Annotated in this window: 54 protein-coding genes, 1 tRNA gene and 3 rRNA genes (1 of these 58 only partly in view); 47 read left to right on the top strand and 11 right to left on the bottom strand. The window is 68.3% G+C overall.

Annotated elements, in window-relative coordinates; all coding sequences use genetic code 11:
• The first annotated feature begins 54 nt into the window (after positions 1 to 54).
• The 42 genes from infC to ABC271_RS06750 all read left to right on the top strand — a co-directional run bounded on the left by infC (position 55) and on the right by ABC271_RS06750 (position 44899).
• Positions 55 to 720, top strand: a complete 666-nt coding sequence (gene infC, locus ABC271_RS06545; protein WP_412926113.1) for a translation initiation factor IF-3 — start codon at positions 55 to 57, stop codon at positions 718 to 720.
• 47 nt (positions 721 to 767) lie between these two features.
• Entirely contained in the window at positions 768 to 962 is a 195-nt protein-coding gene (gene rpmI, locus ABC271_RS06550) for a 50S ribosomal protein L35 (protein ID WP_005048908.1), read from the top strand.
• Positions 963 to 991: 29 nt separating this feature from the next.
• Positions 992 to 1375: a 50S ribosomal protein L20 gene (gene rplT / locus ABC271_RS06555; protein ID WP_063257942.1), complete on the top strand. Its 384-nt coding sequence runs from the start codon at positions 992 to 994 to the stop codon at positions 1373 to 1375.
• Positions 1376 to 1473: 98 nt separating this feature from the next.
• Positions 1474 to 2271 (top strand): TrmH family RNA methyltransferase, encoded by a 798-nt coding sequence (locus ABC271_RS06560; RefSeq protein ID WP_412924091.1) that lies wholly within the window; start codon positions 1474 to 1476, stop codon positions 2269 to 2271.
• A gap of 74 nt (positions 2272 to 2345) precedes the next feature.
• Positions 2346 to 3107: an amino acid ABC transporter ATP-binding protein gene (locus ABC271_RS06565; protein WP_412924092.1), complete on the top strand. Its 762-nt coding sequence runs from the start codon at positions 2346 to 2348 to the stop codon at positions 3105 to 3107.
• Positions 3108 to 3211: 104 nt separating this feature from the next.
• Positions 3212 to 4132: a glutamate ABC transporter substrate-binding protein gene (locus ABC271_RS06570; protein ID WP_412924093.1), complete on the top strand. Its 921-nt coding sequence runs from the start codon at positions 3212 to 3214 to the stop codon at positions 4130 to 4132.
• A 77-nt stretch (positions 4133 to 4209) separates the two neighbouring features.
• Positions 4210 to 4860, top strand: a complete 651-nt coding sequence (locus ABC271_RS06575) for an amino acid ABC transporter permease (protein WP_412924094.1) — start codon at positions 4210 to 4212, stop codon at positions 4858 to 4860.
• Positions 4857 to 5774, top strand: coding sequence for an amino acid ABC transporter permease (locus ABC271_RS06580; RefSeq protein WP_412924095.1), 918 nt, complete (start codon positions 4857 to 4859; stop codon positions 5772 to 5774). The genes ABC271_RS06575 and ABC271_RS06580 overlap by 4 nt, the downstream gene beginning before the upstream one ends.
• Positions 5775 to 5837: 63 nt before the next feature.
• Positions 5838 to 6878: a phenylalanine--tRNA ligase subunit alpha gene (gene pheS / locus ABC271_RS06585; RefSeq protein ID WP_412924096.1), complete on the top strand. Its 1041-nt coding sequence runs from the start codon at positions 5838 to 5840 to the stop codon at positions 6876 to 6878.
• Entirely contained in the window at positions 6878 to 9400 is a 2523-nt protein-coding gene (gene pheT, locus ABC271_RS06590) for a phenylalanine--tRNA ligase subunit beta (protein ID WP_412924097.1), read from the top strand. Before pheS ends, pheT begins: the two co-directional genes overlap by 1 nt.
• A gap of 402 nt (positions 9401 to 9802) precedes the next feature.
• Entirely contained in the window at positions 9803 to 10852 is a 1050-nt protein-coding gene (gene argC / locus ABC271_RS06595; protein ID WP_412924098.1) for an N-acetyl-gamma-glutamyl-phosphate reductase, read from the top strand.
• Positions 10849 to 12006 carry a bifunctional glutamate N-acetyltransferase/amino-acid acetyltransferase ArgJ gene (argJ, locus tag ABC271_RS06600; RefSeq protein WP_412924099.1) on the top strand — a complete coding sequence of 386 codons (1158 nt, stop codon included), beginning with the start codon at positions 10849 to 10851 and terminating at the stop codon, positions 12004 to 12006. The genes argC and argJ overlap by 4 nt, the downstream gene beginning before the upstream one ends.
• Entirely contained in the window at positions 12003 to 12905 is a 903-nt protein-coding gene (argB, locus tag ABC271_RS06605) for an acetylglutamate kinase (RefSeq protein ID WP_412924100.1), read from the top strand. The genes argJ and argB overlap by 4 nt, the downstream gene beginning before the upstream one ends.
• Positions 12902 to 14176, top strand: coding sequence for an acetylornithine transaminase (locus ABC271_RS06610; protein ID WP_412924101.1), 1275 nt, complete (start codon positions 12902 to 12904; stop codon positions 14174 to 14176). Before argB ends, ABC271_RS06610 begins: the two co-directional genes overlap by 4 nt.
• Positions 14173 to 15096: an ornithine carbamoyltransferase gene (argF, locus tag ABC271_RS06615; protein WP_412924103.1), complete on the top strand. Its 924-nt coding sequence runs from the start codon at positions 14173 to 14175 to the stop codon at positions 15094 to 15096. The genes ABC271_RS06610 and argF overlap by 4 nt, the downstream gene beginning before the upstream one ends.
• Positions 15075 to 16214: a heparan-alpha-glucosaminide N-acetyltransferase domain-containing protein gene (locus ABC271_RS06620; RefSeq protein WP_412924104.1), complete on the top strand. Its 1140-nt coding sequence runs from the start codon at positions 15075 to 15077 to the stop codon at positions 16212 to 16214. Before argF ends, ABC271_RS06620 begins: the two co-directional genes overlap by 22 nt.
• Positions 16215 to 16256: 42 nt before the next feature.
• Positions 16257 to 17687, top strand: a complete 1431-nt coding sequence (argH, locus tag ABC271_RS06625) for an argininosuccinate lyase (protein ID WP_412924105.1) — start codon at positions 16257 to 16259, stop codon at positions 17685 to 17687.
• Between the two features lie 48 nt (positions 17688 to 17735).
• Positions 17736 to 18383 (top strand): SatD family protein, encoded by a 648-nt coding sequence (locus tag ABC271_RS06630; RefSeq protein WP_412924106.1) that lies wholly within the window; start codon positions 17736 to 17738, stop codon positions 18381 to 18383.
• Positions 18380 to 19093, top strand: coding sequence for a hypothetical protein (locus ABC271_RS06635; RefSeq protein WP_412924107.1), 714 nt, complete (start codon positions 18380 to 18382; stop codon positions 19091 to 19093). The genes ABC271_RS06630 and ABC271_RS06635 overlap by 4 nt, the downstream gene beginning before the upstream one ends.
• A gap of 47 nt (positions 19094 to 19140) precedes the next feature.
• Positions 19141 to 20454 carry a tyrosine--tRNA ligase gene (gene tyrS / locus ABC271_RS06640; protein ID WP_412924108.1) on the top strand — a complete coding sequence of 438 codons (1314 nt, stop codon included), beginning with the start codon at positions 19141 to 19143 and terminating at the stop codon, positions 20452 to 20454.
• Positions 20454 to 21227 carry a DUF4184 family protein gene (locus ABC271_RS06645; protein ID WP_412924109.1) on the top strand — a complete coding sequence of 258 codons (774 nt, stop codon included), beginning with the start codon at positions 20454 to 20456 and terminating at the stop codon, positions 21225 to 21227. Before tyrS ends, ABC271_RS06645 begins: the two co-directional genes overlap by 1 nt.
• Positions 21228 to 21751: 524 nt before the next feature.
• A 16S ribosomal RNA gene (locus ABC271_RS06650) occupies positions 21752 to 23273 on the top strand.
• Between the two features lie 413 nt (positions 23274 to 23686).
• Positions 23687 to 26798: ribosomal RNA gene (locus tag ABC271_RS06655) — 23S ribosomal RNA — on the top strand.
• A gap of 99 nt (positions 26799 to 26897) precedes the next feature.
• Positions 26898 to 27014 (top strand): 5S ribosomal RNA (gene rrf / locus ABC271_RS06660).
• Together the 16S, 23S and 5S rRNA genes form the textbook arrangement of a ribosomal RNA operon.
• Before the next feature lie 979 nt (positions 27015 to 27993).
• Positions 27994 to 28647 (top strand): tetratricopeptide repeat protein, encoded by a 654-nt coding sequence (locus ABC271_RS06665; RefSeq protein ID WP_412924110.1) that lies wholly within the window; start codon positions 27994 to 27996, stop codon positions 28645 to 28647.
• Positions 28644 to 29678 carry an HAD-IIA family hydrolase gene (locus tag ABC271_RS06670; RefSeq protein ID WP_412924111.1) on the top strand — a complete coding sequence of 345 codons (1035 nt, stop codon included), beginning with the start codon at positions 28644 to 28646 and terminating at the stop codon, positions 29676 to 29678. The genes ABC271_RS06665 and ABC271_RS06670 overlap by 4 nt, the downstream gene beginning before the upstream one ends.
• A 19-nt stretch (positions 29679 to 29697) precedes the next feature.
• A complete protein-coding gene (locus ABC271_RS06675) occupies positions 29698 to 29859 on the top strand; it encodes a hypothetical protein (protein ID WP_412924112.1) in 162 nt (53 codons plus the stop codon).
• Complete coding sequence (locus ABC271_RS06680) at positions 29856 to 30656, top strand: TlyA family RNA methyltransferase (RefSeq protein WP_412924113.1); 801 nt, start codon at positions 29856 to 29858, stop codon at positions 30654 to 30656. Before ABC271_RS06675 ends, ABC271_RS06680 begins: the two co-directional genes overlap by 4 nt.
• On the top strand, positions 30653 to 31573 hold the full coding sequence (locus ABC271_RS06685) for an NAD kinase (RefSeq protein ID WP_412924114.1): 921 nt from the start codon (positions 30653 to 30655) through the stop codon (positions 31571 to 31573). The genes ABC271_RS06680 and ABC271_RS06685 overlap by 4 nt, the downstream gene beginning before the upstream one ends.
• On the top strand, positions 31570 to 33270 hold the full coding sequence (gene recN / locus ABC271_RS06690) for a DNA repair protein RecN (protein ID WP_412924115.1): 1701 nt from the start codon (positions 31570 to 31572) through the stop codon (positions 33268 to 33270). Before ABC271_RS06685 ends, recN begins: the two co-directional genes overlap by 4 nt.
• Before the next feature lie 132 nt (positions 33271 to 33402).
• The gene (gene pyrG, locus ABC271_RS06695) at positions 33403 to 35112 is read left to right on the top strand and encodes a CTP synthase (protein ID WP_412924116.1); all 1710 of its coding nucleotides are present in this window, start codon (positions 33403 to 33405) and stop codon (positions 35110 to 35112) included.
• A gap of 1 nt (position 35113) precedes the next feature.
• Entirely contained in the window at positions 35114 to 35692 is a 579-nt protein-coding gene (locus tag ABC271_RS06700) for an NUDIX domain-containing protein (RefSeq protein ID WP_412924117.1), read from the top strand.
• Position 35693: 1 nt separating this feature from the next.
• Complete coding sequence (gene xerD / locus ABC271_RS06705; protein ID WP_412924118.1) at positions 35694 to 36623, top strand: site-specific tyrosine recombinase XerD; 930 nt, start codon at positions 35694 to 35696, stop codon at positions 36621 to 36623.
• Positions 36624 to 36746: 123 nt separating this feature from the next.
• On the top strand, positions 36747 to 37649 hold the full coding sequence (locus ABC271_RS06710; RefSeq protein ID WP_412924119.1) for a ParA family protein: 903 nt from the start codon (positions 36747 to 36749) through the stop codon (positions 37647 to 37649).
• Complete coding sequence (locus ABC271_RS06715) at positions 37633 to 38484, top strand: segregation and condensation protein A (protein WP_412924120.1); 852 nt, start codon at positions 37633 to 37635, stop codon at positions 38482 to 38484. Before ABC271_RS06710 ends, ABC271_RS06715 begins: the two co-directional genes overlap by 17 nt.
• Positions 38474 to 39088 (top strand): SMC-Scp complex subunit ScpB, encoded by a 615-nt coding sequence (gene scpB, locus ABC271_RS06720; protein ID WP_412924121.1) that lies wholly within the window; start codon positions 38474 to 38476, stop codon positions 39086 to 39088. Before ABC271_RS06715 ends, scpB begins: the two co-directional genes overlap by 11 nt.
• Positions 39085 to 39846, top strand: a complete 762-nt coding sequence (locus ABC271_RS06725) for a pseudouridine synthase (RefSeq protein ID WP_412924122.1) — start codon at positions 39085 to 39087, stop codon at positions 39844 to 39846. Before scpB ends, ABC271_RS06725 begins: the two co-directional genes overlap by 4 nt.
• A gap of 52 nt (positions 39847 to 39898) precedes the next feature.
• Positions 39899 to 41032, top strand: a complete 1134-nt coding sequence (locus ABC271_RS06730) for a prephenate dehydrogenase (RefSeq protein ID WP_412924123.1) — start codon at positions 39899 to 39901, stop codon at positions 41030 to 41032.
• Positions 41025 to 41738: a (d)CMP kinase gene (gene cmk / locus ABC271_RS06735; protein WP_412924124.1), complete on the top strand. Its 714-nt coding sequence runs from the start codon at positions 41025 to 41027 to the stop codon at positions 41736 to 41738. Before ABC271_RS06730 ends, cmk begins: the two co-directional genes overlap by 8 nt.
• Entirely contained in the window at positions 41728 to 43251 is a 1524-nt protein-coding gene (gene der / locus ABC271_RS06740) for a ribosome biogenesis GTPase Der (protein ID WP_138177425.1), read from the top strand. Before cmk ends, der begins: the two co-directional genes overlap by 11 nt.
• Before the next feature lie 183 nt (positions 43252 to 43434).
• Complete coding sequence (locus ABC271_RS06745) at positions 43435 to 43875, top strand: DUF805 domain-containing protein (protein ID WP_412924125.1); 441 nt, start codon at positions 43435 to 43437, stop codon at positions 43873 to 43875.
• A gap of 121 nt (positions 43876 to 43996) precedes the next feature.
• A complete protein-coding gene (locus ABC271_RS06750) occupies positions 43997 to 44899 on the top strand; it encodes an NUDIX domain-containing protein (RefSeq protein WP_412924126.1) in 903 nt (300 codons plus the stop codon).
• 128 nt (positions 44900 to 45027) lie between these two features.
• Here ABC271_RS06750 and ABC271_RS06755 read toward each other — a convergent pair whose 3' ends face one another.
• Both ABC271_RS06755 and ABC271_RS06760 read right to left on the bottom strand, forming a co-directional pair.
• Positions 45028 to 45411, bottom strand: a complete 384-nt coding sequence (locus ABC271_RS06755) for an RNA-binding S4 domain-containing protein (RefSeq protein ID WP_412924127.1) — start codon at positions 45409 to 45411, stop codon at positions 45028 to 45030.
• A 40-nt stretch (positions 45412 to 45451) separates the two neighbouring features.
• Positions 45452 to 46030 (bottom strand): GNAT family N-acetyltransferase, encoded by a 579-nt coding sequence (locus ABC271_RS06760; protein WP_412924128.1) that lies wholly within the window; start codon positions 46028 to 46030, stop codon positions 45452 to 45454.
• Between the two features lie 235 nt (positions 46031 to 46265).
• Here ABC271_RS06760 and ABC271_RS06765 point away from each other — a divergent pair.
• Positions 46266 to 46339 (top strand) — tRNA-Pro (locus ABC271_RS06765).
• Positions 46340 to 46445: 106 nt separating this feature from the next.
• A complete protein-coding gene (locus ABC271_RS06770; protein ID WP_412924129.1) occupies positions 46446 to 46766 on the top strand; it encodes a DUF1214 domain-containing protein in 321 nt (106 codons plus the stop codon).
• A 38-nt stretch (positions 46767 to 46804) separates the two neighbouring features.
• Here ABC271_RS06770 and ABC271_RS06775 read toward each other — a convergent pair whose 3' ends face one another.
• The 8 genes from ABC271_RS06775 to ABC271_RS06810 all read right to left on the bottom strand — a co-directional run bounded on the left by ABC271_RS06775 (position 46805) and on the right by ABC271_RS06810 (position 53340).
• The gene (locus tag ABC271_RS06775) at positions 46805 to 47302 is read right to left on the bottom strand and encodes an SRPBCC domain-containing protein (RefSeq protein WP_412926114.1); all 498 of its coding nucleotides are present in this window, start codon (positions 47300 to 47302) and stop codon (positions 46805 to 46807) included.
• Positions 47303 to 47347: 45 nt separating this feature from the next.
• Positions 47348 to 47629: a hypothetical protein gene (locus tag ABC271_RS06780; RefSeq protein WP_412924130.1), complete on the bottom strand. Its 282-nt coding sequence runs from the start codon at positions 47627 to 47629 to the stop codon at positions 47348 to 47350.
• Between the two features lie 321 nt (positions 47630 to 47950).
• Positions 47951 to 48946: an aldo/keto reductase gene (locus tag ABC271_RS06785; RefSeq protein ID WP_412924131.1), complete on the bottom strand. Its 996-nt coding sequence runs from the start codon at positions 48944 to 48946 to the stop codon at positions 47951 to 47953.
• On the bottom strand, positions 48943 to 49704 hold the full coding sequence (locus tag ABC271_RS06790) for an SDR family oxidoreductase (protein ID WP_412924132.1): 762 nt from the start codon (positions 49702 to 49704) through the stop codon (positions 48943 to 48945). Before ABC271_RS06790 ends, ABC271_RS06785 begins: the two co-directional genes overlap by 4 nt.
• On the bottom strand, positions 49701 to 50195 hold the full coding sequence (locus tag ABC271_RS06795; protein ID WP_412924133.1) for a hypothetical protein: 495 nt from the start codon (positions 50193 to 50195) through the stop codon (positions 49701 to 49703). Before ABC271_RS06795 ends, ABC271_RS06790 begins: the two co-directional genes overlap by 4 nt.
• Positions 50192 to 50935: an SDR family oxidoreductase gene (locus ABC271_RS06800; protein WP_412924134.1), complete on the bottom strand. Its 744-nt coding sequence runs from the start codon at positions 50933 to 50935 to the stop codon at positions 50192 to 50194. The genes ABC271_RS06795 and ABC271_RS06800 overlap by 4 nt, the downstream gene beginning before the upstream one ends.
• A gap of 68 nt (positions 50936 to 51003) precedes the next feature.
• A complete protein-coding gene (gene sigJ / locus ABC271_RS06805) occupies positions 51004 to 51948 on the bottom strand; it encodes an RNA polymerase sigma factor SigJ (protein WP_412924135.1) in 945 nt (314 codons plus the stop codon).
• Positions 51949 to 51951: 3 nt separating this feature from the next.
• Positions 51952 to 53340 carry an NAD(P)/FAD-dependent oxidoreductase gene (locus ABC271_RS06810; RefSeq protein WP_412924136.1) on the bottom strand — a complete coding sequence of 463 codons (1389 nt, stop codon included), beginning with the start codon at positions 53338 to 53340 and terminating at the stop codon, positions 51952 to 51954.
• 191 nt (positions 53341 to 53531) lie between these two features.
• Between ABC271_RS06810 and ABC271_RS06815 the strand changes: the two genes are divergently transcribed.
• The 3 genes from ABC271_RS06815 (at position 53532) to ABC271_RS06825 (ending at position 56967) form a co-directional block, all read left to right on the top strand.
• A complete protein-coding gene (locus ABC271_RS06815; RefSeq protein WP_412924137.1) occupies positions 53532 to 54236 on the top strand; it encodes an SDR family oxidoreductase in 705 nt (234 codons plus the stop codon).
• A gap of 608 nt (positions 54237 to 54844) precedes the next feature.
• On the top strand, positions 54845 to 56569 hold the full coding sequence (gene poxB, locus ABC271_RS06820) for a ubiquinone-dependent pyruvate dehydrogenase (RefSeq protein ID WP_412924138.1): 1725 nt from the start codon (positions 54845 to 54847) through the stop codon (positions 56567 to 56569).
• A 38-nt stretch (positions 56570 to 56607) separates the two neighbouring features.
• Complete coding sequence (locus tag ABC271_RS06825) at positions 56608 to 56967, top strand: barstar family protein (protein WP_412924139.1); 360 nt, start codon at positions 56608 to 56610, stop codon at positions 56965 to 56967.
• Between the two features lie 30 nt (positions 56968 to 56997).
• Here ABC271_RS06825 and ABC271_RS06830 read toward each other — a convergent pair whose 3' ends face one another.
• Positions 56998 to 57671, bottom strand: partial view of an alpha/beta hydrolase gene (locus tag ABC271_RS06830; RefSeq protein ID WP_412924140.1) — the 3' portion only. Its footprint extends 271 nt past the window's final position; the window shows 674 of its 945 coding nt (coding positions 272–945); its start codon lies beyond the right edge, outside the window — the gene reads right to left on this strand; the stop codon is at positions 56998 to 57000.

Below are 57671 nucleotides of genomic sequence, written 5' to 3' on the forward strand. Positions count from 1 at the left end.
CTCACCGCACCGAGCCGGGTGGCGTGTACTCCTCTTCGCCCGTGGTCCACCAGGATCGCGGCGGCCGTCATCCGCAGACAAGAGGAGTTCCGCATCAGCGATCCCCGCACCAACGAGCGCATCCGAGTCCCGGAAGTCCGCCTCGTCGGACCCAACGGCGAGCAGGTCGGCATCGTCCGCATCGAAGCTGCGCTACGTCTGGCCCAGGAAGCGGACCTCGACCTGGTCGAGGTCGCGCCGAACTCGAGGCCGCCCGTGGTCAAGATCATGGACTACGGCAAGTTCAAGTACGAGGCTGCACAGAAGGCCAAGGAAGCGCGTCGCAACCAGGCGAACACGGTCCTCAAGGAGGTCCGCTTCCGTCTGAAGATCGAGGCGCACGATTACATCACCAAGCTCAAGCGCGCCGAGGGCTTCCTCCAGGCGGGCGACAAGGTCAAGGCGATGATCCTGTTCCGCGGTCGTGAGCAGTCCCGTCCCGAGCAAGGTGTGCGCCTGCTCCGTAAGTTCGCCGAGGACGTCGCCGAGTTCGGCACGGTCGAGTCGAACCCCACGATCGACGGCCGCAACATGGTGATGGTGGTCGCGCCGCACAAGAACAAGTCCGAGGTCAAGACCGAGCAGAACGCACAGCGTGCGGCCAACCGTGAAGCGGCCCGTAGCGCCGCCCGCGGTGACTCGGCCTCCGCGGAACAGCCCACCTCGGCACCGGCCGAGTAAGGCCCCCCGAACTCCCGCCCGGCGGGAACCACAACGAAGGAAGAGACATGCCGAAGCAGAAGACCCACTCGGGTGCCAAGAAGCGCTTCAAGGTCACCGGCAGCGGAAAGATCAAGAAGCAGCAGGCGAACCTCCGCCACAACTTCGAGGGCAAGCCCACCAAGCGCACCCGTCGTCTGTCGGCGGACAAGATCCTCGCGCCGGGTGACGCCAAGGTCGCCAAGAAGCTGCTCGGTATCTGAGCGTCCGCGAGATTTAAGGAAGATTAGTCATGGCTAGAGTCAAGCGGGCCGTCAACGCCCACAAGAAGCGTCGCGTCATCCTCGAGCGCGCCTCCGGTTACCGGGGTCAGCGTTCGCGCCTGTACCGCAAGGCGAAGGAGCAGGTCACCCACTCGCTCGTCTACGCGTACCGCGACCGTCGCAAGCGCAAGGGCGACTTCCGTCGTCTGTGGATCCAGCGCATCAACGCCGCGAGCCGCCAGAACGGCCTCACGTACAACCGCTTCATCCAGGGCCTCGGCCTCGCGGGTGTGCAGGTCGACCGTCGCATGCTCGCCGAGCTCGCGGTGAACGAGCCCGCCGTGTTCGCGTCGCTCGTCGCCACGGCGAAGGCTGCGCTGCCCAGCGACGTCAACGCCGCCAAGACCGCGTAACACCGGTTCCACGAACGGGCGTCCTCTCCGGAGGGCGCCCGTTCGGCGTTTCTCCCTGGTTCCCGGGTCGCATGCCGGTGGCGTCATACACTGGGGGCGTGCTGGAGAACCCCCGTTCGCCGCGGGTGCGCGCCGTGGCCAAGCTGAGCAAGCGCGCCGCCCGGCAGGAAACAGGTCTGTTCCTGCTCGAGGGTCCGCAGGCCGCACGCGAGGCCTTGGCCTGGGCGCCCGAGACGGTGATCGAGCTCTACGCCACGCCGACCGCGCTCGAGAAGCACACGGACGTGCGGGATGCCGCCATCGACGCCGGCGTCGACCTGCAATACACGACCGAGGCGGTCCTGGATGCCATGGCCGACACCGTCACGCCGCAGGGCATCGTCGCGGTGGCCCGACAGTCTCCTACCGCGCTGAAGGACGTCCTGGCCGCCGATCCCCGCCTGCTCGCGATCTGCGAAGAGGTGCGCGACCCGGGGAATCTCGGCACGATCATCCGCGCCGCGGATGCGGCGGGGGCGGATGCCGTCATCCTCACGGGTCGCACCGTCGACCTGTACAACCCGAAGGTCGTGCGTTCGACGACGGGGTCACTGTTCCACCTTCCGGTCGCGGTCGATCTCGAGCTCGCCGACGTCGTGGAGCGGGTGCACGAGGCGGGCCTGCGCGTCGTGGCCGCCGATGTCGGGGGCGACGACTTCGTGGCATCCCGAGGTCTCCTCAGCCAGCCCACCGCGTGGCTCTTCGGGAACGAAGCCCGCGGTCTCGACGATGCCGCGCTCGCCCATGCCGACCAGTCGCTGCGCCTCCCCATCTACGGGCGGGCGGAGTCGCTGAACCTCGCGACCGCCGCCAGCGTCTGCCTGTACGAGACGGCTTTCGCGCAACGCGCGGGGTGATTCCGCTGTTACGGAACGGTTAAGGCGTCCGTAGCGAGCTGGTCGCATTCCGGGCAGTCTCATAGGGTGGGGGAATGGCATCCGTTCCCCCGGCGGGCCCTGAGCCCCTTGTCGTCCTCTCCGACGTGCAGAAGCACTACGGCCAATTCCAAGCGCTCAAGGACATCGATCTCACGGTCGACCGCGGCGAGGTGGTCGTCGTCATCGGCCCCTCGGGGTCGGGCAAGTCGACGCTGTGTCGCACCATCAACCGACTCGAGACCATCACGAGCGGCACGATCACGATCGACGGCGCGGCGCTGCCCGAAGAGGGGAAGGGGCTGGCGAAGCTCCGGGCGGACGTGGGCATGGTCTTCCAGTCGTTCAACCTGTTCGCCCACCTCACGATCCTCGAGAACGTCACGCTCGGGCCGATCAAGGTCCGCAAGCTGAAGAAGGCGGATGCCGAGAAGGAGGCGCGTGCGCTTCTGGAACGCGTGGGCGTCGGCCACCAGGCCGACAAGCTGCCGGCGCAGCTCTCGGGCGGCCAGCAGCAGCGAGTCGCGATCGCCCGTGCTCTCGCGATGAAGCCCAAGGTCATGCTCTTCGACGAGCCGACCTCCGCCCTCGACCCCGAGATGATCAACGAGGTCCTCGATGTGATGGTCGGGCTCGCGAAGGACGGCATGACGATGATCGTCGTCACCCACGAGATGGGCTTCGCCCGCAAAGCCGCGAACCGGGTGGTGTTCATGGCCGACGGTCAGATCGTCGAGCAAGCCGCCCCGGAGCAGTTCTTCACCCGTCCCGAATCCGATCGCGCGAAGGACTTCCTCTCGAAGCTCATCACCCATTGATCAGGCGCGGAACACCGTCGTTCCGCTGCCCGCACCGACTCCGGCCACCCGTGCCATTCCCCCGTATCCCCTCCGCACAGCACACGTAACCAAGGAGACATCACATGCGTAGAACTCGACTGCTCACGAGCGCCGGCATCGTGGCCGCCGGCCTGCTCGCCCTCACCGCCTGCAACAGCGGTACTCCCGGATCGCCCGACGCCGGTTCCGGTGACGGGGCGAGCGACGCGCCCGTCTGGGGCGAGGTCGCCACCGACGTCACCATCGACGGCAGCACGACGTTCGAGAACATCAGCTCGGCCGGCAAGGTCGTCATCGGCGTCAAGGAAGACCAGCCCGGCCTCGGGTACCTCGACCCGGTCACGGGCGAGCGCAAGGGCTTCGACGTCGACATCGCCCGCTGGATCGCGGCGTCGCTCGGCTACGACCCGGCCGATGAGTCCAAGGTGGAGTACAAGGCGATCGCCTCGGCCAACCGCGAGCAGGCGCTCATCAACGGCGACATCGATTACTACGTCGGCACGTACTCGATCACCGACAAGCGCAAGGAGCAGATCTCCTTCGCGGGTCCGTACTTCCTCACCGGTCAGGGCCTGCTCGTCGCCGCCGACAACGACACGATCACCGGTAAAGACTCGCTGACCGCCGAGACGACCGTGTGCTCGGTCACCGGATCCACCCCGATCCAGCGCATCCGCGAACAGACCCCCGCCCAGGTCGTCGAGTTCGACACGTACTCGCAGTGCGTCGAGAAGCTCAAGAACGGCGAGGTGGATGCCGTCACCACCGACGAGGCGATCCTCCTCGGCTACGCCGCGCAGGACCCCGACAACCTCAAGATCGCGGGCGAGCCCTTCAGCGAGGAGCGCTACGGCGTCGGCCTCGCCAAGGGCGACACCGCTTTCCAGGAGTTCGTGAACACGCTGTTCACTGACGGCGGGACGACCTGGCAGGCGATCTTCGAGAAGAACCTCGGCGCGTCCGGCGTCGAGGGCACGCAGCCCGCGGTCGACGCCGCCGGTTGAGCGAACGGTGCGGGCGGCGCGCGAACGCCGCCCGCACCGTTGCCCTCGCTGTTGACGAGTAGGACAGGAAGCAAGCGGTGAATCAGATCTTCGAGTACCCCGACCTGTGGGTGCAGGCCCTGTGGGGAACCGTCGTGCTCTTCGTCGGCGGTGGCCTGATCGCCATCGTGCTGGGCTTCATCGTGGCGGCGATGCGCGTCTCACCCATCCCGATCGCGCGGGCGGTGGGTGCCGTCTACGTCAACTGGATCCGTAACACCCCGCTGACGCTGGTGCTGTTCTTCTTCGCGTTCTGCGTGCCGCTCCTCGTGGACGTGCCTCGCGGAAGCTTCCTCGCTCTGGCCGTCTGCGGGATCGGGATCTACACCGCGACCTACGTGGCTGAGACGATCCGGTCGGGCATCAACACCGTGCCCGTCGGACAGGCGGAGGCGGCGCGGGCCCTCGGGCTGAGCTTCGGTCAGGTCATGACGCTGGTCGTCCTTCCGCAGGCGACGCGCGCGGTCATCCCGCCGATGGTGAGCGTCTTCATCGCCCTGCTGAAGAACACCACCGTCGCGTCCGGCTTCTCCGTGGTGAACCTCGGGAACATCCGGGCCAACATGAGCGAGAACGGTGAGAATCAGCTCGTGACGATCGTTCTCGTCATGGTGATCTTCGTCCTTCTCGTATTCGTGCTCTCGGCCCTGCAGCGTGCCGCCGAGAAGAAGTGGAAGGTCGCCCGATGAGCTCCTCCGTTCTGTACGACCTCCCCGGGCCCCGGGCCCGGATGCGAAACCGCCTGCTCGGCATCGTGACCCTCGTCGTGGTCGCGGCGCTCATCGGCTTCGTCGTGTGGCGCTTCGCCGACACCGGCCAGTTCTCGGCGACGAAGTGGAACGTCTTCACCTACACCGCGATCTGGGCACGCTTCGGCGAGGCCACTCTGGCGACCCTGGCCGCGTTCGCCGCGGCCGCGGTCGGCGCGTTGGTCCTCGGGTTCGTGCTGGCGATCGGTCGCATGTCCGACCACGCCTGGGTGCGTGTGCCCGTCGGCTGGATCGTCGAGCTCCTGCGCGCGGTCCCGGTGCTCGTCTTCATGCTGCTGCTCTATTACGGCATGCCGGTCATCGGCATCCGGCTCTCGCCGTACTGGGCGGTCGTGATCGCGCTCATCGCTTACAACGGCTCCGTGCTGTCCGAGGTGATCCGTGCCGGTGTCGAGTCCCTGCCCCGCGGTCAGAGCGAAGCCGGATACGCCATCGGTCTGCGCAAAGCGGGCGTGATGCGCCTCATCCTGCTGCCGCAGGCGATCCGGGCGATGCTGCCGGTGATCATCGCGCAGCTCGTCGTGACCCTGAAGGACACCGCCCTCGGCTTCATCATCACCTACCCCGAGTTGCTGTACTTCGCCCGCCAGCTCGGGTCCAACGGCGAGTACGGCTCGCCGCTCATCCCCGCCGCCATGGTGGCCAGCGTCATCTATGTCGCGATGTGCCTCGCGCTGTCGTATGCCGCCCACCGCGTGGAGCTGGGTCTGCGCCGATCGCCGAAGGCCGGTCGGGTGGCCGGGGCCGAGGCTCCGGGGCAGACCGGCACCGACACCGAACTGATCGTCGCTCAGCGCGGCTCCGGCAAGAACGACCCCGGTTCGACCGCCTGACGCATGGCCGGACTCGACCGTCGGGCGGGGGAGTGTCCCCGCCCGTCGGTAGACTCGGTTCTCGTGTCTGACGCACCCGAGATCACCCCCGAGGCCGTCGCCTCCGCCGTCGACGCCGCACTTGCGGCCGTCACCGCCGCCGCGACCACATCCGACCTGAAGGCCGCGCGGTCCGCGCACGCCGGCGAGCAGTCGCCGCTCTCGCGACTCAACGCCCAGCTGCGCAACGTCGCCCCCGAGAACAAGGCCGAGTTCGGCAAGCTCGTCGGTCAGGCCCGCGGCCGAGTGAACCAGGCGTTCACCGCCCGCGAGGGCGAGCTCGCCGAGGCCGAGACCGCCGCGCGACTGGAGGCGGAGCGCGTTGATGTCACCGCCCTCCCGCAGCGCGCACGCGTCGGTGCCCGGCATCCCATCTCGCTCCTGCAGGAGCAGGTGTCCGACATCTTCGTCGGCATGGGGTGGGAGATCGCCGAGGGGCCCGAGCTCGAGCACGAGTGGTTCAACTTCGACGCTCTCAACTTCGACGTCGACCACCCGGCGCGGCAGATGCAGGACACGTTCTTCGTCGACCCGGTCGCCCGCCACCTCGTGATGCGCACGCACACGAGCCCCGTGCAGGTGCGCTCGATGCTCGAGCGCGACCTCCCGATCTACGTCCTGTGCCCCGGCCGGGTGTACCGCACCGACGAGTTCGACGCGACCCACCTGCCCGTCTTCACGCAGTTCGAAGGCCTCGTCGTCGACAAGGGCATCACGATGGCCCACCTCAAGGGCACGCTCGACCACGCCGCGCGCGTACTGTTCGGCCCCGAGGCCAAGACGCGGTTCCGCGCCAACTTCTTCCCGTTCACCGAGCCGAGCGCCGAGCTCGACCTGTGGCATCCCACCTTCAAGGGCGGGGCGCGCTGGATCGAGTGGGGTGGCTGCGGGATGGTGAACCCCAACGTCCTGCGTGCCGCGGGCATCGACCCCGAGGAGTACTCGGGCTTCGCTTTCGGCATGGGCATTGAGCGCACGCTCATGTTCCGCAGCGACGTGCAAGACATGCGCGACATGGCCGAGGGCGATGTCCGCTTCAGCGAGCAGTTCGGAATGGTGGTCTGATGCGCGTCCCGCTCTCCTGGTTGCGCGAGTACGTCGACGTGCCCGCGGATGCCACGCCGGATGACGTCCTGGCATCCCTGGTGTCCGTCGGCTTCGAGGAAGAAGCCGTGCACCGCTTCGAGCTCGGCGGTCCCATCGTGGTCGGTCAAGTGAAGGAGTTCACGCCCGAGCCGCAGTCCAACGGAAAGACGATCCGGTGGTGCCAGGTCGACGTCGGCGAGGAGCACGGCGGCGTCCGCGGCATCGTGTGCGGCGCGGGCAACTTCTTCGAGGGCGACAAGGTCGTGGTGACGCTCCCGGGTGCCGTGCTGCCCGGGCCTTTCCCCATCGCCGCACGGAAGACGTACGGCCACGTGTCCGACGGCATGATCGCGTCGGCCCGCGAGCTGGGCCTCGGCGACGAGCACAACGGCATCCTTCGTCTGATCGACCTTGGGATCGATGCGCCGGTGGGCACCGACGCGATCGCCCTGCTCGGTCTCGACGATGTCGCCGTCGAGATCAACGTCACCCCTGACCGCGGCTACGCCCTCTCGTTGCGCGGTGTCGCACGCGAGTACTCGCACGCGACGGGCGCGACGTTCCGTGATCCCGCCGAGCGGGCATGGGGCGACCTCGACCCGGGTGCCGGTTTCCCGATCACGGTCGATGACCGGGCGCCCATTCGCGGCCGTGTCGGGGCGACGGAGTTCGTCGCACGTGTCGTCCGCGGGGTCGATCCGACCAAGCCGACGCCGGCGTGGATGATCGCGCGACTGACTCTCGCCGGCATCCGTTCCCTCGGCATCCTCATCGACATCACGAACTACGTGATGCTCGAGCTGGGCGAGCCCATCCACGGTTACGACCTCGACCGGCTGCAGGGCGGCATCACCGTGCGGCGCGCGCTGCCGGGAGAGAAGCTCGAGACGCTCGACGGCAAGGTTCGCGCGCTGGATGCCGAAGACCTGCTGATCACCGACGAGTCCGGGCCGATCGGTCTGGCCGGTGTGATGGGCGGCGGCACGACCGAGATGACGGACGCCACCCGCAACGTCCTCATCGAGGCGGCGATCTTCGACACCGTCTCGATCGCCCGCACGGCCCGCCGCCACAAGCTCCCTTCCGAGGCCTCGCGTCGATTCGAGCGCGGCGTCGACCCGAACATCCCGTTCGTCGCGGCTCGTCGCGTCGCCGACCTCATGGTCGAATACGCCGGCGGCACCCTCGACACGAGCGTCGGGGGAGCGCTCTTCGCCGAGGTCCATATCGAGGGAATCCCCCTCCCCGGCGGGTTCGTCCCGGGCCTCATCGGCGTGGATTACACCGACGAAGAGACCGAGGGCGCGTTGCGGCTCATCGGCTGCACCGTCGAACGCCGCGAGAACGGCTGGATCGTCGTGCCGCCGTCGTGGCGCCCCGACCTCACCGACAAGTGGACGCTCGCGGAGGAGGTGGCCCGCATCGAGGGGTACCACCGCATTCCCTCGGTGCTCCCGACTCCTCCGTCCGGCCGGGGACTCACGTCGGCGCAGCAGGGCCGTCGTCGCGTCGCCAACGCCCTGGCGGCGGCGGGCCTGGTCGAAACGCCTTCCTTCCCCTTCACGACCGCGGAGCAGAACGATCTGCACGGTTCGCCCTCGGGGGAGTCGCTCCCGAGCGTGAAGCTCGCCAACCCGCTCGACGGTCTGGCCCCTTTCCTGCGTCGGTCGCTCGTCCCGGGCCTGCTGCAGGTCGCGCACCGGAACTCGTCGCGCGGAATAGTCGACCTCGCGCTGTTCGAAACCGGCACGGTGTTCCTTCCGAAGCCGGGCGTTCAGTACGGCACCGCGTCCGTGCCGCCTCTCGCGGTGCGCCCGGACGCGGCGACGCTGACGGCGCTGGATGCCTCGATCCCGCCGCAGCGTCGCCATGTCGCGGTGCTGCTCACGGGGCATCTCGTGGCCAAGCAGCCCGGACAGCAGGCGGTCGCCGCCGATCTCGCCGACGTCGTGGACGCGGTGAGGGTGTTGGCGGGCGCGGCCGGTGTCGACATCGAGCTCATTCAGGCGCAGCGTGCGGCGTTGCACCCGGGGCGGACGGCGCGCGTCCTCGTCGCGGGCGTGGACGTGGGCTACGTCGGTGAGCTCCTCCCCGCGGTGGCCGCGGCGGGGGATCTTCCCGGTCGCGTGCTCGTGGCCGAGCTCGACCTCGACACTCTGCTCGAGCGAGCGCAGGCGCGGGTGGTCGCGGCATCCCTGTCCGGGTTCCCGGCGGCAACGCAGGACGTTTCCGTGGTCGTACCGGTGGACGTGGCGGCGGGCGACGTGCGCTCGGCGCTGCTGGAGGGTGGCGCGCCGCTCATCGAGGGCGTCCGCCTCGTCGACGACTACCGCGGCACGGGGATCGCGCCGGGGACGAAGAGTCTCACCTACGCGTTGCGTTTCCGCGCGGACGACCGCACGCTGACGGCCGCTGAGGCGACGGATGCCAAACTGGCCGGCGTTGCGCTCGCGGCTGAGCGGTTCGGCGCGGTGATCCGCGACGGTGACACGGGCGCCTGATCGAGATCGGGCCGGCGCCGGGAAACGTGCCTGCCCTCATCGCCGACGAGGGGGCAGTCGGAAGTGGTCGGCGATGAGGGCAGGTGCCTTGAGCATACCCCTACTTTGTCCCCCAAATGGGGGACAAGCTGAAAGAAGTCTCTGTGCCGCGTTTCGTTCTCCGGTGGGCGCGGTCGCGGGAGGCGGATTTGCTCCCGTCCTGCCGGGCCGGATACTCTCGCGGAATGTCGTCGATCGTCCGTGGCAGCGAGGAGCTCTCCGTGAGCACCGTTGTCGTGCGTCGACGTCGGGTCGCACGCCGAGTTTCGGCGACCTCGTAACCCGCCGTCAGTCGGGCATACGGGCGTCGCCGCCCCGGTTCACGCTCATCGCAGCCACAGCCCCGACTCCTAAGGTGGATCCATGACCCTCTCGGTCGCCGTCTCCGGCGCCTCCGGCTATGCGGGAGGCGAGATCCTTCGCCTGCTCGCCGACCATCCCGACGTCGAGATCCGCACCGTCACCGCGCACGCGAACGCGGGGCAGCCGCTGATCTCCCACCAGCCCCACCTGCGGTCGCTCGCGCACCTCGAGTTGCAGGCGACGACGCCGGACGTGCTCGCCGGACACGACGTGGTGTTCCTCGCGCTGCCCCACGGGCAATCCGCCGCCTACACCGAGGCGCTGGGCGACACCCCGCTCGTCATCGACGCCGGCGCGGACCACCGGCTCACCTCGTCCGAAGATTGGGCCGCGTTCTACGGCGGGGAGCACGCCGAGCCCTGGGCCTACGGCGTGCCCGAGCTGCCGGTCAACGGCGGGAAGCAGCGCGACCTGCTCCGGGGCGTCACGCGCATCGCCGCCCCCGGCTGCAACGCCTCGACCGTCTCGTTGTCGCTGGCACCGGGTGTCGCCGCTGGCGTCATCGACCCGGGTGACATCGTGTCCGTGCTCGCCGTCGGCCCCAGCGGGGCGGGCAAGTCTCCCAAGACGAATCTCCTCGCGAGCGAGATCCTCGGCAGCGCCAACCCCTACGCGGTCGGTGGCACCCACCGGCACATCCCCGAGATCCGCCAGGCCCTGGCCGCGGCGGGTGCGCCCGCCGATGGCATCCGGATCTCCTTCACGCCCGTCCTCGTGCCGATGGCGCGCGGGATCCTGGCCACCTCGTCCGCACCGATTCGCGACGGGGCGACGGATGCCGAGATCCGCCACGCGTGGGAGAGCGCCTACGCCGACGAACCTTTCGTCGAGCTGCTTCCCGAGGGTTCGTTCCCCCGGACGGCCGACGTGCTGGGGGCCAACGTCGCCTCGCTCGGGCTCGCGATCGACCGCGCGGCGAACCGCGTGGTGGTGGTTGCCGCCGTCGACAATCTGATGAAGGGCACCGCGGGAGCCGCCGTGCAGTCCATGAACATCGCGCTGGGTCTTCCCGAGACCACGGCGCTCCCCACGAACGGAGTCGCCCCGTGAGCGTGACCGTCCCCGCAGGATTCGAGGCGGCCGGGGTCGCCGTCGGCCTGAAGTCGACGGGTGCGCGCGACGTCGCGCTCGTCGTCAACCGCGGGCCGCTGAAGGTCGGAGCGGCCGTCTTCACGTCCAACCGTGCCAAGGCCAACCCCATCCTGTGGTCCGAACAGGTCATCCGCGACGGCGTGGTCGAGGCGGTGGTGCTCAACTCCGGCGGAGCGAACTGCTTCACCGGATCCTTCGGGTTCCAGACCACGCATCAGACCGCCGAGCGGGCGGCCGAGCTCCTCGGCGTCGGCGCGGGCGACATCGTCGTGTGCTCGACGGGTCTGATCGGCACGGGAGACGAGGTCTTCCGCGCGAAGGTCCTCGACGGCGTCGAGAAGGGCATCGCGGCTCTCTCGCCCGACGGCGGCGACGAGGCATCCCTGGCGATCATGACGACCGACTCCCGCCCGAAGCGGGCAGAGCACCGCGGGTCCGGCTGGAGCATCGGCGGCATGGCGAAGGGCGCCGGTATGCTCGCGCCCGGGCTCGCGACGATGCTCGTCGTGCTCACCACCGACGCGGTCCTCGACGCGTCCGAGGCCGACGCGGCCCTGCGTGTCGCGACCCGCGTGAGCTTCGACCGCCTCGACTCCGACGGCTGCATGTCGACCAACGACCAGGTGACGCTGATGGCCAGTGGCGCCAGTGGCATCCGGGTGGATGCCGACGAGTTCGCCGCCGCGCTCACCGCGGTGTGCGACGATCTCGCGGCACAGCTGCAGGGCGACGCCGAAGGAGCCAGTCACGACATCACGATCCGGGTCGTGGGTGCCGCGTCCGAGGACGACGCCGTCGAGGTGGGGCGGTCGATCGCCCGCAACAACCTCTTCAAGGCCGCCATCTTCGGCAACGACCCCAACTGGGGTCGCGTGCTCGCCGCCATCGGGACCACCCGGGCCGCCTTCGATCCCTACGACGTCGACGTGTGGATGAACGGGGTGCGGGTGTGCACCGCCGGCGGTCCCGACCGTCCGCGCGAGGAGGTCGACCTGACGCCGCGAGCGACCGACCTCGTCGTCGATCTCCGGGTCGGCGACGCCGCGGCGACGATCCGCACCAACGACCTCACGCACGACTACGTCCACGAGAACAGCGCCTACTCCTCATGAGCGACATCGACATCCAGGACACCGATCCGGCCGAAGCCAGCGAGCGGGCGGTGACTCTCGTCGAGTCGCTGCCGTGGGTGCGCAAGTACCGCGACCAGATCGTGGTCGTGAAGTACGGCGGCAACGCGATGGTGAGCGACGAACTGCAGGACGCGTTCGCCGCCGACATCGCCTACCTTCGGTACGTCGGCGTGAAGCCCGTCGTCGTGCACGGTGGCGGTCCTCAGATCTCTTCGATGCTCGAGCGGCTCGACATCCCGAGCGAGTTCCGCGGGGGCTACCGGGTCACCTCGACGGAGGCGATCGGGGTGGTGCGAATGGTGCTCACCGGGCAGATCAACCCGCAGCTCGTCGCCAAGGTCAACGCGCACGGTCCGCTGGCGACGGGTCTGAGCGGTGAAGATGCCGGACTCTTCGGCGGACGTCGCCGCGGCGTGGTCGTCGACGGTGTCGAGCACGACCTCGGCCGGGTCGGTGACGTCGTGACCGTCGATCCGCAGCCGGTGCTGGATCACCTCGCCGCCGGACGCGTGCCGATCGTGTCGAGCATCGCGCCCGACCTCGACCACCCGGGTGCCTCGCTCAACGTCAACGCGGATGCCGCGGCGGCCGCGCTCGCCGTGGCGCTGAAGGCCGCGAAGCTCGTCGTGCTCACCGACGTCCCGGGCCTGTACGCCGATTGGCCCAACCGCGACTCGCTCGTGTCGCACCTGACCTCGACCGAGTTGCGCGCGATGGTGCCGAAGCTCGAGTCGGGGATGATCCCCAAGATGCAGGCGTGCCTCGACGCCGTCGACGGGGGAGTGCCCACGGCCGCGATCATCGACGGTCGCGTGCCCCACTCGGTGCTCGTCGAACTCTTCACCAGCAAAGGAATCGGAACGGAGGTGGTCGCGTGAACGCGGACACGACACAGGAATCCCCCGGCTCACGCGGCCCGTCCTGGCAGGAGGATGCCGGGCGCGACCTCGTCCGCAGCTTCGGCGACCGGATGGCGCTGTTCGTGCGCGGCGAGGGGGCGTACGTCTGGGATGGCGACGGCAAGAAGTACCTCGACTTCCTCGCGGGGATCGCCGTCCTCTCGCTCGGCCACGCCCACCCGACGTTCGTCGAGGCCGTGTCGACGCAGGCCGCGACCCTCGTCCACATCTCCAACTACTTCGCCACGCCCCCGCAGCTGGCTCTCGCCGCTCGCCTCAAGCGGCTCGCCGGCACGGGGGAGTCCGGTCGCGTGTACTTCGCCAACTCGGGTGCCGAGGCGAACGAGGCGGCGTTCAAGCTCGCGCGTCTGCACGGCCGCGGCACCGACCGCACGCGCATCCTGACGCTCAAGGGTGGCTTCCACGGTCGCACGATGGGGGCGCTCGCGCTCACCGGGAAGCCCGCGCTGCAGGCGGACTTCCTCCCGATGGTGCCCGGGGTCGAGCACATCGACGCCACCATCGAGGCGCTCGAGGCGGCCGTCGATGAGAACGTCGCGGCGTTCATCGTCGAGCCGATCCAGGGCGAGGCCGGTGTGGTCGAGCTGCCCGAGGGATACCTCGAGGCCGCGCGCGAGATCACCGCGCGCCACGGCGCGCTGCTCATCGTGGACGAGATCCAGACCGGCGCCGGGCGCACCGGCGCATGGTTCGCCTTCCAGCACGCGGGCATCGTCCCGGATGCCATCACGGTGGCCAAGGGCATCGGCGGTGGGTTCCCCATCGGCGCGCTCGTGACCTTCGGCGCGGCGAGCGAGCTGTTCTTCCCCGGCACCCACGGTTCCACCTTCGGCGGCAACGCCCTGGGGACGGCCGTCGCCGGTGCCGTCCTGCAGGAGATCGAGTCCGCGGGACTCGTCGACAACGCGGCGCGCCGCGAGGCCGAGCTGCGCGACGGGATCGCCGCTCTGGGATCGCCGCTCGTCGCCGGCGTGCGCGGGCGCGGGCTTCTGCTGGGCGTCGCGCTCTCCCACCCCGTCGCGAAGGCCGTCGTGGCCGCGGCGCAGGAGCACGGGCTCATCGTCAACGCCGCGAACGACGAGACGATCCGTCTCGCGCCGCCGCTCATCATCGGGGATGCCGAGATCGCCGAGTTCCTTGCACTCTTCGGCGCGGCGCTGTCCACCGTGACTGATGCCCTCATGATCGACGAGTCCGCCGCCCCGGCGACCGAAGGAGTACCCGCGTGACCCGCCATCTGCTGCGCGATGACGATCTGACCCCGGCCGAGCAGGCCGAGATCCTCGACCTCGCGATCGAGCTGAAGAAGGACCGCTGGGCCGTGAAGCCGCTGGCGGGGCCGCAGACGGTCGCGGTGATCTTCGACAAGTCCTCGACGCGGACGCGTGTGTCCTTCGCGGTGGGCATCGCCGACCTCGGCGGCTCGCCGCTGATCATCTCCACGGCGAACAGCCAGCTCGGCGGCAAGGAGACGCCCTCCGACACCGCCCGTGTCCTGGAGCGCCAGGTCGCGGCGATCGTGTGGCGCACGTACGCGCAGGCCGGGCTCGAGGAGATGGCGCGCGGAACGCGCGTCCCCGTCGTGAATGCCCTGAGCGATGACTTCCACCCCTGCCAGCTGCTCGCCGACCTGCTCACGATTCGCGAGCACAAGGGGGAGCTGAAGGGCCTGACGCTGTCGTTCTTCGGCGACGGGCGGAGCAACATGGCCCATTCGTACGTGCTGGCCGGAGTCACCGCCGGAATGCACGTGCGGGTGGCGTCACCCGCCGACTATGCGCCCCGGGCGGATGTCATCGCGGATGCCGAGCGCATCGCGGCCGCGACCGGCGGATCCATCTCGCTGACCACCGACCCCGAGGCCGCGGCCTCCGGCGCCGACGTCGTCGTCACCGACACGTGGGTCTCCATGGGCAAGGAAGAGGAGAAGATCGCCCGCATCCGCGATCTCGGCGGCTTCAAGGTGACGACCGATCTCATGGCGCGTGCCGACGAAGCGGCGATCTTCATCCACTGCCTCCCCGCCGACCGTGGCTACGAGGTCGACGCCGAAGTCATCGACGGACCGCAGAGCGTGGTGTGGGACGAGGCCGAGAACCGGCTGCACGCCCAGAAGGCGCTGCTGGTGTGGCTGCTGCGCCAGGACTGACCTCCCGCGCGGGCCGGGCGTGGAACCGTTTCGACGGGCCCGCCCGGCTCGTCGGGATCGATCTGGCCCGTGGGCTGGCGGTGCTCGGCATGCTGGCCGCGCACCTGCTGACCATCGATCCGTGGGTCGCCGACGATCCGGCGACGTGGCTCGATGTCGTGAACGGGCGCTCCTCGATCCTCTTCGCCACGCTGGCCGGCGTCTCCATCGCGCTCGTGACCGGAGGCCCTCGGCCGTTGGCGGGACCAGCCCGCGCCCGTGCGGCGGCGCGACTGGCCCTGCGCGGAGCATTGCTGTGGGCGATCGGCATCCTGCTGGTGATGACCGGCGTGCCCGTCTACGTGATCCTGCCGGCGTACGCCCTGCTGTTCGCCCTGTCGCTGCCGTTCCTGGGGCTGCGTCCGGGCCGGCTCTTCCTCGCCGCGGGAATCGTCGCGGTGACCATGCCGTGGGTCTTCCCGTTCTTGGATGCCGCTCCGATCTGGGGCGGTCCCGGGGGAGACGAGCTCCAGGCCTTCGTGGGATGGGCGTACCCGTTCCCGGTGTGGATCGCGTTCCTCCTCGCGGGGATGGGGGTGGGCCGACTCGACCTGCGGCGACTCCGTGTCCAGGCGTCGATCACCGTCATCGGCGCGGCGGTCGCGACCGTCGGCTATGCCGTCGCGGTCGTCACGGGCCCGGCGGTCGCGGCCGCGAACCCGTACCTCGCGGCGGTCTGGAGCGCGGAAGCGCATTCGTCGGGCCTGTGGGAGGTCGTCGGCTCCGGCGGGTTCGCCATCGCGGTGATCGGGCTGTGTCTCCTGATCTGCCGGACGCCGCTGCGATGGGTCGCGATCCCGCTGCGGGCGGTGGGATCCCTGCCGCTGACCGCGTACGTCCTGCAGATCGTGGTGTGGGCCGTGTTCGCGGCGGCCGTGCTCGGCGACACCTCCGATTTGTACGGAGTGCGCGATGCGGGACTCTTCCTGCCGCTGACCCTCGGGCTCGTCGTCGGCTGCACCGCATGGGCGCTCCTGATCGGCCGCGGGCCGCTCGAGGCGATCATCGACGGCATCGTCCGCCGCGTGGCGGGGCCGCCTTCCCGCCCCGATGCCACACCCCCGGCGTCCGCCGCCTGAGCCGGCCGGGCGGTGTCCGCCGCTCTCGCTAGGCTGGGAGGCATGAGCAGTGAGACGGGCCAGGGCACGAACGAGGGCGCGCTGTGGGGTGCCCGTTTTTCCGGCGGGCCCTCTCCCGAGCTGGCGGCGCTGAGCCGCTCGACCCACTTCGACTGGGACCTCGCGCTCTACGACATCGCCGGTTCGCACGCGCACACCGCGGCGCTCGAGGCGGCCGGGTACCTCTCCGCCGACGAGGCGCGCGACATGCACGCCGGCCTCGACGACCTGGCCGACCGCGTCCGGGCGGGCACATTGGTCGCGGCTCCCGCCGACGAGGACGTCCACGGCGCGCTCGAGCGGGTCCTCATCGAGACCGTCGGTCCCGCCCTGGGGGGCAAGCTGCGCGCGGGGCGCAGCCGGAACGACCAGATCGCCACGCTCGTGCGCCTCTATCTCCTCGACCACGCCCGCACCATCACGCGCGAGCTCCTCCGCCTCATCGACGCGCTCGTCTCGCAGTCCGCTGCGCACGAGTCGGCCATCATGCCCGGGCGCACGCACCTGCAGCACGCACAACCCGTGCTGCTCGCCCACCATCTTCAGGCCTACGGCTGGGCTTTCGTCCGCGGCATCGAGCGTCTGCGCGATTGGTCGGTGCGCGCCTCCGTCTCGCCCTACGGCGGCGGCGCGCTCGCCGGAGCCACCCTCGGTCTCGACCCTCAGCTGGTCGCCGACCGACTCGGGCTCGCCCGACCGGCCGAGAACTCGCTCGACGGCACGGCATCCCGCGACGTCGTCGCCGAGTTCGCCTTCATCACCGCGATGGTCGGCGTCGATCTGTCGCGCCTGGCCGAAGACGTGATCCTGTGGAACACGCGCGAATTCGGTTTCGTGACTCTCGACGACGCGTATTCGACGGGGTCGAGCATCATGCCCCAGAAGAAGAACCCCGACATCGCCGAGTTGGCGCGCGGCAAGGCGGGCCGGCTGATCGGCAACCTCGCTGGTCTCCTTGCCACGCTCAAGGGGCTCCCGCTGGCGTACAACCGTGACCTGCAGGAGGACAAAGAGCCCGTGTTCGACTCCGTGCGGACCCTCGAGCTCGTCCTGCCGGCTTTCTCCGGGATGATCTCCACCCTCCGTTTCCACACCGAGCGGATGGCCGAGCTGGCTCCTCAGGGCTTCTCGCTCGCGACGGACGTCGCCGAGTGGCTGGTCCGCCAGGGGGTGCCGTTCCGCGACGCGCACGAGATCTCGGGCGCGCTCGTGCGCGCATGCGAGGAGCAGGGGATCGGTTTGGAGGATGCCGATGACGCGCTGCTGGCATCCGTTTCGCCGTCCCTGGCTCCCGAGGTGCGCGACGTGCTGACGATCGAGGGGTCGGTGGCGAGCCGGACGGGCGTCGGCGGAACGGCTCCCGAACGGGTGTCGGAACAACGCGCAGACCTGGTTTCGCGCGCACAAGCGGCTGCTCACGCGTTGGGAATGTAATCAGTGATTCGCTTATACATTACTCCCCATAAGCAATAAGCTGATCACATGATCGCCGCCGTCATCGCCGACATCGTCCGTTCCCGCGAACTGGACGATCGCGCCGGTGCGCAGCGGGCCATCCGCGACGCGATCGCGCGGGCGCAGACCGACGCGCCGTTGGCTCGCACACCGCTGACGGCCGTCGTCGGTGATGAACTCCAGGGCGAATATCCGACGATCGGTGCGGCAGCGGCGGCGCTCCTCCTCGTGCGACTGAATCTGCCCGACGGGATCGAATGTCGGTTCGGAGTGGGCGTCGGCGACGTACGCCCCGTCGAGCTCGGTGACCGGACGATCCCCGAAGGACCCGCGTGGTGGGCGGCGCGGGCCGCGATCGAGAGGGTCGAAGCGATGCAGCAGCGCGTCGCGCCGCTCGCCCGCACGTGGTTCGAGGCCGAGAGCGGTGCGGACGCCGTCGTACGGCAGGGCGTCGCGCTGGCGAACGCCTATGCGCTGTCGCGCGATCAGCTCGTCTCGTCGATGAGCGAGCGCACGCGCCGGTTGACGTACGGTCGGTGCCTGGGGAGGTCGCAGCGCGACCTCGCCGAGGCGGAAGGTGTCACGCAATCCGCGGTCTCCCAGGCTCTCGCCTCGGCCGGGTCGGCCGCCGTCGTCGAGGGATTCCTGGCTCTGCGCGCGGAGGCCGAGTCATGATCGCGGCCGCACTGCTCCTCCTCGCCGTCGGTGGTGTCGACCTCGTGCGTCGCTTGATCGTCCGTCGTCGCGGACTCGCGTTCGTCGTCGGGGGCGTCGTGCTCGTGGCGGTTTCGGCCGGAGCGGATGCCGTCGTCGCCGGCGTCCTTGCCGTTGCGGTCGCAGCGATCTGGACGTGGGTCGTCCCCGAGTCCGGTTCCGCCCGCGCGGGGCTGTGGCCGGTGGGTCTGCTCGGCGTCGCGGTGGCCGCTTGCGTGGTCGTCGCTCCGGCGCGGCCGCGTCCGGGGCTGCTCGGCTCGACGTGGGAGGCGTACGGACCGCGCGGCGATGTTTCGCTCGACGTGGTCCTGCTGGTCGCGGGATGCCTGTTGTTCCTGCTGGAGTCGGGCAACGCCGTCGTCCGTATCGCTTTGCGCGCCGAGATGGGGGAGCGCGTGCTCCCGGCGTCCGGCGAAGCGCCGACGACGCTCAAGGGCGGGCGCCTGATCGGGCCGCTCGAACGGATCCTCGTCTTCGCGCTGACCCTCGCCGGCGCCTACACACTGCTGGCGGCCGTCCTCGCCGCCAAGGGCATCGTGCGATTCCCCGAGATCTCCCGCGACGGCGAGGGCGGCGATCGCGCCGAGTACTTCCTCATCGGCAGCCTCGTGAGCTGGGTCACCGCGCTGGCGGCCGCGTTCGTCGTGTGGTGGGGCGTCCAGGCAGTGTGAGCCCTCCGGCACCCGGGCCGTCCCGCCGCCGCTGATAGCCTGGAGGGGTGTCCGCGCCCTTCGACGAGCCCTCCGTTCGTGCCCTCGAGCCCGCCAACGACCCGACGTTCGAAAACGTCTGGGACGAGCTCGTCTATCGCGGACTGATCCACGTCTCGACCGACCAGGACGAGCTGCGCGAGCTCCTTTCCGGACCGCCGGTGGTCTTCTACTGCGGCTTCGACCCGACCGCGCCGAGCCTGCACCTCGGCAATCTCGTGCAGCTGCTCACCATGCGCCGTCTGCAGCTGGCTGGCCATCGTCCGCTCGGCCTCGTCGGCGGATCCACGGGTCTCATCGGCGACCCCCGTCCGACCGCGGAGCGCACGCTGAACACGCGCGAGACGGTGGCGGAGTGGGTCGACCGGCTGCGGGCACAGGTCGAGCGATTCTTGAGCTTCGACGGTGACAACGCGGCCCGCATGGTCAACAACCTCGATTGGACCGCGCCGCTGAGCGCGATCGACTTCTTGCGCGACATCGGCAAGCACTTCCGGGTGGGCACGATGTTGAAGAAGGATGCGGTCAGCGCACGCCTCAATTCCGAGGCCGGCATCAGCTACACCGAGTTCAGTTACCAGATCCTGCAGGGCATGGATTACCTGGAGCTGTTCCGTTCCTACGGCTGCGTACTGCAGACCGGCGGCAGCGACCAGTGGGGCAACCTCACCAGTGGCACCGATCTCGTCCGCCGAGTCGAGGGGGCGTCGGTCCACGCGATCGGTACGCCGCTCATCACGAACAGCGACGGCACCAAGTTCGGCAAGAGCGAGGGCAACGCCATCTGGCTGGATGCCGACATGTGCAGCCCGTGGACGATGTACCAGTTCTGGCTCAACACCGATGACCGTGACGTGGTCGAGCGCCTCAAAGTGTTCACGTTCCTCACTCGGGCGGAGATCGAGGAGTACGCACGCCTGGTCGCCGAGGAGCCGTTCCGCCGCGCGGCGCAGAAGCGTCTCGCCCGAGAGGTGGTCACGACGGTGCACGGTGCCGAGGCGACCGACGCGGTCATCGCCGCGACCGAGGCGCTCTTCGGCCAAGGCGACTTGACCGCGCTGGATGCCGGCACCCTTCGCAGCGCGCTCGATGAGCTGCCGCACGCGTCGCTGGCCCCGGGCGCCACCGTGCTCGACGCGCTGACGGCGACCGGACTCGTGAGCAGTCTCAGCGAGGCGCGCCGCGCGATCGCCCAGGGCGGGGTCTCTCTGGACGGTGAGAAGGTGGCGACCGACGACGTCGTCGTCACCGGCTCATTGCCGGGCGGGGTGTCGGTGCTCCGACGCGGGAAGAAGACTCTCGCCGGAGTGTTCGTCCGCTGATGCCGTTCACGCCGAGCCACGCCGTCGTCGCGCTGCCCTTCGCGCGCACGCGGCTGGTGCCGGCGGCCGTGGCGATCGGCGCGATGACGCCCGACCTCCCGTTGTTCTTTCGCGGGATGCTGCCGGACTACACGATGACGCATGATCTCGCGTTGCTCGTTCCCACCACGATCCTTGCGCTGGTGCTGTTCCTGGTGTGGCGGTGCATCCTGCGTCCCGCCACTCGTGAGCTCTCGCCGCGGGTCGTCGCCGACCGGCTGCCGGCGACGTGGGACGCGGGCTTCCGCGCCGGTCTGCGCGAATCGTTCGGCGGGGGAGCGGTCGGTCTGGCGTGGTTGGCCGCAGCTCTCGCTCTCGGTGTGGTCAGCCACATCGTGTGGGATCTCTTCACGCACGAAGGACGTCTCGGCGTCCAGCTGTTCCCGGTCCTCGATCAGCAGTGGGGGCCGTTCCTGGGTGTGAAGTGGCTGCAGTACGGCTCGGGCGCGGTCGGCCTGATCGTGCTCGCCGCGTGGGGTCTCGTGTGGCTGTCTCGTCGGAGTCGCGTGCCCGTTCAGCGCTCTGTCCCCGGAGCCGTGCGTGTGGCGTGGTGGGTCTCCCTCCCCGTGGGCCTCGTCGTCGTCGGAGCCGTCGCGATGCTCGTGACGATCAGCGCCGGCGAAGCGCTCTCGCCGACAGCGCTCATCTACGCCGTTCTGACCCGGGTCGCGGCAGTCTGGGCGCTGGCGACCCTGGTGCTCGCTCTCATCATTCAGGCCCGCCGTCGGTCGTAGATCCGCGTTTTCCCGCGGTTTCGGGGGTGCGACACGCCCGGGGTGTGGTGTGGATTGGACGAGTGGGTGGGATCCGCGTAAGTTATTACTTGTTCGCCCCACAGGGGAGAGCGGAGCGGCCGAAAGGCCCCGCGTCCTCTCAAGCGGCGAACAAGACCCAAGACCTACTCCGCATGGTGTAGAGTTTTGGTTCTGGTCTTCGACCGGCTTCCACGACGCTGATCCCTTGACGGGTCCCACTGTGTGAGGCAGGGCGGAGGTCGAATAAGGTAGTGAGTTGCCTCATGGTTACGGTCTTTTGGGCTGGTTCTGTGGGTGCGTCCGTTCCTTGAGAACTCAACAGCGTGCACTTGTCAAATGCCAATTTATTCCTCGTTGGTCCGTTTCGGCGGATTGCGAGTAATTCCTTTGGATCAAAGTCCAACCCTTTGGGGTTGGCATCTGGATAGTCAGTTTTGACTTCCTGTTTGGTCAGATTGAACTCGTCTGTCCCGACCTTATTCCGGTTGGGTGGGCATTTTTCTTTTACGGAGAGTTTGATCCTGGCTCAGGATGAACGCTGGCGGCGTGCTTAACACATGCAAGTCGAACGGTGAAGCCAAGCTTGCTTGGTGGATCAGTGGCGAACGGGTGAGTAACACGTGAGCAACCTGCCCTGGACTCTGGGATAAGCGCTGGAAACGGTGTCTAATACTGGATATGAGCTCTCATCGCATGGTGGGGGTTGGAAAGATTTTTCGGTCTGGGATGGGCTCGCGGCCTATCAGCTTGTTGGTGAGGTAATGGCTCACCAAGGCGTCGACGGGTAGCCGGCCTGAGAGGGTGACCGGCCACACTGGGACTGAGACACGGCCCAGACTCCTACGGGAGGCAGCAGTGGGGAATATTGCACAATGGGCGGAAGCCTGATGCAGCAACGCCGCGTGAGGGATGACGGCCTTCGGGTTGTAAACCTCTTTTAGCAGGGAAGAAGCGAGAGTGACGGTACCTGCAGAAAAAGCGCCGGCTAACTACGTGCCAGCAGCCGCGGTAATACGTAGGGCGCAAGCGTTATCCGGAATTATTGGGCGTAAAGAGCTCGTAGGCGGTTTGTCGCGTCTGCTGTGAAATCCCGAGGCTCAACCTCGGGCCTGCAGTGGGTACGGGCAGACTAGAGTGCGGTAGGGGAGATTGGAATTCCTGGTGTAGCGGTGGAATGCGCAGATATCAGGAGGAACACCGATGGCGAAGGCAGATCTCTGGGCCGTAACTGACGCTGAGGAGCGAAAGGGTGGGGAGCAAACAGGCTTAGATACCCTGGTAGTCCACCCCGTAAACGTTGGGAACTAGTTGTGGGGACCATTCCACGGTTTCCGTGACGCAGCTAACGCATTAAGTTCCCCGCCTGGGGAGTACGGCCGCAAGGCTAAAACTCAAAGGAATTGACGGGGACCCGCACAAGCGGCGGAGCATGCGGATTAATTCGATGCAACGCGAAGAACCTTACCAAGGCTTGACATACACCAGAACACCGTAGAAATACGGGACTCTTTGGACACTGGTGAACAGGTGGTGCATGGTTGTCGTCAGCTCGTGTCGTGAGATGTTGGGTTAAGTCCCGCAACGAGCGCAACCCTCGTTCTATGTTGCCAGCACGTAATGGTGGGAACTCATGGGATACTGCCGGGGTCAACTCGGAGGAAGGTGGGGATGACGTCAAATCATCATGCCCCTTATGTCTTGGGCTTCACGCATGCTACAATGGCCGGTACAAAGGGCTGCAATACCGTGAGGTGGAGCGAATCCCAAAAAGCCGGTCCCAGTTCGGATTGAGGTCTGCAACTCGACCTCATGAAGTCGGAGTCGCTAGTAATCGCAGATCAGCAACGCTGCGGTGAATACGTTCCCGGGTCTTGTACACACCGCCCGTCAAGTCATGAAAGTCGGTAACACCTGAAGCCGGTGGCCCAACCCTTGTGGAGGGAGCCGTCGAAGGTGGGATCGGTAATTAGGACTAAGTCGTAACAAGGTAGCCGTACCGGAAGGTGCGGCTGGATCACCTCCTTTCTAAGGAGCATCTGACGCCCTGTAGTGGGGTTGTTCAGGCGCCGGATCAGACCGAATGTGTCTGCCGGTTAGCTCATGGGTGGAACGTTTGACTTGGTGGCGGAGATGATGGTTTCGGGTTTAGTACGTGGTTTTCCACTGGAACGGTCTGGGTCGGAGTTTTTGTCACATGCACGCTGTTGGGTCCTGAGGGGCCGGGCGCTGATTGCGGGTCTTTGGGCTTGTGGTTGGTGGCTGTTCCTCTAGGGCCTTTTCCTGGTGTCACGGTTGTGGCATGTCGGGGGGAGGGTACCGCCCGTACTTTGAGAACTACACAGTGGACGCGAGCATCTTCCATGCAGCCTTTTGGGGTTGTGTGGTGTAGATGATCTTAAAGATCATTAGTCAATTTTTTGACGATTCAACTCATGTGATTTCAAGTCTTTAAGAGCAAACGGTGGATGCCTTGGCATCTGGAGCCGAAGAAGGACGTAGCAATCTGCGATAAGCCTCGGGGAACTGATAAGCGAGTTTTGATCCGAGGGTGTCCGAATGGGGAAACCCCGCCAGGGCGCGTGCGTACCTGGTGACTCCCGCCTGAATATATAGGGCGGGTAGAGGGAACGTGGGGAAGTGAAACATCTCAGTACCCACAGGAAGAGAAAGCAAAAGCGATTCCGTGAGTAGTGGCGAGCGAAACCGGAAGAGGCTAAACCTAGCGTGTGTGATAGCCGGCAGGTGTTGCATGTTGGGGGTTGTGGGACTTTTCTGATTGTTCTGCCGAGCAGTCGACGTGACAAGAGGGTATAGACGAACGGTTTTGAATGGCCGGTCATAGAGGGTGCGAACCCCGTAGTCGAAATGCCTGTTCTTGGCGTGAAGAGTATCCCAAGTAGCACGGGGCCCGAGAAATCCCGTGTGAATCTGTCAGGACCACCTGATAAGCCTAAATACTCCCAGATGACCGATAGCGGACAAGTACCGTGAGGGAAAGGTGAAAAGTACCCCGGGAGGGGAGTGAAATAGTACCTGAAACCGTTTGCTTACAAACCGTTGGAGCCTCCTTAGTAGGGGTGACAGCGTGCCTTTTGAAGAATGAGCCTGCGAGTTAGCGATACGTGGCGAGGTTAACCCGTGTGGGGTAGCCGTAGCGAAAGCGAGTCTGAATAGGGCGATTCAGTCGCGTGTCCTAGACCCGAAGCGAAGTGATCTATCCATGGCCAGGTTGAAGCGACGGTAAGACGTCGTGGAGGACCGAACCCACTTAGGTTGAAAACTGAGGGGATGAGCTGTGGATAGGGGTGAAAGGCCAATCAAACTTCGTGATAGCTGGTTCTCTCCGAAATGCATTTAGGTGCAGCGTTGCGTGTTTCTTGCCGGAGGTAGAGCTACTGGATGGCCGATGGGCCCTACAAGGTTACTGACGTCAGCCAAACTCCGAATGCCGGTAAGTGAGAGCGCAGCAGTGAGACTGTGGGGGATAAGCTTCATAGTCGAGAGGGAAACAACCCAGACCACCATCTAAGGTCCCTAAGCGCGTGCTAAGTGGGAAAGGATGTGGAGTTGCTTAGACAACCAGGAGGTTGGCTTAGAAGCAGCCACCCTTGAAAGAGTGCGTAATAGCTCACTGGTCAAGTGATTCCGCGCCGACAATGTAACGGGGCTCAAGCACGCCACCGAAGTTGTGGCATTGACATTTTTGGTAGGCCTTCGTGGTCCAGCCGTGTTGATGGGTAGGAGAGCGTCGTGTCGCGAGTGAAGCGGCGGGGTGACCCAGCCGTGGACGCGACACGAGTGAGAATGCAGGCATGAGTAGCGAAAGACGTGTGAGAAACACGTCCTCCGAAAGACCAAGGGTTCCAGGGTCAAGCTAATCTTCCCTGGGTAAGTCGGGACCTAAGGCGAGGCCGACAGGCGTAGTCGATGGACAACGGGTTGATATTCCCGTACCGGCGAAGAACCGCCCAAGCTAATCCAGTGGTGCTAAGAGTCCTAGCTCAGAATTTTCCGGATCCCTTCGGGGTGATGGTTGTCTGTGTGAACGCTCGACCCCATGCTGGTGCGGCTAGCGTATTAACAGGTGTGACGCAGGAAGGTAGCCCAAGCCAGGCGATGGTAGTCCTGGTGCAAGTGCGTAGGCCGAGTGATAGGCAAATCCGTCACTCGCATAGGCTGAGACACGATGCGGATAAAAAGTGGGTGATCCTATGCTGCCGAGAAAAGCATCGACGCGAGGTTCTAGCCGCCCGTACCCCAAACCGACTCAGGTGGTCAGGTAGAGAATACCAAGGAGATCGAGAGAATCGTGGTTAAGGAACTCGGCAAAATGCCCCCGTAACTTCGGGAGAAGGGGGGCCATCCACTTATTAGGACTTGCTCCGAAAGGGTGTGGTGGCCGCAGAGACTAGTGGGTAGCGACTGTTTACTAAAAACACAGGTCCGTGCCAAGTCGCAAGACGATGTATACGGACTGACGCCTGCCCGGTGCTGGAAGGTTAAGAGGACCGGTTAGCCGCAAGGCGAAGCTGAGAATTTAAGCCCCAGTAAACGGCGGTGGTAACTATAACCATCCTAAGGTAGCGAAATTCCTTGTCGGGTAAGTTCCGACCTGCACGAATGGCGTAACGACTTCCCAACTGTCTCAACCGCGAACTCGGCGAAATTGCATTACGAGTAAAGATGCTCGTTACGCGCAGCAGGACGGAAAGACCCCGTGACCTTTACTACAGCTTGGTATTGGTGTTCGGTGTGGCTTGTGTAGGATAGGTGGGAGACTGTGAAGCGGACACGCCAGTGTTCGTGGAGTCATTGTTGAAATACCACTCTGGTCACTCTGGATATCTAACTTAGGACCGTGATCCGGTTCAGGGACAGTGCCTGGTGGGTAGTTTAACTGGGGCGGTTGCCTCCCAAAATGTAACGGAGGCGCCCAAAGGTTCCCTCAACCTGGTTGGCAATCAGGTGGCGAGTGTAAGTGCACAAGGGAGCTTGACTGTGAGACTGACAGGTCGAGCAGGGACGAAAGTCGGGACTAGTGATCCGGCAGTGGCTTGTGGAAGCGCTGTCGCTCAACGGATAAAAGGTACCTCGGGGATAACAGGCTGATCTTGCCCAAGAGTCCATATCGACGGCATGGTTTGGCACCTCGATGTCGGCTCGTCGCATCCTGGGGCTGGAGTAGGTCCCAAGGGTTGGGCTGTTCGCCCATTAAAGCGGTACGCGAGCTGGGTTTAGAACGTCGTGAGACAGTTCGGTCCCTATCCGCTGCGCGCGTAGGAAGTTTGAGAGGATCTGACCCTAGTACGAGAGGACCGGGTTGGACGAACCTCTGGTGTGTCAGTTGTTCCGCCAGGAGCACCGCTGATTAGCTACGTTCGGGATGGATAACCGCTGAAAGCATCTAAGCGGGAAGCCGGCCTCAAGATGAGACTTCCATACCATTTATGGTGAGAGGCTCCCAGCCAGACTACTGGGTTGATAGGCCGGATGTGGAAGCGTAGTAATACGTGAAGCTGACCGGTACTAATAAGCCGATGACTTGATAACACACCGTTTTTGGTGCTTGCGTCCACTGAGTGGTTCTCGATGTACGGTCGGGAACACAACAATGACATTCGTTGTTGGTTTTTGAAACATCAATAGTGTTTCGGCGGCCATAGCGAGAGGGAAACGCCCGGTTACATTCCGAACCCGGAAGCTAAGCCTCTCAGCGCCGATGGTACTGCAGGGGGGACCCTGTGGGAGAGTAGGACACCGCCGGACTTCTTCTAAGACGAAATGGCCACCCAACGCTGGGTGGCCATTTCGCATATACGGACACTTTTCCGGGGGAAGGATCGTCATGTCGAACGACGACGCCAACGAGCGCAAGGGCAACGGGGGTCGCTCAGACGATCGTTCCCGACCCCGGTCCACCTCGGGCGGTTCCTCCGGACGCCCCGCTCGCGACTCATCGGCGCGACCGTTTCGGCGCGAGGGTGAGGGCGCCGCGCGCCCCCGTCGCGAGGGTGATGACCGTGCACCCCGACGCGACGGTGACAACACGCATCGTCCGCGTCGGGACGGTGACTCGCGCCCACGACCGGGGAGCGGTGACGCTCGCCCGCGGCGGGATGGTGTCACCGGCGGCGGCTTCGACCGTCCGCGTCGCGATGGGGATTCCCGTCCGTACCGCCGCGACGGCGAGTCGGCCGGTCGTCCCCGTCGGGACGGCGACGCTCGTCCGCGTCGCGACGGCGACGCGCGTCCGTACCGTCCTCGCACGGAGGGTTCGGATTCGCGTCCGTACCGTCCTCGCACGGAGGGTTCGGATTCGCGTCCGTACCGTCCTCGCACGGAGGGTTCGGATTCGCGTCCGTACCGTCCTCGCACGGAGGGTTCGGATTCGCGTCCGTACCGTCCTCGCACGGAGGGTTCGGATTCGCGTCCGTACCGTCCTCGCGGCGAAGGGTCGGACTCGCGTCCGCCCCGTTCGCGGAGTGAGGGTGGCGAGTCGCGTCCCTTCCGTCCGCGAGGCGATGGCGGCGACCGCCGGCCGTCCGGCGACCGTCGCCCGGGTGCCGGAGCGCCTCGTCGCTTCGACCGCGCGGACGGTCGCGCCACACGTCCGCCCCAGGATCAGCGCGAGCGCGGGCCGCAAATCCCCGAGGACGTCACCGCCCGTGACCTCCCGGGGGCGGCGCGGAACGAGCTGAAGACTCTGAGCAAGGACAACGCCGAGAACGTCGCCCGGCACCTGGTGATGGCGTCGCGCCTCATCGACGACGACCCGGCCCTCGCGCACGAGCACGCCCTCGCGGCATCCCGGAGCGCGGGCCGCGTCGCAATTGTCCGTGAGACCGTCGCGATCACGGCGTACGCCATCGGTGACTTCGCTCTCGCGCTGCGTGAGCTGCGCACCCACCGCCGCATCTCGGGCTCCGACGAGCAGCTTCCGCTCATCGTCGACAGCGAGCGCGGTGTGGGACGTCCGGACCGTGCCCTCGAGGAAGGCCGCGCCGTCGACCGCTCGACGCTGACGGCCGCGGTGCGCGCGCAACTTGCTATCGCCATGTCCGGAGCCCGGCTGGATCTCGGCGAGACCGAACGCGCGCTGCAAGAACTCGAGATTCCGGAAGCCGACCCGGATCGCGCGTTCGAATGGAGCCCCGCTCTCTTCGCCGCGCGCGCCGCTGTCCTGGAGGAACTCGGACGCGAGGACGAGGCGGCGGAGTGGTTCCACCGCGCCGAGATCGCGGCCGACGCGCTCGACGCTGCTGCCGGAGTCGCCGACCGCGAGGTTATCGTCGTCGAGGAGATCGACCTCGTGGATGACGAGGGCGGTGTGGACGTGGCATCCGGTGTCATTCCGGTGCAGGACGCCGCCGAAGACGCGAGCGAGGACGAATCGCGATGATCTTCGGGCGCAAGACGGAGTCGACGCCGCTCGACGGTGTGGATGTCGTGCTCGCGGATCTCGACGGCGTCGTCTATGCCGGACCTGGCGCGTTGCCGCACGCGGTCGAGAGCCTGAATCGTGCCGCGGACGAAGGACGCCGCCTCGGCTACATCACGAACAACGCGTCGCGAACGGATGCGTCTGTCGCCGAGCACCTGACCTCGTTGGGGTTGCACGTGGCGCCCGAGGACGTCGTGACGAGTCCGCAAGCCGCGATGCGTCTTCTCGCGGACCTGGTGCCGGCGGGCTCCACGCTCCTCGTCGTCGGGGGTGAGGGGCTCGTCGTCGAGGTCGAGAAGGCCGGGTTCGTCGTCACCCGCAGCGCCGAGGACTCACCCGCCGCGGTCGTCCAGGGTTTCGCGCCGGAGGTTGGGTGGAAGCAGCTGGCCGAGGCGGCATACGCTCTCGCGACGCCGGTGGAAGAGGGTGGCATCCCGTGGATCGCCACCAACACGGACTGGACCATTCCGCAGGCGAGGGGGATCGCGCCGGGAAACGGGACGCTCGTGTCCGCTGTGCACACGGCTGTCGGCCGCCTCGCGACCGTCGCCGGCAAGCCGGAGCGTCCGATCTTCGACGTGGCGGTCGCCCGCACCGGTGCGCAGTCGCCGCTGTTCATCGGCGACCGACTCGACACCGACGTGCAGGGAGCGCGCGGGGCGGAGATGGCATCCGTTCATGTTCTGACCGGAATCGACCGGCCGAAGCAGCTGCTCGCGGCGGCACCCAACCAGCGTCCCGACTACATCGTCGCGGACCTGCGGCAGCTCTTCGAGCCCTACCCCGCCACCATCGTGAAGGGTGACCGCACGCGGGTGGGTGGTGCGGTCGTCGAGATCGACGGTGTGGATCTGCGCATCGTCTCGGCGGGGGATCGCCAGATCGATCTCCTTCGCGCCGGGGCCGCCGCGATCTGGAACTCGGGTCGCGCCATCTTCGGGTTCCGCGTGCCGGAACAGCTGTACGCGGATCCGTTCCGCGTGCGCTGACGCGGATACGATGGCATCCATGTCGGACGACCGCGAGACCGATGGCGACGCCGAGCTGATCGGCCGCCTTCGCATCATCGAGGAGCAGCCGCTCGACGCGCGCGCGGGCGCCTACGCGGCGCTGCACGACGAGCTGGCGCGACGCCTCGAATCGGGGTCTGCGGCGCCGGCGGACGGATGAGCGGCCGACTGGATGCCGAGCTCGCGGCACGGGGACTCGCACGATCGCGCACGCATGCCGCGCAGCTGATCGCAGACGGCTTGGTCGCCGTGGACGGACGGGGTGTGGTCAAGCCGTCGATGCGCGTCGAGGACGATTCGCGCATCGAGGTCGCCGTCGTCGACCACTACGTGAGCCGTGGCGCGCACAAGCTCCTCGCGGCGCTCGACGCGTTCGCCGTCGATCCGGCGGGTCGGGTCGCGCTCGACCTCGGCGCGTCGACCGGCGGGTTCACCCAGGTGCTGCGCGAGCGGGGCGCGAGTCCCGTGATGGCCGTCGACGTCGGGCACGGGCAGTTGTCCCCAGCCGTGGCGGCCGACCCGGGAGTGGTGTCGGTCGAGGGGTATAACGTGCGGTTCATGACCGCCGCCACGCTCGCCGCCGCGACCGGTGTCGAGGAGCGCCCGAGCATGATCACGGGCGATCTGTCGTTCATCTCCCTTCATCACGTCCTCCCCGCCGTCGTCGCCACGGCCGCTCCTGCCGCTGATGTGGTGCTGCTGATCAAGCCGCAGTTCGAGGTCGGCCGTACGGCGGTGAAGGGCGGTCTCGTCACCGACCCGGCACTGCGGTCGGACGCGGTCCACGGCGTGCTGTGGGCGGCGTGGGACGCGGGCCTGCGGACCGCGGGCATCATCGCCTCGCCCATCGTGGGCACGCACGGCAACCAGGAGTACGTGGCGTGGTTCTCGGACACCCGGGGCACCGACCCCTCAGAATGGGAGAGCACCGTGACCCGACTGACCGGAAGCCGATGACCCCCAGCCAACGCAGAATCCTGCTCGTCGTCCACGCCCGCCGCGACGATACCGTCGAGGCGGCGCAGCGCGTGCTTTCCGCCGTGCGCGCCGCGGGGGCGATCCCCGTCGTGTCGGCGGAGGATCGGCCCGAGCTCGCCGAGCGATTGTCCCTCGCGGGTGTCGAAACCCTCGGTGTCGACGTCGGCGTCGACGACCTGGAGTTGGCGATCGTCCTGGGCGGCGACGGCACGATCCTGCGCGCGGCCGAGACCGTGCGCGGCGGCACGGCACCGATCCTCGGGATCAACATGGGTCACGTCGGATTCCTCGCCGAGATCGAGCGTGACGACATGGACGATGCCGTGCGCCGGGTGATCGCCCGCGACTACCGCGTCGAAGAGCGCCTCGCCCTCGCGGTGAAAGTGCTCGACGCCGACGACCGCGTGATCTTCGAGACGTGGGCGCTGAACGAAGCCACCGTCGAGAAGGCGAGTCGTGAGCGCATGCTCGAGGTCGTCATGGAGGTCGACGGGCGTCCGCTGTCGTCCTTCGGATGCGACGGCATCGTGATGGCCACCCCCACCGGGTCGACGGCCTACAACTTCTCCGCCGGTGGCCCGGTCATCTGGCCGACCGTCGAGGCGATCGCCGTCGTGCCGCTGTCTGCGCACGCGCTGTTCGCTCGTCCGCTGGTGGTGAGTCCGGATGCGACCGTCGCGGTCGAAGTCCTCGAGCGCACCAGCGGCAGCGGCATCCTGTGGTGCGACGGTCGCCGCTCGCACGAACTCCCGCCGGGGGCCCGCGTGGTGGTCCGGCGGTCGTCACGGCCGGTGCGTCTGGCACGTCTGCACCCGGCGGCGTTCACCGAGCGTCTGGTGCGGAAGTTCCGCCTGCCGGTCACCGGTTGGCGTGGCGCCCTCGGGGGCATGCCGTGATCGAGGAGATGCGGTTGCGCGACCTCGGTGTCATCGCTGACGCGACGCTGCCGATCGGACGCGGGTTCACCGCCATCACCGGCGAGACGGGCGCGGGCAAGACCATGGTCGTCACGGGTCTCGGGCTCCTCCTCGGCCAGCGCGCCGATTCGGGTGCGGTGCGCTCCGGCGCCGCCCAAGCGGCGGTCGAGGGCGTGTGGGTGGTTCCCGAGAACGGGCCGGTCGCCGCACGCGTTCGCGAAGCCGGGGGAGACGTCGAGCCGCTCGGCGGCGGGGCGGCCGAGCTGTACCTCGGCCGCACGGTGTCGAGCGAGGGTCGTGGCCGTGCGACCGTGGGCGGTCGGACCGCGCCCGCGGGCGTCTTGGCGGATCTCGCGGACGACCTCGTCGTCGTGCACGGTCAGTCCGATCAGTTGCGGCTGCGCTCGGCATCCGCCCAGCGCGACGCGCTCGACCGCTTCGGCGGCGACCCGGTCGCGGCCGCGCGAGCCGCGTACCGGACGGCGTGGGACTCGTGGCGGACCCTGGATGCGGAGCTGTCGACGCTCACCGCCGACCGCGACGCCCGCGCTCGCGAGGCGGAGGAACTGCGTGTCGCGATCGCGGAGATCGAGGCGGCGGAGCCGATCGCCGGCGAGGAAGAAGAACTCGAGCGTCGCGCGGAGCGCCTCGCGAACGCGGAAGAGCTCCGCATCGCCGCCGTGAGCGCGCACGCGGTGCTCTCCAGCGACGACGACACCCCCGACGTCGTGACGCTCCTCGCCGAGGCGCGTCGGGCGCTCGAACGTGTGTCGGGCAGCGACGCGGCGCTCGCGGTCATCGGCGAGCAGGTCGCCGACCTCGGCTACCGTGCGACCGACGTCGCCGTGGCGCTCTCGGGCTACCTGGCCGACCTCGACGAGTCGGGGCCGCACGAACTCGCGGCGGTCGACGAGCGGCGAGGCGTCCTGGCGACTCTCGTCCGTGCGCACGGATCCGTGGATGCCGCGATCGCGCTCCTCGAAACCGGCTCGGCCCGTCTGCTCGAGCTCGACGACGACGGCGACCGCATCGAACGACTCGGCGCGCAGCGCGACGCCGCGGCCGCCGAGCTCGACGCCGCAGCCGAAGCCCTCACCGCCGCGAGGCTCGAAGCCGCCGCTCGCCTCGGCGCTGCGGTCACCGAGGAACTACACGCCCTCGCCCTGCCCGACGCGAAGCTGACCGTCGAGGTCACGCCCTCGTCCACGCCCGGCGCGCACGGACGTGACGACGTCGCGATCCTGCTCGCCCCGCACCCGGGCGCCGATCCGCGTCCCGTCTCACGCGGCGCGTCCGGCGGTGAGCTCAGCCGCGTCATGCTCGCGATCGAGGTCGTCATCGCCGGTGTCGACCCCGTGCCGACGTTCGTCTTCGACGAGGTGGACGCCGGTATCGGCGGGGCCGCGGCGATCGAGGTGGGGCGACGACTCGCCCGGCTCGCCGAGTCGTCGCAGGTCATCGCGGTGACCCACCTCGCCCAGGTGGCGGCCTTCGCGGGCAACCACCTGACCGTGGTCAAGGGCAACGACGGTGCGGTGACGGCATCCAGTGTCCGCCGCCTGGAGGGCGCCGAACGCGAGGCCGAGATGGCGCGTCTGCTCTCGGGGCTCAGCGATTCCGAGGCTGCGCTCACCCACGCGCGCGAGCTGTTGGAAACCGGCCGAGCGGTGCGCTGACCCCCGTCTCACGACACGGGATCGTCACGCCGAGGTGACACGGGTGTCGGTGGCCGATGCCAGACTTCCCTCAACGCGCGGCGCGCTCCGCGCGGCCATCCTCGGAGACGACTGATAGGATCGAAGCCCGTGATGCAGACTTCGGACGCGGGACATTCAGACGACAACACCACGGCATCGACCTTCACGACGAAGCACATCTTCGTGACCGGAGGAGTGGTTTCGTCACTCGGGAAGGGCCTGACGGCGGCAAGCCTCGGCAACCTCCTCACGGCGCGGGGTCTCCACGTCGTCATGCAGAAGCTCGATCCCTACCTCAACGTCGACCCGGGGACGATGAACCCCTTCCAGCACGGCGAAGTGTTCGTCACCGACGACGGGGCCGAGACCGACCTCGACATCGGTCACTACGAGCGCTTCCTCGACATCGAGCTGAGCCAGGCGGCCAACGTCACCACCGGTCAGATCTACTCGCAGGTGATCGCGCGCGAGCGCCGTGGCGAGTACCTCGGCGACACGGTGCAGGTCATCCCGCACATCACCGACGAGATCAAGCGTCGTATGCGTCTGCAGGCGACCGAGACGCCGCAGCCCGACGTCATCATCACCGAGATCGGTGGCACCGTCGGCGACATCGAGTCGCAGCCCTTCATCGAGTCCGCGCGTCAGATCCGACACGAACTCGGCCGCAAGAACGTCTTCTTCGTGCACGTGTCGCTCGTGCCGTTCATGGGCGCCTCGGGGGAGCAGAAGACCAAGCCCACGCAGCACTCGGTCGCGGCGCTGCGGTCCATCGGCATCCAGCCCGACGCTCTCGTGCTCCGCAGCGATCGGCCGGTGACCGAGTCGAACAAGCGCAAGATCGCGCTGATGTGCGACGTCGACGAGGATGCGGTCGTGAACGCGGTGGACGTGCCGAGCATCTACGACATTCCGACGATGCTGCACGACCAGGGCCTCGACTCCTACATCGTCGACGCGCTCGGCATCGACAAGGCCGCCGACGTCGACTGGTCGCGGTGGCAGCGCGTGCTGCAGGCGGTGCACAACCCCAAGCACGAGGTCACCATCGGCCTGGTCGGCAAGTACATCGACCTCCCGGATGCCTACCTGTCCGTGACCGAGGCCATCAAGGCGGGCGGCTTCGCGCAGGAGACGCAGGTCAAGATCACGTGGATCCCGTCCGACCTGTGCGAGACGCCCGAGGGCGCGGCCAAGGCGCTGTCGACGGTCGACGGCATCATCGTTCCGGGTGGCTTCGGTATCCGCGGGATCGAGGGCAAGCTGGGTGCGCTGCGCTTCGCGCGCGAGCAGGGCATCCCGACCCTGGGCATCTGCCTCGGCCTGCAGTGCATGGTCATCGAGTACGCGCGCACCGTCGCGGGTCTCGAGGGGGCGTCGTCGAGCGAGTTCGACCCCGACACCGTCCACCCCGTCGTGGCGACGATGGCCGAGCAGATCGACATCCTGCAGAGCGGTGACCTCGGCGGCACGATGCGTCTGGGCCTGTACCCGGCCGACCTGGCCGAGGGATCGCTCGCGGCCGAGGTGTACGGCGCGGAGCGCGTGTCGGAGCGACACCGTCACCGGTACGAGGTCAACAACTCCTACCGTCAGCAGCTGAGCGACGCGGGTCTGGTGTTCTCGGGGCTCAACCCCGACCTCGACCTCGTGGAGTACGTCGAGCTGCCGCGCGACGTGCACCCGTACTACATCGCCACGCAGGCCCACCCCGAGCTGCGCTCGCGTCCCACGCAGCCGCACCCGCTGTTCCGCGGGCTCGTGGGCGCGGCGCTGGAGCGTCACCGTTCGAGCGAGCTGTTCGACGTCGAGGAGGACTGACATGGAGTCGCTGCGCGACGAGCCCGTCGACCTGGAGGTCGTCGCCAGCGACCTCGTGTACCGCGGAGCGGTGTGGGACGTCCGGTCCGACACCGTCCGGTACGGCGACGACGAGATGACCCGCCAGTACGTCGAGCACCCGGGCGCGGCTGCTGTCGTCGCACTCGACGACGACAACCGCGTCGTGCTCATCCAGCAGTACCGGCAGCCGATCAAGGCGCGCGACTGGGAGATCCCGGCCGGTCTCCTCGACGTGGCGGGCGAGCCGCCGCTGGAGGCGGCCAAGCGGGAGCTGACCGAAGAGGTCGATCTCACCGCCGAGCGGTGGCAGCATCTCGTCTCGATCCACACGACCCCGGGCGGGAACGACGAGGTCGTTCACCTCTTCCTCGCCCGCGGACTCTCCACCGTCGTCACCGGCTATGAGCGCGAGCACGAGGAGTCCGACATGCGGGTCGAGCGGGTGCCGCTCGCCGACGTGATCGACGGTGTGCTCGCGGGGCGTCTGCGTAACGGCATCCTGGCCACCGGTGTGCTCGCCGCCGCCGAGGTGCTGCGCCGCGAGGCCGCGTCGGCCTGACGTGAAGCTCGAGCGCGCCGTCGAGACGTACCTGCGGCACGTCGCGCTCGAGCGAGGGCTTTCCGACCACACCGTCGCCGCGTACCGCCGCGACCTCACCGTCTACACGGCGTGGCTGGGGGAGCGGGACATCTTCGACACGGATGCCGTGACCTCGGCGCTCGTCGCCGAGTTCGCCGCCGAACGGGCCGCCGCCGAGCCGCCGCCCGCGGCCTCGTCCCTCGCGCGGCTGCAGTCCTCGGTGCGCGGATTGCACCGGTTCCTTGTGCGTGAGGGGCGGTCCGACGACGATCCGAGCGGGCGGCTGCGCCCGCCCAAGGCTCCGCGACGGCTGCCGAAAGCGCTGTCCATCGGCCAGGTCGAACAACTCCTGGATGCCGCGGGCCCCGCGCCGGGATCGGTCGACGCGACCGCCGCCGAACCGTCCGCCGTGCGCGACCGGGCTCTGCTGGAGCTGCTGTACGCCACCGGTGCGCGCGTGTCCGAGATCGTGCAGCTCGATGTCGATGACACCGCGCACGGCGATGTGCTGCGGGTGCGGGGCAAGGGGGCGAAGGAGCGCATCGTTCCGGTCGGGTCGTACGCCCGCGCGGCGGTCGAGGCGTACCTGACGCGCGTGCGACCGGGATGGGCGACGAAGGGGCGGGCGACGCCCCGGCTGTTCCTGGGGGTGCGCGGTGCGCCGCTGTCGCGTCAGAGCGCGTGGCTCATCATCCAGGCTGCCGCCGAGCGGGCGGGTCTCACCGCGCACGTCTCACCGCACACCCTCCGACACTCCTTCGCGACGCACCTGCTGCAGGGCGGCGCCGACGTCCGTGTGGTGCAGGAACTCCTCGGGCACGCCTCGGTGGCCACGACGCAGATCTACACGCACGTCTCGGTCGATGCGCTGCGCGACGTGTACGCCACGGCGCACCCGCGGGCGCGCTGAGCCACAGCGCGCTGCGGGGGGCTCGGGGCGGGCCATTGCGCGGTGCGCTCGCGCACAACCCGGGTCACGGGGCCCGCGGGTCGCCGGGCGAGCGGCGGGGCGGCGAGTAGACTCGGCAGGGTTATGACGAAGGCGGGAGACTCGGTGTCGGCGAGCACGAAGGGGACGGCGAAGAACGAGGACGAGGTCATCCTCGGTCCCACGGGCCGCCCGTACCAGGGATTCCCCACCCCGCCCGCGCTCGCCAGCCACGGCCCCGCGCGCATCATCGCCCTCTGCAACCAGAAGGGTGGCGTCGGCAAGACGACGACCACGATCAACCTCGCGGCCTCGCTCGCCGGGTACGGACGCCGTGTCCTCGCGATCGACTTCGACCCGCAGGGTGCGCTGTCGGCCGGGCTCGGCATCCAGACGCACGACATGCTGACGATCTACGACCTGCTGCTGGACACCAAGCGCGACCCGCGGGATGCGATCGTGCAGACCCGCGTCGAGGGTCTCGACCTGATCCCGGCGAACATCGACCTGTCGGCCGCCGAGGTCCACCTCGTCAACGAGGTCGCGCGCGAAACGATCCTCGCCCGTGTGCTGCGCAAGGTCGCCGCCGACTACGACGTCGTGCTCGTGGACTGCCAGCCCTCGCTCGGCTTGCTCACGGTCAACGCGCTCACCGCGGCGCACGGCGTCCTGATCCCGCTCGAGTGCGAGTTCTTCGCGCTGCGCGGCGTCGCGCTCCTCATCGAGACGATCGACAAGGTGCGCGACCGCCTCAACCCCGCCATCGAATTGGACGGCGTGCTCGCCACGATGTACGACCCGCGCACGCTCCACTCGCGCGAGGTGCTCGAGCGCGTGGTCGAGGCGTTCGGCGACGACGTCCTCGAGACGGTCATCGGGCGCACCGTGAAGTTCCCGGATGCCTCCGTCTCGGGCATGCCGATCACGGAGTTCGCGCCCGAGCACGCCGCCGCACAGGCCTACATGCGGCTGGCGCGGGAGCTGGTCGCCCGTGGCGCCGTCGCCTGACGACAGCGCCGCTGCCACGACGCCGGACGACGACTCCGCCGTCGACGCGGTCTCGCCGGGCTTCCGTGTGTCGCTTCCGGTGTTCGACGGACCGTTCGACTTGCTCCTGAACCTCATCTCCGCGCACGAGCTCGACATCACCGAGGTCGCGCTCAGCCGCGTGACCGACGAGTTCATCGCCTATCTGCGGGCCCTGGGCCCGGCGGGCGACCTGGACGAGGCATCCGAGTTCCTCGTGGTGGCCGCGACGCTGCTCGACATGAAGATCGTCGGGCTCCTGCCGCAGGGCGAGCTCGTGGATGCCGAGTCGGTGGCGTTGCTCGAGGCTCGCGATCTGCTGTTCGCGCGTTTGCTGCAGTACCGGGCCTTCAAAGAGGTGTCGGCGTGGTTCGCACGCTGCCTGCAGCGGGAGGACCGCCGCCACACTCGGAACGTGCGCCTCGACGAGAAGTACCGGAGCGCCGTCCCGGAGCTCGTCTGGACGCTCAACGCCGAGGACTTCGCAGCGCTCGCCGTCGTCGCCCTCGCCCCGAAGCAGCCACCCACCGTCGGCCTCGACCATCTGCACGCACCGCTCGTGAGCATCCGCGAGCAGGCCGCGATCGTCGTGACGCTGCTGCGCGGATCGGGGACGCTGAACTTCCGCGACCTCGTCGCCGGTGTGACGCAGACGGGGGTCGTCGTGGCGCGCTTCCTCGCGATCCTCGAGCTGTACCGCCACGCCGCGCTGTCGTTCGAGCAGCTCGAGCCGTTGGGGGAGCTGACCCTGCGCTGGACCGCCGAGAGGTGGTCGGAAGAGAACCTCGCCGCCCTGGGAGCCGACTATGACCGATGACACCGTGGCTGAGACCCCCGCCCCGGCGCCCGCCCGCCCGCACGACACGGCATCCGTCGCCCGTCGGCTAGAGGCGATCCTGCTGATCCTGGACGAGCCGCAGAGCCTCGTCTCGCTCGCCGCGGCCGTCGCGGCACCCGTTCCCGCGGTACGGCAGGCGATCGAGGGACTCGTCGCCGATTACGACGGTGAGACCGGAGGTCCGCGACGCGGCTTCGAGCTGCGCGAGGTCGGGGGCGGGTGGCGGCTCTACGTCCGCGAGGAGTACGACGACGTGGTGGGGGAGTTCGTCAACACCCAGGCGCCCTCGCGCCTGTCGCAGGCGGCGCTGGAAACCCTGGCCGTCATCGCGTACAAGCAGCCCGTGACGCGGGGGCAGGTGGCATCCATCCGTGCCGTGAACGTCGATTCGGTGGTGCGGACGCTGCTGGCCCGCGGCCTCATCACCGAGGTCTTCACCGACCCCGACACGGGGGCGATCCACTACGGAACGACCGACCAGTTGCTGGTCAACCTGGGCATCAACTCGCTCGACGAGCTGCCCCACATCTCGCCGTTGCTCGACGACGGCGCCGACGGATTCGACGGAGAGGTGCTCAGATGAGCGAAGAGGGCGTACGCCTGCAGAAGGTGCTCGCCAACGCGGGGGTCGCCTCGCGTCGGGTGTCGGAGCAGATGATCGTCGAGGGGCGCGTGCGCGTGAACGGCGCCGTGGTGACCGAGCTCGGATCGCGCATCGACCCGGAGAGCGACCTGGTCGACGTCGACGGTGTCGCCGTGCAGCTGGACGCCTCGAAGCGGTACGTCATCCTCAACAAGCCCACCGGGGTGGTCAGCTCGATGAGCGACGACCGCGGGCGGCCCGACCTGCGACGCTTCACCGGGGAGTGGGAGGAGCGGCTGTTCAACGTCGGACGCCTGGATGCCGACACGAGCGGGCTCCTCGTGCTCACCAACGACGGCGACCTCGCCCACGTGCTCGCCCACCCCTCGTTCGGCGTCACCAAGGTGTACATCGCGAAGGTCGAGGGGCTCGTGACGCCGCAGACCATCGCGCGCCTGACCAAGGGCGTCGAGCTCGAGGACGGACACATCGCGGCCGACAAGGCGCGCCTCCTGGATGCCTCGCAGGGGGCGAGCCTGGTGGAGCTGACGCTGCATTCCGGGCGCAATCGGATCGTGCGGCGGATGATGGCCGAGGTCGGCCATCCGGTGGTGGAGCTGGTGCGTCGGCAGTTCGGGCCGCTCCACCTGGGAACTCTCCCGGTGGGGAAGGCCCGCGAGTTGACTACAGTAGAACGCGGCGCACTGCTCACGCTGTCTCGTCGAGACGGCGACACTCCGGCCGCTCCGGCCGAGTGACCGTCGGGCGCCGCGCGGTGCGAATGCCACCGCCAGGGCAGCAGGAGACCCGATGATCGAAGCGAACGGAACGCCCGCGCGCGCGGACGCGCCCTTGGCGACCCGGACGAGCGGCACCGTACGGGTGGTCGGATCGGGACTGCTCGGGGCAAGCATCGGCCACGCGCTGACCGCCCGCGGTGTCGACGTCGTGCTCGCCGACACCTCTCCGTCGCAGCTGCGCCTCGCGATCGATTACGGCGCGGGCCGCGCCGAGCGGGACGACGATCGTCCGTCGCTCATCGTCGTCGCCGTGCCGCCGGACGTCGTCGCCGACGTGGTGCAGCGCGAGCTCGCCGCTCACCCGGATGCCGTCGTCACCGACGTCGCGAGCGTGAAGCTGGATCCGCTGCGCACCCTCCGCTCCCGCGGCGTAGACCTCACCCACTACATCGGCTCGCACCCGATGGCCGGGCGCGAGCGCGGGGGAGCCATCTCCGCGCGCGCCGACATCTTCGTCGGGCGTCCCTGGGTCGTCTGCCGCGACGGCGAGACGTCCGCCCGTGACCTGTCACTCGTGGAGGGCCTCGCTCTCGACCTCGGTGCGACGCTCATCGAGATGACCCCCGAAGAGCACGACGAGTCCGTCGCGCTCATGTCGCACGTTCCCCAGCTGGTCGCGAGCCTGCTGGCCGGCCGGTTCGTCACCGCTCCCGACGGCTCGCTCCGACTCGCGGGGCAGGGAGTCCGGGACACCACCCGCATCGCGGCATCCGCTCCCGAACTGTGGGTGCAGATCCTGGGCGCGAACGCGGCGCCGGTGGTCGACGTGCTCGACGACCTCGCCGCAGACCTCGCCGACGTCGCGGACGCGCTCCGCAACTTCGACACTCCCGGTGCCCGTCGGGCCGTGGCCGACACCATCCGCCGCGGCAACGACGGCGTGGAGCGCCTGCCGGGCAAGCACGGCCAGAACCGCCGGTTCGACTCCTTCGTCGTCATGGTCGACGACACCGCCGGGCAGCTCGGGCGCCTCTTCGGCGAGCTGGGCGACCTCGACGTCAACGTCGAAGACCTGCGTCTCGAGCACTCGCCGGGGGCTCCCTTCGGCCTGGCCGAGATCAGCGTCGTTCCCGACGCCGTCCACCGAGCCGTCGACGGGCTCCAGCAGCGCGGATGGCGGATTGCGAGCACCACCCATGACTGAGTCCCTCACCAAGCCCTCGCTGGGCGCGCCCGCGACCGTCGTGGCGATCGACGGACCCGCGGGAAGCGGCAAGTCGAGCGTTTCGCAGGCCGTCGCCACGCGCCTCGGCTTCGGTTTCCTCGACACCGGCGCCGCGTACCGCGCTCTCGCGTGGCACGCGCTCGAGCACGGCAGCGACACCTCCGACGCCACCGCGGTGCTGGAGGTCTTCGGCGACTTCGACTACGCGATCTCGCTCGACCCGGCCGACCGCTGGGTCCGCGTCGGCTCGACCGATGTCACCACCGCGATCCGCGAACCCCGGGTGACGGATGCCGTGAGCGGCGTGGCCCGCGTCCCCGCCGTGCGGCAGGCGGTGAACGACCTGTTCCGCCGGCTCGTGGCATCCTCGGGTCTGCGCGGTGTCGTGGTCGAGGGCCGCGACATCACCACGGTCGTGTATCCCGACGCGCCGGTGCGCATCCTGCTGACCGCCGCCCCCGAGGTGCGCGCGGCCCGGCGCAGCGCCGAGGTCACCTCACAGGACGCCGCCGCCGTCGCCGCAGCGCTGTACAAGCGCGACGCGGCCGACTCCACCGTCGTCGACTTCCTCACCGCCGCTCCCGGCGTGCAGGTGGTCGACTCGACCCACCTCGATTTCGAACAGACCGTCGACGCCGTGCTGAACGTCGTCGACTCCACGATGGGAGCCCGCGATGGGCGTTGAAGACGAGTACGAAGGCGGGCCCGACCAGCTCGCCGAGAAGATGGCCGAACTCGATGAGGTCCTGGCCGAACAGCGCGCGCAAGCGTTGCGCGCCGGTCTCGAGGACTTCGACCTCGACGAAGAAGATGCGCAGCTCCTCGCGGGCCTCGCGTCGGGCGAGGACGGCATCGAGTTCCTGCCGGCGCTGCCGGTGGTCGCGATCGTCGGCCGCCCGAACGTGGGCAAGTCGGCGCTGGTGAACCGCATCCTCGGGCGCCGTGAGGCCGTCGTCGAGGACACCCCCGGCGTCACCCGCGACCGCGTGACCTATAAGGCCGAGTGGCTCGACCGCCGGTTCTCGCTGGTCGACACCGGTGGATGGGAGCCCGACGCGCGCGGCATCGACCGCTCGGTCGCGGCGCAGGCCGAGGTCGCGATCGACCTCGCCGACGTGGTCCTGTTCGTCGTGGATGCCACGGTGGGCGCGACCGCGACCGACGAGCACGTCGTGCGGCTGCTGCGCAAGACCAAGAAGCCCGTGTTCCTCGTGGCCAACAAGGTCGACGACGCCCGCCAGGAGCCCGAGGCCGCGGCCCTGTGGAACCTCGGACTCGGTGAGCCGCACCCCGTCTCGGCCATCCACGGCCGTGGCGTGGCCGACCTGCTCGACGAGCTCATGAAGGTGCTGCCGCAGATCTCGGCGGTGGCGAAGTACGAGATCGGCGGCCCGCGCCGCGTCGCGATCCTCGGCCGCCCCAACGTCGGCAAGTCGTCGCTGCTGAACAAGGCCGCCGGCGAAGAGCGCGTCGTCGTGAACGAGCTCGCGGGCACGACCCGCGACCCCGTGGACGAGGTCGTCGAGCTCGGTGGCAAGCTCTGGACGCTCGTGGACACCGCCGGCATCCGTCGTCGTGTGCACCTGCAGCAGGGCGCCGACTTCTACGCATCGCTGCGCACCTCGACGGCGCTGGAGAAGTCCGAGGTCGCCGTCGTCGTCCTCGACGTGTCGCAGTCGATCAGCGTGCAGGACCTCAACATCATCGACCTCGTGCTCGAGTCGGGCCGCGCGCTCGTGCTGGCGTTCAACAAGTGGGACCGCCTCAACGACGACGACATGGAGAACGCCGACCGCCGTCGCTACCTCGAGCGCGAGATCGAGCAGGACCTCGCGCACGTGACGTGGGCTCCGCGCGTGAACATCTCGGCGCGCACCGGCCGTCACCTCGACAAGCTCGTCCCGGCGCTCGAGACGGCGCTGGAGTCGTGGGATCAGCGCATCCCGACCGGCAAGTTCAACGCCTTCCTCGCCGAGCTCGTCGCCGAGCACCCGCACCCGCTGCGCGGCGGTAAGCAGCCCCGCATCCTGTTCGGGACGCAGGCTTCGACGCGGCCGCCGACCTTCGTGCTGTTCACGACCGGGTTCCTCGACCCGGGTTACCGCCGGTTCATCCAGCGGCGCCTCCGCGAGATCTATGGCTTCGAGGGCACCCCGATCGTGCTGAACATGCGCATCCGCGAGAAGCGCCAGCGCTGAGCGCTGTGCGAACGCCCCGGTTTCGGCCGGGGCGTTCGTGCGTGCGGGGATGGTGGCGGTGGCGGGATGCCGTCGTGGGTCGGTACGGGGTGTCGTGCGCGTCATCTCCCGCGGTGGCGCGTTCGGGGCCGATAGAGTCCGGTGCTGCGGGCAAAGGGTGCCCGCGAGAATGGGGAGATCATCGTGTCCAGTTCGCAGACCGCGCCGGCGCTGAGTCAGCCGTATTACGGGGCTCCGATCGGTGCCGCCGTGCAGCGGTTCTTCAAGAAGTACGCGACCTTCACGGGCCGAGCCAGCCGCAGCGAGTACTGGTGGTGGGTGCTCGTCATGGCGATCGTGGGTGCCGTGTTCTCGGTGCTCGTGCTGGCGACGAGCGGCCCGACCGTGAACGAGTTCGGAGAGCCCGTCGGCCCGTCCGGTCTCGGCCTCGTGTTCTACGTCATCTATGGCCTGTGGTCGCTGGCGACCATCGTGCCGTACCTGGCGCTCGTCGTCCGCCGCCTGCACGACACCAACCGCAGCGGCTTCTGGATCTTCATTGCCCTCGTGCCGTTCGTCGGTGGGATCATCCTGCTCGTCTTCATGCTCCTGGACTCCAACCCCCAGGGCGCGCGCTTCGACTGAGCGCCGTCGCGATGCGCCTCGATCTTTCGTGGGTCGAGGCGCATCGCCGTTCTCGGGGGCGTGCAGCGTGATGTGACAACCGCGCGCCAGGGAGTGCGCGGGCTGTGCCAGGCTGGGGAGGATGACGATCGAACCTCCGGCCCCGGGCGAACCGCGGCGTCCGCACGGGCCCCGCGACCCCGGCGATGCCTGGGTGGTGGCAGCCACGGGTGAGAAGTACTGGGGCCGATTCGGCGCGGCGGGCCTGCTCGCCATCGACGCGGAGCGCGGCGTCCTCCTGCAGCACCGAGTTTCGTGGAGTCATTTCGGCGATACCTGGGCGCTGCCGGGTGGTGCGCGCCACGAGGGCGAATCCGCTCGCGACGGTGCCCTGCGCGAGTCGGCGGAAGAGGCGGGCGTGCCGGTGGATGCCGTGCAGCCCCGCTTCGAGAGCGTGCTCGACCTCGGCATCTGGACGTACTCGACGCTCGTCGCCGATGTGACGACACCGTTCGAGCCTGTGATCAGCGACCCCGAGAGCGTGGCACTGGAGTGGGTGCCGATCGAGGAGGTGGCATCCCGCCCGTTGCATCCGGGATTCGCTGCGGCGTGGCCCGCGCTGCGCGCTGCTCTGCCGGTGCGCCCGGCGGTGGTCGTCGACGTGGCGAACGTCGTGGGCTCGATACCCGACGGGTGGTGGAAGGATCGCGCCGGAGCCGCCGCACGCCTGCTCGCCCAGCTGTCGACGCTCTCCGTCGAGGGGATGGATGCCGAGCACCTCGGCCTCTCGGCCACGCGCTGGTTCCCGTTCGTTTCGGCGGTGCTCGAGGGCGATGCGCGTGCCGCGGACGGCGACGTCGAGCAGGTCGAGGTCGTCCGTGCCGCGGGTTCGGGTGACGATGAGATCGTCGAGGTCGCGGGGAAGCTCCTGGGGCCGTGGTCGCCGGTGATCGTCGTGACCAGCGATCGAGGGCTCGCGGCACGCGTCGAGGAGCTTGGGGCGTCGGTGCGCGGAGCGCGCTGGCTGCGGGAGCAGCTGGGCTGAGGCGCGCGGCGGTGGCGGGGCCCGCGGCGGTGGTGCGGCGCGCGGCGGGTGGCTCAGCAATCTGCATTCGCTCAGTTGATCCGGGCGGTTCGGGCTGAGGTTGCGCGGATCGCTGAGCTTGCGCGGCCTCAGTCGAGGTCGCGGCCGCGCAGCTTCTCGATCTCGCGGCGGTCGCGCTTGGTGGGCCGCCCGGCGCCGCGGTCGCGCACCGGCACGAACGCCACGCGCTCGCGCGGCGGCGGCGGGGGAGTTCGGTCGTCGGCGGCTTCCGCGACGAGGGCGGCACCGACCCGTTTCGCGATGGTCTTTTTCACGACGAGGATGCGGTCGAACCCCTGGATCCGCACGCGCAGCTCGTCGCCCGGGCGCACCGGCTGAGCCGCCTTCGCCCGCTCGCCGTTGACCCGCACGTGCCCCGCACGGCACGCCGTCGTCGCGGCCGACCGGGTCTTGTACACGCGGATGGCCCACAGCCACGCGTCGACGCGCACGGTGGGCGTGGCATCCGTCATCGAGGCTCCTTTGGGCGAACCTCCATCGTAGGTCGAGCGGTCAGTCGCGAAGGGTGAGGGAGACGAGGGCGCGGTCGGGCTTCGGGCGATCGACCACGGCGAAACCCGCGCCTTCGAACACCGACACCGTGCCGAGGTAGAGGTCGTTCACCGGGATTTTCGCGGCGGCGGGGTCGCGCGGATACCCCTCCACGACGCGGGCACCGCCGTCGCGGGCGGCCTCGACCGCGGCATCCAGGAGGTCGCGCATGAGACCGCTACCGCGATGCTGTGTGCGGACGACGAAGCACGTGACTGCCCAGACGCTGTCGTCGTCGAGCGGTTCCGTCGTGGAACCGGTGACGGCGCGCGTGCGCGCAAGTCGGGCTTGGGAGGTGCGCGGACCGACGCGCACCCATCCCGCGGGCTCGCCGTCGACGTAGGCAATGAGTCCCGGCGGACGGTCGCCGGAGATCTCAGCGCGGAACATCTCGGTGCGGTCGGCGACGGACGCCTCTTTCCACGGCCCGTTCGGCAGCAGCCACCACTGGCACTGGCATTCGGGCCCGTCTCCGCTGTCGAGCGCGCGCTCGGCGTCGTCGAAGCGGTCACCGGTCGCGGGGAGGATCTCGATGCTCATGCCGCGACCGTAGCGAGGGGGTCGGACACGGACAAGGGATGCCGGGAGGGTTGCGGTCCCGGTCATCCTCGGGCGTTGCGGTCGTCGGTCGTGCCAAGATGCACGACCGAAGCCGCGGTGCTGCACTTCGCCGCGACCGAACCGCTCGCGTCACCGCACACACGCCCGGGTCGCCGCCGGTTCGCGGGGCACCCGCGGAACGGGTAAGATAATCGAGTTGCCCGCTCGCGGGCGACGGGATGTGGCGCAGCTTGGTAGCGCACCTGACTGGGGGTCAGGGGGTCGCAGGTTCAAATCCTGTCATCCCGACAGAAAAAGCCTGATGGAACGGCATTTCCGAGTGTCCGATTTCCACTAGCGTACGTCGGACGTAGATCGATTTTGTGGTCCCGATTTGTGCTTCCTATGTTAAGGGATGTCGGACTTCACAGTGCCCGCGAACGTGCCGGTCTCGCAGTTCTGGTCGGTCACGATGTACGACGCAGGGACGCACGCCTTCATCCGTGGCAACGACAAGTACTCCGTCTCGTCGCAGACCCCGGGCCTGATCACGAACGACGAGGGCACCGTCGACATCCACTTCGCACCCCACGCGGCAGCGGGAGAGGAAGCCAACACCATCGAGACCGGGGACTCCACCGTCTTCGAGCTGATGTTCCGCTTCTACGGAGTCGGACAGGACGTCATGGCGAAACGCTGGGCACTCAGTGACGTCGTAAGAGTCGCCCGCCTTTGACCCCACGCGCACATCTGCGATGCGCTCAGCTCAAGCAGTCATGCCGATGTGTCGTTGCGCCGCAACAGCGTCTCGTAGTCGTTCCAGAAGTGCTCGAGTGATCGTGGATTGCCTTCTGCGTAGTGGGCGAGGAAGTCCAGATGCACGTGCCAACCTGCTGTGTAGGACACCGGGTCGTCGATGCCTTCGTGCTTCAGCATCACGGTCGTCGTCGTTCCGGCGGGTTCGAGGCCGATGCGGACGAGGCTCGGTGGCTCGTCCGGGAAGTCCCACATGGTCAGCAGTCGGGTGGGTCGCCACTGTGCGATCTCGTGGCGGGAGGGGACGGTGCCGTCGTGCCAGAGCCGGAATCGTGCTCCCGGCTGGAGCGGCGGACCCTTGTAGCGGCCGAGCCACGCCCCGAGTGCCGCGGGTTCTGTCAGGGCCCGCCAGACGGTTTCCTGATCAGCGGCAATCGTCTGTCGCAGGAGTACCGAGTGCGGTGCCGGCTGATCTCGCCGACGCCATCTGAATCCATCACACGCCCTCGGTGCCAGCCGACCAGACGCTCATACCGGCACGGACGCATCCCGGGCGGTTGGTCACAGTACGGGGCCCCGGAGGGTATCGATGGGGCGCTCGTCCCATTCGACGAAGGGATCGTCGCCGACCTCGGCCATCAGCGCCGACCGGGCTGCCGCTGCGGAATCAGGGGAGTCCCAGACGGCGATGCCGACGAGCCGACCGCTGTCGTCATCGACGATCCCGGTCCACTCCAGTCCCGGCTGTTCGCGTGCGACGCGGCTGTACCGGGACATCGAGTCGATGACCGCCGAGCGATGCTCGGGTTTCGGCGAATGGACGGAGACAACCGCAAACGACATGCTCCATTCGACCACCGTTCGCAACTCAGGTCGACCCCGATGACAGAACCGACCGGTGACCTCGCTCAGAGCAGCGGGGGCGCAACCTCACGACAGCAAAGACCGGCGGTTGGAGCCAACTGTCGCTATCGACATAACGTTCACTATCAGTCGTGCGGTGGTGCGCCGCCAACGGGGGAGTGGACTGATTCTGCGTCGCGGTCACGGATAGTTCTTGCCGATCCTCCCGATCGAATCCGGCTCACACAGAGAGTGAGAGTCCCGGAACAGAAATGAGGGCGCCGGGCGCCTGGCAGTCGTTGTCGAGGCGCATCGTCTGGGTCAGCGGTCGACGCCCACTTCGTGATGCACGTAGTCGCGGGTACCGACGATCTCGTCGTCGGGCAGGGCCGCGGTGAGCCGGGCGAGGTCGTCCGCGTCGAGGCGGATGCGCGCAGCCGCTGTGTTCTCGTCGAGACGGCCTCGCCGGCGGGTGCCGGGGATGGGCACTACGCCTTGGGCGATCAACCAGGCGAGAGCGATCTGCGCGGCGGTCACGCCCTTCTCCGCGGCGATCGTGTGGACGCGATCGACCAGGGCGAGGTTCGCAACGATCGCCTCGGGCTGGAACCGTGGGAGACCGAGCCGCGCGTCGTCGGGGTCGAGGTCGGCGACCGAGCGTATGCCGCCGGTGAGGAAGCCCCGTCCGAGCGGCGAGAACGCTACGAAACCGATGCCGAGCTCGTCGACGGTGGCCTTCTCGTCGTTGTGCAGCACGTCGCGCGTGAACAGCGAGAACTCCGACTGCACGGCGGCGAGCGGATGCACGGCGTGCGCCCGCCTTATGGTCGCCGCCGAGGCCTCCGACAGTCCGATGTGCCGCACCTTTCCCTCGGAGACGAGCTCTGACATAGCGCCGACGCTCTCCTCGATCGGTACCTGCGGGTCGACGCGGTGGAGGTAGTAGAGGTCGATCACGTCGGTGCCGAGGTGGCGGAGTGATCGCTCGGCGGCTTTCCGGATGTAGGCCGGGGTGCCGTTGCGGCCATGGATCGTGCCGTCGTCGTCGGTCTCCGCCGAGGCCTTCGTGGCGAGCACGACCTCGTCGCGGCGGTCGCCGAGCGCGCGGGCGATGAGCTTCTCGTTCTCGAACGGCCCGTAGGCCTCAGCGGTGTCGATGAAGGTGACCCCGGTGTCGACGGCGTGGCGCAGAGTGGCGATCGACTCGCGCTCGTCGCTCGAGCCGTAGTACGCGCTCATGCCCATGGCACCGAGCCCGATGGCCGACACGGTCAGGCCGTCGCCGAGCGGTGTGGTGGGGAGGGCGGAGGAGGTCATGCGGGGTCCTCTCGTGTGCTGATCTCAGCGATCCAGTCGCTGAACGTCTGTGTGCCGAGCATGGCTCCGGGGCCGGCGGTCACGGTGCCGTCGCGGAGGGCTCGACCGAAGCCTCCGGGGAGGGGAACCTCCCAGATCGGCCCCCTGCCGCCGACCGCTCGGGCGTAGGAGCGCACCATGTCGGCCATGCGCAGCACTTCCGGCCCGGCGAGGTCGGCGGGGCGACCGGACGGCCCGTGTTCGGCGAGTTCGACAAGGTGCCGGCCGACTTCGCGGGCGGCGACGGGTTGCGAGATCATCGTCGGCACGAGTGAGACCGGGCCGAGCGTGATCTGCTTGTAAATCTGCGCGGCGAACTCGTGGAACTGGGCGGCGCGGAGGATCGTCCACGGGATGCTGCCGGTCGACACCAGTTGTTCCTGCACCGCCTTGCCGGCGTAGTAACCGAAGGGTGCCCGGTCGCTGCCCACGATCGACAGCGAGAGGTGATGGCCCACACCGGCCACCCGTTCCGCCTCGAGAAGATGATGGGTGACGGCTCCGAAGAATTTCTCGGACACTGTGCCCGACTGGGTCGAGATGGAGGTGACGTCGATCACCGCCTCCGTGCCTCGCAGCGCTTCGATGAGCCCGGTTCCGGCGGCGAGGTCGGTCCCGGTCGCCCGGGACAGGATCGTCACCTCATGACCCTGCAGCCGGGCCGCGTCGACGACGTAGCGCCCTACGGTTCCGGTTCCTCCCGCGACGGCGATTCTCATGACCGTGTTCCTCTCGCGGGCTTCCGGGTGCTGCGACGGGGTGGGACGGCGATCCCGATTCCGAGGAGCGCGGCGACGGCGAGCACGATGACCTGGGCAATGCCATCGGCCGGCGCCATGTGATCAAGGTGGGTGACGTGGTAGGCGAAATGGAGCACGCCGAAGGTGGCCCAGGCGATGCCGAGCACCCGGTAGACCACCTGCGACCGCCAGATGAGGGCAGTCACGCTCGCTGCCCCGAGCGCGAGGTACTGCGCTCCGTGATCCCGGATGAGGTGCTCGTTGTACGGGCCGTCCTGCGAAATCCACTCGCCGAGGAAGGAGGGGAAGTGGTCGTAGAACTCGCGAGGCAGGACGTACGCCCACACCCCGACGACGGCGGCGATCACGATCGTGCCGATCAGTGCTGCGAGCTGGAGGCGGCCGACGCGGTCGCGGCTAGGGCGGTCGCGGGTCGGGCGGTCGGTGGGCGCCGGCGCCGTCGACGTCACTCGGCCACCGCCGGCACGGCGACCGGATACGGGCGGGATCCCGTGCGGTGGTCGCCGAGGGGCACGAGCGAGTCGGCCGCGTCGGCACCGAGCGCGGTTCCTTCCACGGTGACGACCTCGCGCGTGTCGGAGCGGGCGACGAGGGTGGCGCGCAGAAGGTCGTCGAGTCGGTAGCGCTCCGCGCCGGCGATGGCGACGACGTCCTCGAGAGGATCGCTCGTGGCGACCTCGGCGAGGAGGTCGACGACGTCCTCGACGGCCACGGGCTGCAGCAGCATTCCGGGTGCGTGTACCGAGCCGTCGACGGTGAGCCAGTCGGCGATGGTGGGCACGAAGTCGAAGAACTGGGTGGCGCGCACGATCGAGTAGGGCACGTCGGCGTCGCGGAGGGCGTCCTCCTGGGCCACCTTGCCGACGTAGTAGCCGTTCGCTCGCGCGCGATCGACCCCGACGATCGACAGCAGCACGTGGTGGCCGACGCCCGTGGACTGCTCCGCCGCGAGCATCCGCTCAGTGGTTCCCCTGAAGAACGCCGTAGCGGCCGCCGCATCCATCTCGGCCGTGTTGAGCACGTCCACGACGACATCCGCGCCCGACATCGCCTCGCCGAGGCCTTCTCCGGTGACCACATCGACACCGTTCTGCCGAGCGCCGATCCGCACGGTGTGCCCGAGTTCTCGCAATCGCGCGCCGAGGCGACTTCCGACGTATCCGTTGCCGCCGACGATGAGGATCTCCATGACTGTCCCTTCCCTACCCGGTTCGTGCCGGTCACAGGGATGACGACGCAAGGCCGCCGAGTGTGAGGTCAGTGCGGTGGGATCCAAGCGGTGAGCTTCTGCGGGTCGACCTGCAGCCAGACGTCGATGACGCGCCCGCCGTGCACGTTGACGTTCACCACCGCGCGCACCTCGCCGCCGTCCAGGGCGGTGAAGGCGACGCCGTCGCCGGTGCGGTGCTGCTCGAGCGTGAGGGTGGGACTCTTGCGGAACAGTCCCAGCAGGAACCTCGCCACGTTCGAGACGCCGAGCACGGGCCGGCGGGCGGCGCTCACCACGCCGCCGCCGTCGGAGCGCAGAGTGACCGACGGATCCAGCAGCGCCGTCAGGCCCGCCAGGTCGCCGTTGGCGCAGGCGGCGGCGAAGGCGAGGGCGACGTCGTCGTGCTCGCGGGTGCTGCCGGGGTGGGCGTTGTGGTCGCGGACGCGCCGTCGAGCCGAGGTGGCGAGCTGGCGCACCGCGGCGGGCGAGCGCCCGACGATGGTGGCGATCTCGTCGAAGGGCACCGCGAACACGTCATGTAGCACGAACGCGACCCGCTCGGCCGGCGTCATGCTCTCCATCACGATCAGCAACGCGGAGCTGACTTCGTCGTCGAGGGTGACGCGGTCGAGGGGATCCTCCGAGGCGGGCCCAGACGCGGTGATCGCGGTTCCGGCGAACAGGTCGGCGGGCACGGGTTCGGGGAGCCAGGGGCCGACATACCGCTCACGGCGGGCACGGGCCGAGCCCAGGGCGTCGAGGCAGACGCGGCTCATCACGCGGGTCAGCCAGCCTTGCGGGTTCCGGATGGCGTCGCGTTCGGCATCGGTCATGCGGTACCAGCGCACGTAGGTCTCCTGCACGGCGTCCTCGGCGTCGGCGAGGGTGCCGAGCATCCGATACCCGATCGCGAGCAGGCGGCGCCGTTCGTCAAGAACCGTCGGAGGCACCCCGTCATCGACGCGGCCGTCGTTACGCACGCTGTCGCCCACCCCTCACCTCATCCCCACCCATCTCAGCTTGCCCGACGTCGCCTCTGGGGACGAGCTTTCGCCGCGTCGGATCGGCGCGTCCGGCACGCCGCCGCTCACGAAGGCCCGGCGCGGTTCGGTGATCGATCCAAGCGAGGCGATGTCGCGACCCCCGATGAGGGCGCCGAGCCAGATCAGCAGCACCCGGATCTTGCGCTCCCACGTCGGCACTGCGAGAACGTGGTAGCCGCGATGCATCACCCACCCGGCGAATCCTCTGATCACGATCCTCTTGTACTGGAAGATACCCCGCCCGAGACCCAGCGTGGCGACGACACCGAGGGTGTGGTGCACGTAGTTTTCGGGCTCGCCGCCCCGCAGCACCGCGACGAGGTTCTTCGCCAGGCGCTTGCCCTGCCGCACCGCGTGCTGCGCATTCGGCACGGTCAGCGCTCCGGGCTTCGAGGAGGCTAGGTCAGGCACCGCGGCGTCGTCGCCGGCCGCCCAGGCGTCCGGCACGATGCCGTCGTCGCCCTCCACCCGCAGGTCGGCCCGCACCCTCACATAGCCGCGAGCGGTCAGCGGCAGATCGGTGTGGCTCGTCACGACCGGGTTCGCCGCGTTCCCCGCCACCCAGACGATCAGCCCCGAGTCGTACTCCTCACCGGAGGAGAGCACGACGTGGCCGTCCACGGCCGAGAGCAGCTGAGCATCCAGGTGGACGTGCCCGCCCCGTGAGCGCAGGTGATCGACGACCCACCGCCCGGGGGTTTCGCTCACCTCGGGCAGGATGCGGTGGGTTGCCTCGATGAGGTGGAAGGAGACGTCGTCTTCGCTCAGCTCCGGGTAGGACGCCAGCAGAGCGTGGGCGAGCGACAGCGTCTCCCCGAAACCCTCGACGCCGGAGAAGCCGCCTCCGACGAAAGTGACCGTGAGCAGCTTCCTCCGCTCGGGCCCAGGAGGTAGCACCGAGGCCCGGTCGAAGGCGGTGAGGATGTGGTCGCGGATCGCGACGGCCTCCTCGACCTGCTTCATCCCGATCGCCTCCTCCAGCAGTCCGGGGATGGGGAACGTCCTCGTGACCGCGCCCGCGGTCACCACCACGATGTCGTAGGGCACGTCGAAGGGCTCACCGTCCTGAGCGGCCACGGTCACCCGCCGGGCGGCGTGATCGATGCGCGTCACGGCTCCGGCGATCAGGCGGGTCCGCCGCAGATGACGGCGGAACGAGATCACCACGTGCCGCGCCTCCACCGACCCGGCCGCGACCTCCGGCAGGAACGGCTGGTACGTCATCGCCGGACGAGGATCGATGACGGTGACCCTCGCCTCGCCCCGCCCCAGCTTCTTCTCGAGCTTCCACGCCGTGTAGAAACCGGCGTACCCGCCACCCACGATCACGATGTCCTTCACGATCCGCCCCTCATCCGTCTTCCTGTTCCTTCACAGAGATGACGACGCAGATATCTCGGATGTGAGGTCGGCAGGAGCATCCGTCCTCACATCTTCGACGTCTGAATCGTCAATCTGCTGACGGTGATGATTGCCGTCCGGAAGGAGCAAGGACAGTCATGAAGGTGCTGATCGCGGGTGGACGAGGACGAGTGGGCTCGAAGGTCGCTGACCTCCTCGAGTCCAACGGGGTAGAGGTCGTCTCGGGTGGGCTCGATGATGGAGTGGACTACCTCGAGGGCACCGGGGTTCCGGAGGCGCTCGAGGGAGTCCACACCATCATCAACGTTCTCAACACGAGAAGCTTCGACAAGGATGCAGCTGTGGCGTTCTTCGAGGGCACGACCCGCACCCTGAGTGCGGAGGGTGCACGGGCGGGCGTCGAGCACCACATCCTCCTCTCCATCGTGGGGGTCGGTCAGGGCGATGCGTCCGACGTCGGCTACTACTTCGGGAAGGTTGCGCAGGAGAAGGCGGTCAAGGAAGGGCCGTTGCCGTACACCATCGTTCGGTCAACCCAATTCCACGCGTACGTCCCGGTTCTCGCTGACCAGCACGCGGTCGACGGTGAGGTGCGAGCACCACGAGAGCTCATCCAACCAGTCGCTCTCGACGAACTCGTGTCTCTCTTGGCTGAGGTGGCGCTTGCGCGGGCTCCGTTAGGGGAATTGGAGGTCGCTGGGCCGGAGCGGTACTACATGGACGACCTGCTGCGCGGCACCCTCGCCGCATCAGGCGACGCTCGGGAAGTCGTCACAGTCCCGAGTCATGGTCCTGTCGACGTGATGGTTCCTCGTGGCGAGTATCGGATGGGTCACGAGCTCTATCCCGTACGTGGCATTCCATTGGCGGACTGAGAAGACGAGCCGACGGCGGCTTGTGGGAAGACGGTCCGGTCCGGGCGCCGCCCATCTAGACCATGCGGCTAATTCCAGGCAGCAGCCTGTAAGCGCAGATGCGCTGATCTGGTTGATCCTCTGGGCCCGTGGCTTACGACGGGGGGCGAGTGGGTAAGCCCTGCTGGTAGCGAGCAATATCCGATCTCGTGGTAATCGCTGTGGGACGATGGCGCAATGTCAGAGTCTGTCTGGGTCAAGGGGTCGCAGGTTCAAATCCTGTCATCCCGACAAGAATGACGAAGGGTCCGCCTGATGGCGGGCCCTTCGTCGTTGCCGCGAGGGGGCGGTCGGTCAGCCCTGCGTTCACGTATGGATACCTGTCACGGACGCAGATCTGTCGCGTTGCGACCGCCTCGCCTCGATGCGTTCCTTTGTTGTTTCCCACGCATGACGACAGGAGACGGGACCCCGCGTCGTCGCGTCCCACGCTCCGCCCCCATCCGTGATCGACCGACCATGGCCCCCGGAGGGCCAACCCGCGGCCCGCGGGGCAGGCGTAGCGTGAGTCGCGGGAGGCATCACCGACACGACCGAACGCCTCCGCACCCTCGCCGAAAGGAACACCCGTGACCACCGTCGCCGAGAACATCGTCGCCCTTCTTCGCCGTCAGAACGTCGCTCGCGTTTACGGTCTCCCCGGGGATTCGCTGAACGGCTTCACGGATGCCATCCGCCGAGACGGCGTGATCCAGTGGGCGCACGTGCGGCACGAGGAGGGGGCGGCTTTCGCCGCGGCGGCCGAGGCGGAGCTGACCGGCGAGTTGGCGGTCTGCGCGGGCAGCTGCGGCCCCGGGAACCTCCACCTCATCAACGGTCTCTACGACGCCAACCGCTCGCGAGTGCCTGTGCTGGCTATCGCGGCGCACATCCCGACGGCCGAGATCGGCACGAACTACTTCCAGGAGACGCATCCGCAGGAGCTCTTCCGCGAGTGCTCGGTCTACGTCGAGTACGTCGCCGATCCGGTGCAGATGCCGCGGCTGCTGGAGATCGCGATGCGCGAGGCGATCGAGAAGCGGGGCGTCGCCGTGCTGGTCATCCCGGGCGACGTGCTCCTGGCCAAGGCGAAGAACGAGCGCGTCGTCGCGATCGAGCGCGCGACCCCTCGCATCCTTCCCTCCGATGACGAGCTGCGACGCACGGCCGACGTCCTCAACGCCGCCGAGAAGGTCACCATCCTCGCGGGGGCGGGCGTGGCCGGCGCGCACGACGAGGTCGTCGAGCTGGCGGCGCGCCTCCAGGCACCCGTCGTGCACGCGCTGCGCGGCAAGGAGCACATCGAGTGGGAGAACCCCTACGACGTGGGGATGACGGGACTGCTCGGTTTCTCGTCGGGCTACCGCGCCATGGAAGACGCCGACGTGGTGCTCATGCTCGGCACCGACTTCCCGTACCCGCAGTTCTATCCGCAGCACGCCACCCACATCCAGGTCGACATCCGGGGCGCGCAGCTCGGACGACGGCATCCGGTCGACATCGGTCTGGTCGGCACGGTCCGAGACACGTTGCAGGCACTGCTACCGCTGCTCACGGAAGGGAAGCCGACGCGGCACGCCGACGAGGCGCGCGAGCACTACCGCAAGACGCGCGCGAAGCTCGACGACCTCGCGGTTCCCGCGGGGCGCGGCAAGCCGCTGCACCCGCAGTTCGTGGCGCGGACGCTCGACCGGCTCGCCGCCGACGATGCCGTCTTCATCCCCGACGTCGGGTCGCCGGTCGTCTGGGCCGCGCGCTATCTCACGATGACCCGGGAGCGCCGACTGATCGGGTCGTTCTCGCACGGCACGATGGCCAACGCCGTCTCGCACGCGATCGGCGCGCAGGAGGCGTTCCCCGACCGGCAGGTCGTCGCGCTGGCCGGCGACGGAGGGCTGGCGATGCTGCTCGGCGAGCTCATCACGATCGTGCAGAACGAGCTGCCGGTGAAGGTCGTGGTGTTCGACAACTCGTCGCTGAACTTCGTCGAGCTCGAGATGAAGGCCGCGGGCTTCGTCACCTTCGGCACCGACCTGAAGAACCCCGACTTCGCCGCCGTCGCCGAGGCGATCGGGCTGAAGGGCTTCCGGGTCGACGATTCCGACGACCTCGAGGCGGCCCTGGGCGCGGCCCTGGCCCACGACGGACCCGCTCTCGTCTCGGTGAAGACCGCGCGCCAGGAACTGTCGATGCCCCCGTCGGTGACGCTCGAGCAGGCCAAGGGATTCACGCTGTACGCGATCCGCACGGTGCTCTCGGGGAGAGGTGACGAACTCATCGACCTCGCCGCGACGAACTTCCGGCAGCTGTTCTGAACGCCGGCAAGCGGTCGCTCCGCATCGAGGGGTCGCGTGTGCACGGCATCCCTTCTCTGTACCGCGAGCTCAACCGCGTGTTCATGCCCGATGAGGAGTGGACGCTCGGCGAGAGTCTGGATGCGCTCGACGACGTGCTGTACGGCGGGTTCGGGGTGCTCGAGGGTGCCGAACCCGTGCGGGTGGTGTGGGCCGATCACGCCGTGTCACGTGCAGCGCTCGGCGTCGAGACGACCCGCGAGTACTACCGCGCCAAGCTCGCCCGCCCCGATGTGTACGCGTCGGCGCCGGCGCAGCGCGCGATCGACGCGCTCGACGCCGGCGTCGGCGAGACGTACTTCGATCTGGTGCGACAGGTGTTCGCCGACCACGAGAACATCGATCTGGTGCTGGCCTGAGGAGCGGGGCCGTCGCGCCCCGATCCTCCCTCACCGCGCAGCCGGCGACATCGTTCGTGCGAGCCACGCGGTGCGGGTCGCGCGCGCCTGGCGGCTGAGGACCGCGCCGGGGGAGAGGGCGTCGAAGCCGTGGAACCCGCCGGACCACACGTGCAATTCGCAGGTGCCGCCGGCAGCCCAGATGCGCTCTGCGTAGTCGACGTCCTCATCTCGGAACACTTCCGCGGATCCCGCGTCGATGTAGGTCGGCGGGAGGGCGGACAAGTCGGACGTGAGGGAGGGCGACGCGTACGGGGAGATGTCCGCGCTGCCATGGAGGAGCGCATCCCAGGCGAACGCGTTGGCTTCGCGCGACCAGACCGCGGGCGCGATGAACTGCCGCGCGGAGACTGTGTCGTTGCGGTGGTCGAGCATCGGGCAGATGAGTGCTTGCGCGGCGATGGAGGGGAAGCCGCGGTCTCGGGCGAGCAGCGTGACGCCGGCCGCGACGCCGCCGCCCGCGCTCGTTCCGGCGACGATGATGCGGGTCGGATCGATGCCCAGGTCGTCGGCATTCTCGACCGTCCACCGGAGGGCCGCGTATCCGTCCTCGACAAGGGCGGTCCCGCCGGATTCGGGCGCCAGCCGGTAGTCGACCGAGACGACCACGGCGCCGAGCGCGTCGAGCCACTCGAGCGGGATGTCCAGCTGCGAGTACCGGTCGC

Source organism: Microbacterium canaveralium (assembly GCF_047238045.1).
Classification (GTDB): Bacteria; Actinomycetota; Actinomycetes; order Actinomycetales; family Microbacteriaceae; genus Microbacterium.

Bases quoted from the DNA above. Each gene is read 5' to 3' on its own strand.
- ABC271_RS06780 (WP_412924130.1), bottom strand. From the start codon at position 47,629: ATGTCGTTTGCGGTTGTCTCCGTCCATTCGCCGAAACCCGAGCATCGC.
- pheT (WP_412924097.1), top strand. From the start codon at position 6,878: ATGCGCGTCCCGCTCTCCTGGTTGCGCGAGTACGTCGACGTGCCCGCG.
- argC (WP_412924098.1), top strand. From the start codon at position 9,803: ATGACCCTCTCGGTCGCCGTCTCCGGCGCCTCCGGCTATGCGGGAGGC.
- ABC271_RS06785 (WP_412924131.1), bottom strand. From the start codon at position 48,946: ATGACCTCCTCCGCCCTCCCCACCACACCGCTCGGCGACGGCCTGACC.
- ABC271_RS06750 (WP_412924126.1), top strand. From the start codon at position 43,997: ATGACGATCGAACCTCCGGCCCCGGGCGAACCGCGGCGTCCGCACGGG.
- ABC271_RS06570 (WP_412924093.1), top strand. From the start codon at position 3,212: ATGCGTAGAACTCGACTGCTCACGAGCGCCGGCATCGTGGCCGCCGGC.
- ABC271_RS06725 (WP_412924122.1), top strand. From the start codon at position 39,085: ATGAGCGAAGAGGGCGTACGCCTGCAGAAGGTGCTCGCCAACGCGGGG.
- ABC271_RS06630 (WP_412924106.1), top strand. From the start codon at position 17,736: ATGATCGCCGCCGTCATCGCCGACATCGTCCGTTCCCGCGAACTGGAC.
- ABC271_RS06710 (WP_412924119.1), top strand. From the start codon at position 36,747: ATGACGAAGGCGGGAGACTCGGTGTCGGCGAGCACGAAGGGGACGGCG.
- ABC271_RS06700 (WP_412924117.1), top strand. From the start codon at position 35,114: ATGGAGTCGCTGCGCGACGAGCCCGTCGACCTGGAGGTCGTCGCCAGC.
- ABC271_RS06565 (WP_412924092.1), top strand. From the start codon at position 2,346: ATGGCATCCGTTCCCCCGGCGGGCCCTGAGCCCCTTGTCGTCCTCTCC.
- ABC271_RS06790 (WP_412924132.1), bottom strand. From the start codon at position 49,704: ATGAGAATCGCCGTCGCGGGAGGAACCGGAACCGTAGGGCGCTACGTC.
- ABC271_RS06800 (WP_412924134.1), bottom strand. From the start codon at position 50,935: ATGGAGATCCTCATCGTCGGCGGCAACGGATACGTCGGAAGTCGCCTC.
- argH (WP_412924105.1), top strand. From the start codon at position 16,257: ATGAGCAGTGAGACGGGCCAGGGCACGAACGAGGGCGCGCTGTGGGGT.
- scpB (WP_412924121.1), top strand. From the start codon at position 38,474: ATGACCGATGACACCGTGGCTGAGACCCCCGCCCCGGCGCCCGCCCGC.
- ABC271_RS06665 (WP_412924110.1), top strand. From the start codon at position 27,994: ATGGCGTCGCGCCTCATCGACGACGACCCGGCCCTCGCGCACGAGCAC.
- pyrG (WP_412924116.1), top strand. From the start codon at position 33,403: ATGCAGACTTCGGACGCGGGACATTCAGACGACAACACCACGGCATCG.
- ABC271_RS06580 (WP_412924095.1), top strand. From the start codon at position 4,857: ATGAGCTCCTCCGTTCTGTACGACCTCCCCGGGCCCCGGGCCCGGATG.
- ABC271_RS06645 (WP_412924109.1), top strand. From the start codon at position 20,454: ATGCCGTTCACGCCGAGCCACGCCGTCGTCGCGCTGCCCTTCGCGCGC.
- ABC271_RS06770 (WP_412924129.1), top strand. From the start codon at position 46,446: ATGTCGGACTTCACAGTGCCCGCGAACGTGCCGGTCTCGCAGTTCTGG.
- rplT (WP_063257942.1), top strand. From the start codon at position 992: ATGGCTAGAGTCAAGCGGGCCGTCAACGCCCACAAGAAGCGTCGCGTC.
- ABC271_RS06755 (WP_412924127.1), bottom strand. From the start codon at position 45,411: ATGACGGATGCCACGCCCACCGTGCGCGTCGACGCGTGGCTGTGGGCC.
- ABC271_RS06670 (WP_412924111.1), top strand. From the start codon at position 28,644: ATGATCTTCGGGCGCAAGACGGAGTCGACGCCGCTCGACGGTGTGGAT.
- der (WP_138177425.1), top strand. From the start codon at position 41,728: ATGGGCGTTGAAGACGAGTACGAAGGCGGGCCCGACCAGCTCGCCGAG.
- ABC271_RS06635 (WP_412924107.1), top strand. From the start codon at position 18,380: ATGATCGCGGCCGCACTGCTCCTCCTCGCCGTCGGTGGTGTCGACCTC.
- ABC271_RS06730 (WP_412924123.1), top strand. From the start codon at position 39,899: ATGATCGAAGCGAACGGAACGCCCGCGCGCGCGGACGCGCCCTTGGCG.
- ABC271_RS06685 (WP_412924114.1), top strand. From the start codon at position 30,653: ATGACCCCCAGCCAACGCAGAATCCTGCTCGTCGTCCACGCCCGCCGC.
- ABC271_RS06680 (WP_412924113.1), top strand. From the start codon at position 29,856: ATGAGCGGCCGACTGGATGCCGAGCTCGCGGCACGGGGACTCGCACGA.
- rpmI (WP_005048908.1), top strand. From the start codon at position 768: ATGCCGAAGCAGAAGACCCACTCGGGTGCCAAGAAGCGCTTCAAGGTC.
- cmk (WP_412924124.1), top strand. From the start codon at position 41,025: ATGACTGAGTCCCTCACCAAGCCCTCGCTGGGCGCGCCCGCGACCGTC.
- argB (WP_412924100.1), top strand. From the start codon at position 12,003: ATGAGCGACATCGACATCCAGGACACCGATCCGGCCGAAGCCAGCGAG.
- ABC271_RS06760 (WP_412924128.1), bottom strand. From the start codon at position 46,030: ATGAGCATCGAGATCCTCCCCGCGACCGGTGACCGCTTCGACGACGCC.
- ABC271_RS06675 (WP_412924112.1), top strand. From the start codon at position 29,698: ATGTCGGACGACCGCGAGACCGATGGCGACGCCGAGCTGATCGGCCGC.